Raw genomic sequence first — 57,671 nt, forward strand, 5'->3', positions numbered from 1 at the left:
CGCACTTCGCCCAGCGTTTTCACCGCGCGAAGCGAGCGGTTGAGATCGGTCAGTATCCGAAGGTCGCCGCCGCGTTGCAGGCCGACTTCCGCCGGGCGCGTGGCCGTGCCCACCGTAAAGGCAATCGCGTCGTTTTCCGAAACCGAAAAGCTGCCACCGGTATAGGGCCGATCGAGCCCCCCGCCCGAGACGCCCTCGACCACATCGCGCACCGAGCCATCGAGACCGATACGCGCGACGCGGGTTTCCCCGCTGATATCATATTGCGCGTAGATCGCGCGGCCGTCGGCATCCCACCGGATACCTGCAGGGCTGTATCCCCATTCGGCGGTCAGATTGCGGACGCTTCCGCCACTGCGGTCCATGACATAGAGGTCGTCATCCTCATAGGCGCGCAGGGCATCGTCGAAGCCGAGATAGGCCACCAGTCGGCCGTCGGGCGATGCGACCGGGCTATGATCGGGGCCGTCCCGATCGGTCAGCTGGGTCACTGCGCCACTCGCCACATCGAGCGCGTAGATCTCGCCCTCGACGGGATCCTCTTCCCAGTCCGCGCGCCGGTTGGCACCGAAATAGATCGTCGATCCATCGGGCGACCAGCTGAGCGGGCCGCCGTCGTGATACCGCCCGTAGGTCAGTTGCCGCGGCGCACCACCGGTTGCCGGAACGAGGAATATCTTCTGGAAACCGGGCTCGACATACCCCTGCCCGTCGGCGCGATAGGTCAGCAGGTCGCGGATCTCGAGCGGTTCGGCCCAGTCGGCGCCTTCCGGCTTGTTCGCCGGCGCCGATCCCAACTTTGGCCCCTCGTCCTTGACTTTCATAGTGTAGGCAATCGAACGGCCGTCGGGGGCCCAGGCGATGCTCGACGGGCCCGTCGGCAGGCCGGTCAGGCGTATGGCCTCGCCGCCATCCAGCCATTGCACCCACAGCTGCGCCCCGCCCGCTTCGGTCGACGCATAGGCAAGACGGTCGCCGCTGGGCGACCAGCGCGGGCTGAAGGCATCGCCATTGCGCCCGGCGAGCGGCGTTTCGCGTCCGGTGCGGATGTCGATCAACCAGATCGAGCTGACGGCGCGGTCGGACATGATGTCGTTCGTCCGGCGAACATAGGCGATATGGCGGCCATCAGGGCTGATCTGCGGGTCGGCCGCAATCGCGATGTCGAACAGATCGGCGCCGGTGAAACGGCGTTCGGGACCGGTGCGGTCGCTGCCCATTGCCGCACCCGTCATGGGCGCCGCGCGCTGGTTTTCGACACTTCGTGCCGGTGCGTCCTGCGGCGCGGCTTCGGCTTGCTGTGCCAAGACGCTGCCCATCGGTATTACCAGCAATGCGATCCCCGTCGCCAGCCTGCCTATCGCCATCTCGTCAATCCTCTCGCTCGCGGTTCGACCGATCTGTCGCCTTGCGGCGGAGCGCAGTCAATGTGTCATCTTCGACAGTTAGTCCCGGTTGCCTCGCCTGCGTCACCGGCGCAGAGTGAGCGAGATGCGGAAAAATTGGCCGCGCAGCAAAATCGCGCCCGAGCAAGAGCAGGATCGAGGACCGAGATACCATGCATATCGACCGACGAAACTTTCTCGGCGCAACGGGCACAGCCTTTGCGGGACTGCTGCTGAACGGCTGCACGAGACAGGCATCTCCGTTGGCCGCTTCGGGAAGCGGCTTTACCGACTATGGCTCGCTGATCCCCGATCCCGCAGGGATGCTCGACCTGCCGCGCGGCTTTTCCTACCGCCTGCTGTCGCAGCTCGGCACGCCGATGGACGACGGCGGGACCGTGCCCGACAAGGCCGATGGCATGGGCTGCCTGCCCTTGGGGCGCGACGAGCTGGTGCTCATCCGCAATCACGAGCTCGTACCGAGCGACGAAGCGGGCGGCACGCCGGCCGCAGGTTACGGCACCTATGAAGGAGCGATCGTGCCGGGGGGCACGACCAATATCGTGCTCGATGCGCATACGCTGGAGGTCAAACGCGAGTTTCGGACACTGGCGGGGACCATCCGCAATTGTTCTGGCGGGATCACGCCATGGGGAAGCTGGCTGACCTGCGAGGAAGCCCCCGTGGGCCCCGGCGAGGGCCTCGCGCAAAGTCATGGCTGGGTGTTCGAAGTTCCCGCTTCGGCAACCGGGCTTGTCGAGCCGGTGCCGCTCACCGCAATGGGGCGGGTCAACCACGAGGCGGCTTGCGTGGATCCCGTGACCGGCATCGTCTATCTGACCGAGGACCGCGGCGACAGCGTACTGTATCGTTTCCTCCCGGCAGTTCCGGGCAATCTGCGCGCAGGCGGACGCCTGCAGGCCATGGTGGTCGAAGACTTGGCCGATACGCGTAACTGGGCAGGCCCGGCCATGGCCGTTGGCACGCGCCATGCGGTGCGCTGGATCGACTGCGAGAATGTCGAGGCACCGCAGGACGATCTGCGTGACCGCGCGGCGGCGCGAGGCGCGGCGCTGGTCGCACGCGGCGAAGGCATTCACATGGGGACCGACGCATTGTTCGTCTGCTCGACCAATGGCGGGCAGCGCAAGCTGGGCCAGATTTTCCGGCTTGTTCCGGGCCGGGGAACAGCTGCGGATACGATCGAACTGTTCTTCGAAAGCGAGCGCGAGGACCAATTCAACTATGGCGACAACCTGACCGTCGGCCCCAATGGCCATCTAATCGTCTGCGAGGACCAGTACACCGACGTGGTCGACAACCATTTGCGCGGCATCACCCCGGATGGGCACGCCTATCCCTTTGGACGCCTGCGGATGCAGACCGAACTTGCCGGCGGATGCTTCTCCCCCGATGGCAGATGGTTCTTCGTCAACGCCTATTCGCCCACCCGCACCCTGGCCGTCACCGGGCCATGGGCGGCCTGAGGACCGGTTCGAACCACCCACGGCCGGGGCATGCAGCCCGGATTCGGCAAATCCGCTGGCCTCGCGGTATCGTAGTCCCGTGAGCGGCGCCCTGCGGCATCCGCGCAGCGGCCAAAAGCCGTGGGAGACAATTTCTCGGACCCCTCCCCGCGGCGAGGCATTGTCCTACCATGCAAGCACAACAAACCGCCTCCCACAACGATGGGCCGCCCTGGAATATCATCACCAACGGGGGCCCGGTCGTGGCCACTGCCATCCACGCCGGGCATGTCGTCCGTGACGAGCTGGCGCCTTATCTCGCGATTGATCCCGAAGACCGCCGGCGCGAGGAAGACCCGCTTACCGACTATTTCCTGTCACTGAGCGACAACCTCGTCCGCGTGAACCGCTCACGCTTCGAATGCGACATGAACCGCCCCCGCACGGGCTGCATCAGCCCCGATCCGGCAGATACCTGGGGCCTGAAGATCTGGCAGGATGGACTTCCCGAAGGCCAGATCGAGACTTCGCGCCAATTGCACGATCGCTTCTATGCCGAGATGCGGACGCTGTTCGACCGTTTGCTCGACCAGCACGGCCGGCTTCTGGTGCTCGATCTTCACAGCTACAACCACCGCCGCGACGGGGCGGAGGCCGAAGCGGCGCCGGTCGAGGAAAACCCCGATATCGATATCGGAGCAACAACGCTCGACCGCGGGGTATTCGGCGATCTTCTGGGGCGCTTCACCGAGGAGCTCGGGCGACACACGATGCGCGGCAATGCGCTGCAGATCGGCGAAAATGTCCGCTATCCCGATGGCGGGAACTTCCCCGAATGGCTGTTCGAAACCTATGGCAAGCGCACCTGCGTCATCACCCTTGAATACAAGAAGATATTCATGGACGAATGGACGGGCACGCTCGACATCGGCGCGGCGCAGGATCTGCGTACCGGGCTGATGCATGCGCTCGGCGTGGCCCGCACGGAACTGGCCAAGCTCAACCGATGAGCGATGACATCGAATTTACCGCAACGGCCCGCGAAACGGACCGGGCGCTGGCACGGATCGACGGCCGGATCGACTGGCTGTCTTATCTCACGCCGACGAACCTCGACGCGGTCGCCGAAGGTTTTCGCGACAGCGGGTACAAGGTGCTGCCCGAACTGGAATACCCGCCGATCCCCGACGATCTCGGGGCGTTGCGCTCCCAACTGCTCGACCTGCCGATGCGACAGCTTGGCAATCTCGATATCGAGGCGCTGCTGATCGAGAAGCAGCGCGAACTCGACCGGCAGATCGAACTGGTCCGCTTGCGCGGCCGCGACGGCTTCACCATGGCATCGATCGACCTGTTCGGCGATGTCGATGCGGCCCTGTTGGCGGTAGCCGAGAAAGTGCTTGAAGAGGTGCCGATCCGCGACCGGCCAACCGCCCAGCGCGTCGATGCGCAGGCATTCATGGCAGCCGCACGCGAGGCGATGGACAGCTACCGCGCGAAAGATCCGCGCTTCGATTTCGAAGTGGTGAAGGAAACCACGCCGGGCACCCACATCTTCACAGCGGCGGGCAATCTGCATGTCGCCTTCGACTATACTTGTCCGCGCAACCGCGTCGAACCGCTGATCCGCCATGAAGTCGGCACCCATACGGTGACGCGGTTCAACGGTCGCTGCCAACCGCTCAGCGTGCTCGAATGCGGGCTTGCCGATTACGATGCATTGCAGGAAGGCATCGCCGTTCTGGCAGAATACCTCGCCGGCGACATGCCGCCGTCACGCCTGCGGGTCCTGGCGGCGCGCGCGGTGGCTGCCCGCATGGCAATCGATGGCCGGCCTGCAAGCGAGATATTCGCAAAGATGCGCGAAGAGTATCACCTGCGTAGCGAAACCGCATTCGACACCACCGTCCGTGCATTGCGCGGTGGCGGCATGACCAAGGACGCGTTGTACCTGCACGGGCTGGTCGACCTACTCGCCTATTTGGCGGGCGGCGGATCGACGGAATTCCTCTTCATCGGCAAGTTCGCGCTCAAGCAGCGGGCACTGCTGGAGCGGCTTCTCGACGACGGCTTCCTGCAACCGCCCGCAATCGTGCCCGATGAATTTGCGGCACCGCCAGCCAAAGACCCCATTTCACCAATTCGGCAAATGCGCGTCGAACAATTCTACACGGAAAGCACTGCAGCATGAAACTCGCATTTGTCGTCAATCGGATCGAGACCGAACAGGCCGATTATACCACCATCCGCCTCGCTCGGAAGGCCGCCGCCCGCGGGCACGAACTGGCCTTCTTCGGGCTGGCGGATTTCATCTACGAATCCTCGGGGCGGATCTGCGCAATGGCGAGCGTGCCCGAGCCGGGTGACTATGCTGATGACGCCGCCTATCTCGACCACCTCCAGAACGACGCTCCGGAAAAGCGCATCGTGGTCGAGGATTACGACATCGTCATGCTACGCAGCGACCCGGCCGACGAACTGACCACGCGGCCGTGGGCGCCGCCGTCGTCGCTGCTGTTCGCGCAGCTTGCCGCCGCGCATGGCACGATCGTGCTCAACGATCCGAGCCATCTGACCGACGCGCAGAACAAGACCTATTTCCAGCATTTTCCCGAGGAAGTGCGCCCGGCCACCTGCATCACGCGCCACGCCGACGAAGTCAGCGCGTTTCTGGAAGAACATGACGGCAAGGGTGTGCTCAAGCCATTGCAAGGTTCGGGCGGACAAGGAGTCTTCATTGTCGACAAGAAGAACCGCCAGAACCTCAACCAGATCATCGAATCGATCACCCGCGATGGCTATGCGATCGTGCAGGAGTACCTCCCTGCTGCAGCCGAGGGCGACCTTCGCGTCATCACGCTCAACGGGCGTCCGTTGCAAGTCGACGGCACCTTCGCCTCGCTGCGCCGCTCGAGCACGACCGAAGATCATCGCTCGAACCTGTCGGCGGGGGGCAAGGCCGATCTCGAACAGCCCGACGAGGCGGCGATGCGCGCGGCCGAGATGTGCGCGCCCAAGCTGATCGACGATGGCATGTATCTGGCCGGGCTCGATATCGTCGGAGACCGGATGATCGAAGTGAATGTCGATAGCCCTGGTGCGCTCAGCTATATGGAAGACCTCAGCGGAGTCGATTTCAGCGGCGCGATCATCGATGATCTCGAACGGAAGGTGCGACTGAAGAAAAATTACAGCGGCACGCTGAGCAATCGGCATCTCGCGGTCGTCTGACCTGCAGGTGAGGTGAAGGTCGCCGGTCAGAGGCCGATCTTCACCCCCGCCCAGACAGTCCGCGGGACGCCGAGATCGATCGATCCGCTCTGGTTGCGGGTGATGATGGTCTCGTCGGTCAGATTTTCGCCACGAAGCACCAGCGCGACATCTCGAAGCAGGGGTATCTGCGCGTAGGCATCCAGCGTGGTCGCGGCTGGCAGGACGTTGGTTTCGCGATCGTCCTCGAACTGCGCACCGACATGACGGATCGTGGCCGAAAGCAGCCAGGCTTCTGCCGGGCGCCAGGCAAGCGATGCCCCGCCGACAAAGCGCGGCGTCTGCGACGGACGGTTTCCGTCGAGCACTGCAGCAAATCCCGAACCGCGCGCTTCGGCATCCGTCCATGAAGCCGAAGCATCGAAGGAGAGCCGCCCGACATTCGCAGATGCGGCGGCTTCGAGGCCGCGCGCACGGATCGCGTCGATATTGCGGCGCTGACGCAGATTGGTGCCCAGCGTGACGTTGGCCACCGCATTCTTCACCCGGTTGTCGAAGGCGGTCAGCGACAGTTTGACGCCCGATGACGGCGTGAGATCGACACCCGCCTCGAACCCTTCGAGACGCTCGTTCTCGAGGGCGGCATTCGCTTGCGTGACGACGGGGAAAACCACGAAGGGGCGGTACAATTCGTTCAGTGTCGGCAGCCGCAAGCCCGAATAGGCTGCTGCACGAAGGGCGATCAGCGGGTTCGCCCGGTACAGCAATCCTCCACGGAACGAGGCATCCCAGCCCGACCGGTCCGGATAGCCGGCATCGATCTGCAGCACGCCCGCAGCGTCGCGTTCACGGTAGAACCCGTCACGGATGGTCCAGCGATCGAGCCGCGCGCCCGCGGTCAGCACCATTGCCCCCAGGGTCCAGTCATCCTCGATGAAGAAACCGAGATCGGTGTTGGTCCCGCCCGCCTGCCGGCGCGCAGTGACGTTACCCGAAAAGGCGCTGATAGCGGTTTCGAACAATTCGCCCTGCGCATTGCGATAGTCCACGCCCAGCCGCAGCACATGCGCATCGCCCACCGGGGGCCGCAGTTCGAACTTGCCCCCCAGCCCCGTCGCAGGCGTGTTGCGCTGGTCGAGCACGGGGACGAAGCGGCTCGAGCTGACGACGATATTGGTGAAGTTGCGTGCCTGGATATAAGCAAGCGCATCGAAGGCCCAGGCGCCGCGGCCAACCAGTCGCACGCTGGCATCCTGTCCTTCGATCGTGCTGTCGGCCCCTTCGAACCGCAGCGTGCGTTCGTCACGGTAGGCCAGCCCCCGGACCTGCAGTTCCACATCGCCCGACACCGGGGCCACGCCGCGAACCTGGGCCGACCAGCCGTCGAATGCGGCGCGCGCGCTGAGCGGAACGCGGTCCGCCTCGGGCGTGGTGAAGAATCCCTTTCCGCGGTCCCAGCGCCCTGACGCCACGACGAAACCGCTGCCGAGCTGCGCGCCGGTGCTGGCCGACAGCTCGGTTTCGCCGCGGTCATTGGCAAGCGCTTGCCCGGTGAAGCCGCCCAGCGAGTCCATACCGGCGCTCTCCAGCTCGATCGTCCCTGCCAGCGCGCCAGCACCGAAGGGCCCCGATCCCCCGCCCCGCGTTACGCGCACTTGCGCCAGGCGCTCGGGCGCGATTGCACTGAAGGGGATATAGCCGAAGAACGGATCGCTCATCGGCACACCGTCGAGCAGCACCAGCGCGCGGCTGGTCGCATTGCCGCCCAGCGCGCGCAGCGTCGCGCCCTGCGCCGAAGCATTGGCAGAACGGCTGTCCGAACGGCGGAATTGCTGGAAACCTGCGACCCCGCTCAGCGCATCCTCAATCCGGCCCGAGGGTACCGACGCCAGCTGGTCACGGTCGATGACCTGGGTATCGTAGGCCGGCGCAGCGGGTGTTTCCTCCAAACCGCTTCCGGTCACGACGATCACAGGATCATCCTGGGCGAATGCTGGGGTAGCGGCGCACAGCGCCAGCGACAGGCCGGTACCGGCCATCAAGCTGCGAAACAGGGTCATGGGGGGCGCCGTAACCGGTGGAACGCCGAATTGCGAGGCCCGACTAACCGTTTGCAGCATCGCGCCGAATGCCTAGAGATACACACACAAGAGGGAGAAATGCGGCATGACTGAAGCAGAGGATCGTTCGGGCTGGGTCAAGCGTCCCACGGCAGCCATCGAGGGTACCGGTTGTACGCTGGAAGATTACCAGGCGCTCTACGCGCGCAGCATCGAGGACAGCGATACGTTCTGGGCTGGCCAGGCCGATCGGCTCGACTGGATCAAGGACCCGACCGTGATCGCCAACTGGTCCTACGATCCGGTATCGATCAAGTGGTTCGAGGACGGTGTGCTCAACATCTGCCACAATGCGGTCGATCGCCATGTCGCGGCGGGCCACGGGGCCAGCACCGCGCTGATCTTCGAGCCCGACGATCCGGCAGGTGAGGTGCGCCGGATCACCTATGCCGAATTGCAGGCCGAAGTGATCCGCATGGCCAACACCCTGCGCAAGATGGGCGTGACAAAGGGTGACCGGGTGACGATCTACATGCCGATGGTTCCGGAAGGCGCCTTCGCCATGCTCGCCTGCGCGCGGATCGGGGCGATCCATTCGGTCATTTTCGGCGGCTTCAGCCCCGAAGCGATCGCAGGGCGGGTCGAGGACTGCCGCAGTGACTGGATCGTGACCGCCGACGAGGGGCTGCGCGGCGGCAAGCGCATTCCGCTGAAGGCCAATGTCGATGCCGCGCTCGACAAGGTTTCGGTCAAGGCGGTGCTGGTGCTGCGCCATACCGGGGGCGAGGTGGCCATGACCGCCGGCCGCGACCACTGGTACCACGAACTTTCTGCCGACGTCGCAGCCGATTGCCCCTGCGAACCGATGCAAGCGGAAGACCCGCTGTTCATCCTCTACACCTCGGGGTCGACCGGCAAGCCCAAGGGCGTGCTGCACACGACGGGCGGCTATGCGGTCTGGACCGAGACCACCTTCCGTCACGTCTTCGATTACCGCGAAGGCGAGGTTTTCTGGTGCACCGCAGATATCGGCTGGGTCACCGGGCACAGCTATATCGTCTACGGTCCCCTGCTCAATCGCGCGACCGCGCTGATGTTCGAAGGGGTGCCCAATTACCCCGATCACGACCGTTTCTGGCAGGTCTGCGACAAGCACCAGGTCAATATCTTCTACACCGCGCCCACGGCCATTCGCGCACTGATGCGCGAGGGCGAAGGGCACGTGACGAAGCACGACCTGTCGTCGCTGCGCCTTCTGGGCAGCGTGGGCGAGCCGATCAATCCGGAAGCCTGGCGCTGGTACCACGACACTGTCGGCAAGGGCGAACTGCCGATCGTCGATACCTGGTGGCAGACCGAAACCGGCGGCGTGATGATCACCACCCTGCCCGGCGCGCATGACATGAAGCCGGGCAGCGCCGGACGCCCCTTCTTCGGCATATGCCCGCAGCTGGTCGATGCCGAGGGCGAGGTGCTCGACGGCGCGGCAGAGGGAAATCTGTGCATCACCCGCAGCTGGCCGGGACAGGCGCGCACGGTGTACGGTGACCACGACCGCTTCGTGCAGACCTATTTCAGCACCTATTCCGGCAAGTATTTCACCGGCGATGGCTGCCGCCGCGACGAAGATGGCTATTACTGGATCACCGGACGCGTGGACGATGTGATCAACGTGTCGGGGCACCGCATGGGCACGGCGGAAGTCGAGAGCGCGCTGGTCCTCCATCCCAACGTCTCCGAAGCCGCGGTGGTCGGCTTCCCGCACGACATCAAGGGTCAGGGAATATATTGCTACGTCACGCTCAATGCCGATGTCGCGGAGAGCGAAGACCTGACCGCCGAACTGCGCGCGCATGTGCGTAAGGAAATCGGCCCGATCGCGACACCCGACCATCTCCACTTCACTCCCGGCCTGCCCAAGACCCGCAGCGGCAAGATCATGCGGCGGATCCTGCGCAAGATTGCCGAGAACGATCACGGGGCGCTGGGCGACACTTCGACGCTGGCCGACCCCGGCGTGGTCGATGCGCTTGTCGAAGGCCGCCGGAACCGCTGAATGCGGTGCCGCGTGTGGTTCCCCCGCATGTAGCGTTATCGCACGATTAACCAGCCGGGGCGCATAAATCGCTCATGGAAGCGGGCCTTGCATCATGTGGTTGGTAAAGCACGTTGCGGCGCGCACGCAGGGTTCGGACTGGCGGGGTTATTTCCTGATCGGCTGCGTCGCCGTTCTGGCCCTGCTACTGGCGGGCGCCAGCTGGAGCGCCCGGCAATCCTCGATCGAGCGCACCGCGGCAGAACAGCGCCAGGATCAGACTCTGCAGGTCCTGCTCGAAACCGACCACCTGCGCTCGGCAGCGCTGCAGCAGGTGCGCGGCGGTCGCGGCTATCTGCTGACCGGGAGGCCTGCCTTTCTCGAGCCTTTCAACGAGGGTCGCCAGGCCGCGGCTACGGCGCACGAACGACTGACTGCGCTGATCGGCGACAATCGCGACCAGTTGCTGCGGACCCGCGCATTGGCAATCGATCTGGCGCATCTGAACATGGTCATTGATGCGATGATCAAGCTGGCCGACGAAGGCCGTCAGAGCGACGCGATGCGGATCATGCGAAGCGGGAGCGACCGCGATGCAATCGAGGCGATTACCCACACTCTCGATGCGATCCAGGCAAGCGAGCGCGAAGCACTGGCGGCGTCCTCGCGTGCAGCGCAGAGAAGCGCTGTCGCTAACGAGCTCTACCAATATCTGCTGGCCGGGATCGGTCTGTTGCTGCTGGGCCTGTCGATCGTCACCACGAACTACGTCCGCAAGGCGCTGGCGCGCGAAGATGCCGCCCGGCGCGAGCTCGAAGTCTTCGCCATGACCGATGCGCTGACCGCCCTCCCCAACCGTCGCTCGTTCATGAGCGATCTCAGCCGGGAGATCGCGGCATCGCAGGCCGAACAGACCCCGAGGTTGAGCCTCGCAATCTTCGACATCGATCATTTCAAGCGCATCAACGACCGCTTCGGTCACCCGGCTGGGGACGCGGTTATCGAAGAAGTTGCCAAACGGGCGAAATCGGCCCTGCGCGAGAACGATATCGTCGGGCGTATCGGCGGCGAGGAATTCGGCGTGATCCTGCCGCGCGCCGATCTCGCCAGCGCGCGGGCGGTGTGCGGCCGATTGCGCGAAACAATCGCCGGGACACCGGTGGTGCGCGATGATGCGATCATCGCCTTTACCGTCAGCGTGGGGATCGCCCAGTTCCAGGCAGACGATGATATCGACCATCTGATGACGCGTGCCGATGCCGCGCTTTACGATGCCAAGACCAGCGGCAGGAACCAGGTCCGCACCACTGCGTGAGGGTTGCGCCGACGCCGGTCGCCCGGTTAAGTCGCACCATGTCCACGCCCAGCATCCTGTTCGTCTGCCTCGGCAACATCTGTCGTTCGCCTCTCGCCGAAGCGGCCTTCCGCAAAGCTGCCGACGAGGCCGGGCTCGAGGTCCATGTCGCCAGCGCAGGCACCGCGGGATACCATGTCGGCGAAGCACCCGATCCGCGGACCATCGCCGAAGCCCGCCAACGCGGCGTGGACGTCACCGGCTATCGCGGACGGCAGCTTGCCGCACAGGATTTCCACGACTTCGACTACATCTTCGGCATGGACCGTTCGAACATGGCCAATATCGCCCGCGTCGATCCGGGCGATGGCAGGGCGCGGGTCGCCATGTTGCTCGATATCGTCCCCGGGCAGGAAGGGCGCGAAGTGGCCGATCCCTATTACGGCGGGGCCGACGGCTTCGGCGCGACATGGAACGAAGTCGACGCGGGAGCCCGCGCGCTGGTCGCCGTCCTGCTCGATGAGACACGCTGACGCCGTCCTCGAGCCGCTCTGCGGCGCCAAGGTCATCGGGGCCGAGACCCTCGCGGGCGGCGATACCTCGGGCGCCAGCCGTCTAGCGCTGGCCGACGGACGGACGCTTATCGCCAAGCACGGTCCCACGACTGCGCGGGAAGCCCGCATGCTCGGTGCGATGCATGCGCTGGGTGCGCCAGTCCCCGAGGTGGTCGGCATGCAGGATGACTGGCTCGTGATGACCGACGCGGGTGCCGCACGCCCGTTGGACGAAACGGCCTGGCATTCGCTCGCCGGCGCTCTCGACATCCTGCACGCAGCCGCGAAGGCCGAGCCTTACGGATGGAGCGAGGACCATGTCTTTCGCCACGTTGCGGTTCACAATGCGCAGCGCACCGACTGGGTCGAATTCTGGCGCGACCAGCGCCTGCTGTGTCATGTTCCACACCTGCCTGCACCATTGGCGCAGCGCGTGGAGACTCTGGCCGCAAGGCTGCCCGACCTGTTGCCCAGCCGTCCGCCTCCCGCGCTACTCCACGGTGACCTGTGGGGCGGCAATATCGTCTGGAACGGCGCAGCACTGACGCTGATCGATCCGTGCGCCTATCATGGCGACCGCGAGGTCGATGCCGCCGCACTGACCGTTTTCGACAGCCCGCCCGAAGGGTTCTTCGACCAGCTCGAACTGGCTGCCGGCTGGCGCGCGCGTCTGCCTGCTTACCGGCTGTGGATGTGGTTGATCCATGTGCGGCTGTTCGGGCAGAGCTATTGTGCTCCGGCGGAGAGAGACCTCGCACTGCTCGGCTGCTAACCGCCGCGTAGCGTCTTCACGCCGAAATCGCGTTCGAACAGATACAGCAGCACGCGTGCCGCTTCTCCGCGCCGACCTTCGAGCCCGCCGTCGCGGTCCATCAGCAGGCGCGCATCGTCATAGGCCTTTGGCAGAAGTTCGGTGATCTGATCCAGCGTCGCAATCGTGAACGGCGTGTCGCCTGACTGCCGCGTGCCGAGAAGTTCGCCGCCGCCGCGCAGGCGCAAATCCTCCTCCGCAAGCAGGAAACCGTCCTGCGTCTGGCGCATCAACTTCAGTCTTTCCTGGGCGGTTTCGGACAGCGCCTCGCCATGAAGCAGCACGCAGAAGGATTTCTGACTGCCGCGGCCCACCCGGCCACGCAGCTGGTGCAGTTGGGCCAGCCCGAAGCGTTCCGCCTGCTCGATCACCATCAACGTGGCATTGGGGACATCGACGCCCACTTCGATCACGGTCGTCGCCACCAGCAATTTCGCATCACCGCGCGCGAACCGCTCCATTGCGGTGTCTTTCGCTTCACCCGGCATCTGTCCATGGACCATGACCACGTCGTCACCGAAGCGCTCCTTCAGCGCTGCATAGCGCGCTTCGGCGGCGGCGATATCTTCGGGACCATCCATTTCGCGCACCATCGGGCACACCCAATAGGCTTGCCGCCCCTCTGCCATCTGCGCGGCCAGCCGGTCGACCAGCGCCGCCAGCTTCTCCTGCCCCATCACCACCGTATCGATTGCCTGCCGTCCGGGTGGCAGTTCGTCGAGCTTGCTGACGTCGAGTTCGCCATATTGCGCCAGCGTCAGCGTACGCGGGATCGGTGTCGCGGTCATCGCCAGGACATGCGGTGCGCGCTTGCCCTTGCTGGCCAGCATCAGCCGCTGCCCGACCCCAAAGCGGTGCTGCTCGTCGATGACCACCATCGCCAGGTTGCGATAGGCGACCTTGTCCTGGAAAATTGCATGTGTGCCCACGACGATGTCGATGCTGCCGTCGAGCAGCCCCATCAGCGTTGCCTCGCGTGCCCGGCCCTTGTCGCGGCCGGTGAGCAGCGCAACGCGCGCGCCCGTCGGTTCTGCCATGCGGCGCAGGCTTTCATAATGCTGCCGGGCGAGGATTTCGGTCGGCGCCAGCAGCGCCGCCTGTGCCCCGGCCTCCACCGCGATCAGCATCGCTTCGAGCGCGACCACCGTCTTGCCGGCACCGACATCGCCCTGCAACAGCCGGAGCATCGGCGCTTCCTGCGCCATATCGCCTTCTATTTCCGCGATCGACCGGGTCTGCGCCCCAGTCAACGGGAACGGCAGGTCGAGCTTGCCCCGATAGCTGCCGTCTCCCCGCAAAGGCTGGCCCTTGCGCTTGCGATTGTCCGCACGCACCAGCATCAACGCCAGGCTGTTGGCCAGCAGCTCGTCATAGGCGAGTCGGTCGCGCGCCGCGCCATGTTCGCTCTTGTGTGCCAGCACCAGCGCATCGCGCCAGGCCGGCCAGTCCGCCTTGTCGCGCTGTGTTCCTTCGATCCATTCGGGCAGTTCGGGCGCGCGCGCCAAGGCTTGTTCGACCAGACCCGCCACCCGCGGCTGGGTCAGCCCTTCGGAAAGGCGGTAGACAGGCTCGCACAGCCGCTGCATCGTCTCGCCGCCCTCCTCGACCACATGATCGGGATGGATGATCTGGAGCATGTCGCCGAACCGTTCCAGCTTGCCCGCAACCCAGCGAGTTTCGCCTTCGGGCAATTGCTTCTTCGCGGTATAGGACGCGCGCCCGAAATAGGTGAGCGCCACCACGTTGCCCGCCGCATCCTGCGCCAGCACGCGGTAGGGCGCACGCGGGTTGCGGCTGCTGCGATGTTCGCCGATCGTCAGTTTCACGACGATCTGCTCGCCCTCGCCGCCATCGTCGATATTGTCGATCGCACGCCGCGTCACGAACCGTTCGGGCAGGTGGTAGGCGATATCGCGCACCCGCGTCAGGCCGAGCTTGTCGAGCGGCTTCTTCAGCTTGGGGCCCACCCCTTCGAGCGTCCCGGTCTCGGCAAACAGCGGATTGAGGATATCAGGGCGCATGGCCGCACATAGCCATCAACGCCAAGCTGGCGAAAGCGGCAAGCGCATTGCCCGAAGCCGCGCTTGTGGATAGCGATCCCAACTTGCGCTGCGCGGGCACGCGCGATAGGCGCTTCGCATGCCCGATCTCCTGACATTCGACGGCCGCAAGCAACGCGCCAAGTTCCGTGCCTGGCATCGCGGCACGCGCGAGGCCGACTACATGATGGGCGGCTTCTACGATCGCTACAACGCCGATTGGAGCGAAAACGAACTGGCCTGGTTCGAGGCGCTGCTCGAGGAAGACGACGTCGACGTGATGGCCTGGGCGCTCAAGACCGCACCCACCCCGCCCCGCTTCCAGGGCGAACTGATGGCGGCGATGCAGCGGCTCGATTACGTGGATATTCCGCGTTGACGACCCGGCGCTAGCGCCTATCTCCCTTCCGATACGCCGCGCACCCCCTTCCCGATCGGGCAGGGGGCGAAGCAGCGTGTGCGGAACGCCGCGCGCTCTTGAACGCTAGGAACACCATGCCCGACCTTTCCCGTATCCTGAAAGCCCGCCAGCCGCTCACGCTGGCGCAGGTTGCGCGCGGCGCGCAGCCGCTGGTGATGGCCGATCTCGCCCGCGCCAGCACCGGCCGCGCGGTGTTCATCGCACCGGATGATGCCGCGATGCGCAGCGTGGTGGATGCCGCCGCCTTCTTCGCGCCCGAGCTCGAAGTGATCGAATTCCCGGCCTGGGATTCCCTGCCCTACGACCGCGCCAGCCCCGCGCTGGCGATCAGCGCCCGGCGGCTCGCCGCGCTGCACCGGCTTCAGGCCGGCAAGGCCAAGGCGCAACTGATCGTGACGACGGCGAATGCGGTCCTCCAGCGCGTCCTTACCCCGTTCCGGATCCGCGAAAGCGTACGCGAATTCAAACCGGGTGTCGAAATCGGCCGCGAAAGCCTGTCCGCCCTGTTGCAACGGCAGGGCTACAGCCGCACCGACACGGTGATCGACAAGGGCGAATATGCAGTCCGCGGTTCGATCGTCGACATCTTCCCCAGCGGCATGGACGAAGCGCTGCGGCTCGACTTCTTCGGCGACGAGCTGGAAAGCCTGCGCAGCTTCGATCCCAATACGCAGATGAGCACCGGCCGACTGGATAGCCATCTCCTGCTCCCGGCGAGCGAAGCGCTGCTGGACGAAGACAGCATCAAGCGGTTCCGCAGCCGCTACCGCGAGATGTTCGGCGCCAATGCGACGCAGGATCCACTGTACGAGGCGGTCAGCGAAGGCCGCCGGCTGGCCGGCATGGAACACTGGTTGCCGCTGTTCGAGGACAAGCTGGCGACCTTGTTCGACCATCTCGGCAAGGACGATCTGGTGGTGATCGACCAGGCGGCGCTCGCCGCCGCGGACGAGCGCGTGAAGGATGTGCGCGACTATTTCGACCAGCGCACCGCGATCACCGGGCAGGCGAAGGGCAATTATCGCCCGCTGCAGCCCGATGCGCTGTATATGTCGGCCGATGAACTGAAGGATGCACTGGCCGCTGCACCCGCACATCGTGCGACGCCGTTCGACGAGCCGGAAAGCGACGGCGTGGTGGGCTTCGGCTTCCGGTCGGGCCGCGATTTCGCCCCCGAACGCGCGCGCGGCGACAATGTCTATCCGGTGCTTGCCGATCATCTCAAAGCACTGTCCAAGGCCGGCAAGCGCCCGCTCCTGGCGGCCTATTCAAAGGGCAGCCGTTCGCGCATAGCCTCGATCCTCGAGGAAGCCGGCACGCCCGTGCAGATGGCGGAGAGCTGGCAGGATGCGCTCGGCCTGTCGGCCAAGGGCAAGCCTGCAGCCATGATCCTGCCGATCGAAGCCAGCTTCGCCAATGACGAGATGGAGCTGCTGACCGAGCAGGACATTCTCGGCGACCGGCTGGTGCGACGCAAGAAGAAGCGCAAGAGCGCCGATGCCTTCCTGGCCGAATTGCAGGCGCTCAGCGTGGGCGATCTCATCGTCCACACCGAGCACGGGATCGGCAAATATCTCGGCCTCGAACCGATTGCGGTGGGCAAATCGAAGCACGACTGCGTGCAGCTCGAATACAAGGGCGGCGACAAGCTCTTCATCCCGGTCGAGAATATCGACGTGCTCAGTCGCTACGGCAGCAGCGAGGAAGCGGTCATGCTCGATCGGCTGGGCGGCGAGGCATGGCAGAAACGCCGTGCACGGCTGAAGGAGCGCATCCGCGAGATCGCGGGCGAATTGATGCAGGTCGCTGCGCAGCGAGCGCTTAAGAAGGCCCCGGTCATTGAGGTCGAGGATGGCACCTACAACCAGTTCCTCGATCGCTTCCCGTGGGAAGAAACGGACGATCAGGAGCGCGCGATCGCCGATGTGCTAAGCGATCTCGAGAGCGGCAAGCCGATGGACCGCCTGGTCTGCGGCGACGTCGGCTTCGGCAAGACGGAAGTCGCGCTGCGCGCCGCCTTTGTTGCGGCGATGAATGGCCAGCAGGTCGCCGTGGTCGCCCCCACCACCCTGCTCGCCCGCCAGCATTTCGAGAATTTTTCCAATCGCTTCAGCGGTTTTCCCCTGAAAGTCGGTCGCCTTTCACGGCTCGTATCCGCCAAGGAGATGAAGGAGACCCGCGAAGGGCTGTCCGCCGGCGACGTGGACATCGTGATCGGGACCCATGCCATCCTGTCGAAGCAGACCAGCTTCAAGAACCTTGGCCTGGTCATCGTCGACGAGGAACAGCGCTTTGGCGTGACGCATAAGGAAAAGCTCAAGCAGCTGCGCGCGGATGTGCACATGCTGACGCTGACCGCAACGCCGATCCCGCGCACCCTGCAGATGGCCATGACCGGCCTGCGTGAGCTTTCGACCATTCAGACCCCGCCCGTCGACCGGCTCGCGGTCCGCACATATGTGATGGAATGGGACGACATGGTGATGCGCGAAGCACTGCTGCGCGAGCACCATCGCGGTGGGCAGAGTTTCATCGTCGTCCCGCGGATTTCGGACATGGAGGAATTGTCCGATTGGCTGCATGAGAACATCCCCGAAGTGAAGTTCGTCGCCGCGCATGGCCAGATGTCGCCAGGCGAGATCGAAGAGCGCATGAGTGCGTTCTACGAAGGCAAGTACGAGGTCCTGCTCGCCACGACGATCGTCGAAAGCGGGCTCGACCTGCCCAGCGCGAACACGATCATCATCCACCGCGCGGATATCTTCGGCCTTGCCCAGCTGTACCAGCTGCGCGGGCGCGTCGGGCGGGCCAAGCTGCGCGCCTATGCCTATCTCACCTATGCCAAGGATACGCAGCTGTCCGAAGTCGCGGAGAAACGGCTCAAGGTGCTTGGCGATCTCGACAGTCTCGGTGCCGGTTTCCAGCTCGCCAGCCACGATCTCGACATTCGCGGGGCAGGCAATCTGCTCGGCGACGAACAGTCGGGCCATATCCGCGAGGTCGGGTTCGAACTCTACCAGTCGATGCTCGAGGATGCGATTCTTGCCGCCAAGGCCGGCGACATGGGGCTCGAGGCGAAGCCCGAACGGGTCAGCCCGCAGATCACCGTCGATGCGCCGATCATGATCCCGGAAGACTATGTGCCCGATCTGGCGGTACGCATGGCGCTGTATCGCCGCCTCAACGATGCTGCGGACAAGGCCGAGATCGAAGCGCTGGCGGCGGAAATGATCGATCGGTTCGGCGATTTGCCCGCTGCCACTGCCAACCTCGTCCGACTGATCGAGATCAAGCATCAGGCGATCGAAGCCAACATCGCCAAGATCGATGTCGGTGCGCAAGGTACGCTGGTGACCTTCCACCAGGATGATTTCCCCGATCCGGTGGGACTGCTGGCCTATGTCGACCGGTTGAAGGGCACCGCCAAGCTGCGGCCCGACATGAAGCTGGTCATCAGCCGCGCGTGGGGATCGCCCGAAAGCCGCCTCAACGGTCTGTTCCAGCTGACCAAGGGCTTGTCCGGGGTGGTCCGCAAGGCCCACAAGAACGGAAAGAAGGCGGCCGCCTAGCTGTTGGCGAGCCTAAGGAATTCCTGCGCCGTCATCGGCTTGGCGCGCAGGAATCCCTGATAGGCCTTGCAGCCCGCCGCCTGCATGAATTCGCGCTGCGCCTCCTGCTCGACACCCTCGACCACCACGGTGAGATCAAGCGCCGCCGCCATGGCGACGATGGCGTGGACGACTGCCTTGTCGCGTTCGTCCTCGAGCACACCATCAAGCATCGAGCGATCGAGCTTGATGCAATCGATCGGCAGCACCTTGAGATAGCGGAAATTGCAGAAGCCGGCGCCGAAATCGTCCAGCGCGATCTGCACGCCGAACAGTTTCAGTTGGTCGAGCACGCGGCTCACCCGGTCGAGATCGGCGAGCAGGACCTGTTCGACGAGTTCGAGCGTGATCCGCCCCAACGGAAAGCCGATCCGCTCGGCCATCTGCGCGAAATCGATGGCGAAATTCTCGACCGCCAGATCGACCGGGGTGATATTGATCGAAAGCTGCAGGTGCTTGGGCCAGGCAAGGGCCTCTTCCAGCGCGCGCGCGACGATATGGCGCGACAGATGCGCGATATGGTCCGCCCGCTCGGCAATCTGGAACAGCGCCCCACCCCCGATACGGCCGACAACCGGGTGATCCCAGCGCGCAAGCGCTTCGGCGCCGATTATGCGGTCGTCTTCCAGCGAATATTGGGGCTGGAAGAGGATCTGGATCTCGTTGCGGTCGATCGCGGCAAGCAGATCGGCTTCGAACTGGCGGTTGGAACGCCCGGCATGCGCCGCTTCCCCCGTCGACCAGTCGATCCGCCGACGGTTGCTCTCGCGCATTCCCTCGGCCACCGCCGCCAGGCGTTCCAGCACGCTTTCGGGATCGTCCTTCTCGGTTACCCGCATCAGCGCGATGCGCGGCCATAGACGCAGGCTGCTTCCCCCGCCCTCGGGGCTGGCGATAGGCAGGGCGATGGCGTCGGCCAGTGCTTCGGCAAGCCATTGCCAGCGTTCGCGGCTGCATTCCTGCCGCGCGAGCAGCAGGAACGTGCCACCGTTCAGCCGTGCCGCAACCCAGGCATTGCTGCTTTCGAGCTCATCGGCGGCGAAGTGCTTGATCCGCTGCGCCACTTCGACCAGCGCACCGTCACCGGCCAGTTCCCCGAAAGCCACGTTTACATTATCGATCCGGCCGAGCGTAATGAGCATCGCCTGGATCGGGCAGGCGATGGTGTCCGAAGGCCATTCGCGCTGCCAGCGCGCTATCGTCTCACGTGCGGACGGCTGATCGGCCAGACCGGTAAGTGCGTCGCGCGTTTTCCTCATCGGTTCTTGTGGGTTAGTGGCCATTTCCCAGTCCTTATCCGCGCGTAATGGCACCGTTATCAGTATTTCGGACGTGTTGCCAAATGGGACGTAGCTTCATAGGGACCGCGCGGGTACCGGGAAGCGGGTCTTGTCCGGAACGGGAGGGTCAACGGAAAGCATGTCCGAATACAACCGCCTGGCCTTGGTCGTTTCCGACGCCCCGCGGGCACAGGAAGCGGCAGAGCGGGAATTTCGCTCCGTTACGGACTGGGTCCCGCTCGAAGAAGCCGATGCCGTCGTGGTTCTCGGCGGCGACGGCTTCATGCTGCAGACGCTGCATGCCATGCTCGACACCGGCCGCATCATTCCTGCCTATGGGCTCAACCTGGGCACAGTCGGGTTCCTGATGAACCGCAACCGCAATCCCGAAACGCTGATCAAGCGGATCGGGAAGGCCAAGCCGCATCACATCGCACCGCTCAGGATGCAGGCCGAGACGCAGGATGGCGCGGTCCACACGTTCTGCGCCATCAACGAGGTCAGCCTGCTGCGCGAGACGCGTCAGACCGCCAAGCTGGAAGTCACGGTCGACGACAAGGTGCGCATCGCCGAACTGGTTTGCGACGGGGTGCTGGTGGCGACGCCGGCAGGTTCGACCGCATACAACCTGTCCGCCGACGGGCCGATCCTGCCCCTCGATTCGAACCTGTTGGCGCTGACACCGATCAGCCCGTTCCGCCCGCGCCGGTGGCATGGGGCGATCCTGCCCGATCGCAGCCGCATCTCGCTGCGCGTGCTCGAACAGGAAAAGCGCCCGGTGTCCGTCGTGGCCGACCAGCGCGAACTGCGTCACGTCTCGTCGGTGGGGCTCGAAATCGCCCGCGACAGCGAATTGACGCTGCTGTTCGACCCAGGCCACGCGCTCGACGAACGCATCGTGGCCGAGCAATTCGTGGTCTGATGCACCCGCCCGTGCGGCTGCGTGAAAGTTTTGCAAAATGCCCGCTTGCCAAACCGGAATCGCACCCATATAGGCGCACCCCTGCCCAGCGGGCTGCTCCCCGATAGCTCAGCGGTAGAGTAGGTGACTGTTAATCACTTGGTCGTTGGTTCGAATCCAACTCGGGGAGCCACTTACATTCTCTAAGCGATTGAGACTGTAAGACTTTTTGGTTGAGCGCTTGGATCGCTACCACAAAACTTCCCACACTGCGCTTTCAAAGCGCTTCTTGAACATACGTCAGGTAGACGCGGCGGAACCAATCGCCCGCCATTCCCTCCATGGTCGCAATTGCAGGGATCATGGTCTTAAGCACCGAGCAACGCATTACCCTATTGCTCTCCGTTGGATTATCCCAAGCGGAGGAAGCAATAGCAAAGTCCTCTTCTGACCAACCATCGTCTTGTACCGCTTCCAGCAGAACACCTTGCCAAGCAGTTTCAGCAGCGCCGACCTGATCCGGTCCTAAAGTGATACGAGGTGGGGACTCTGCAGCCTCCGCTTCAATGCTCTTCCGAATGATCCTCATATATTCGTACAAATGCTCGTCGCCTAAGGCTTGTACGTACCGAAATTCAGCTAGTTGTACCTTACCCTCATCGGAAAGGCTGACTTCGCATGTCCTCCCTTCCGACCGGATGATTGCCGAATAATACACGAAGAACGTGTTCACGTCTTTCTGCGGAAGTCGTGCCAGTCCGTTCATCACCAATCTGTTGGACAGTCGGAGCAAGATTGCCCCGGCCGCATCAGGCTGACTACGGAAATCAATCCGCGCAGCGGCCATTTCTTTTTCGGCGCGAGCAATTAGCGCATCGCTAGCATAAAGCTTCCCGAGGTGATCCGCCATCGCGGTATGCAGCTTACCGGTCGCACCCATCGAGGTTGCAACTCTGGCAGCAAACCCTTCTTGTCGAAGCGAGGCACCCAGTGTCGCAATGGGGTAAGCGGGAGGGGCCGGAGGGGGGATCTTGGCCGTGCGTATAGGTGGCGGGGTCGGAGCGTTGGCCACATCGGGCTGGTCTTGTTCGAAGTCTACCCCGGCAAGTTCTCGAGTATGTTCATTCAACCACCATATTTCTTCAGGGGGAGCCAGCGTTGCAAAGAGAACAGTATCCTCAGAATAATTAAGCTGAGTGAGATACCTACCCACCAGAGCGTTCGCCGCCCCACTTTCTACGAGACGCCCCTCACGATCTAAGTAGCTCGCATGGAAGCCCAATCCAGCATTCCGGCCGAGGGTTTTCCTAACACCCCCCATCCAGATGAGAGCACAAGCTGACGCACATATATCTTCCCCAAGGACCGCCGTTTCATAGCCACGAAGGCGAATAAGCCTCCCAATTTCCAGCGCAGGAATAAGTTGTCCGCCATCACTCTCTAAGCCGACAATCGCATGAGGAAACCGTATTGATAGCTCACGAAACCTTTCCTCGTCACCTTCCACGATATCGCCCATGATCAGGATAGCTTCCGTCCCGTCATCGAGTGTCTGGTTATAAAACTCAGCGGAGTAGGCAGGGATTGGATAGGCCAACCCCAACGCCAAAGCTGCTTTTGTGATTAAGGATCGCATGGCCACTCCGGTATGTCCGCTAATAGAGTATAGCTAGCGATAAAATCTAAAGGGCTCATTTCGCTGCGCGCAAGTCTGCGAAAAGAATTTCACGTATATGGCGAGGGAACCGCGAGTACATACAATCTAATTGCTTCAGTAGCGATCTTGGGTGAACCAACCCGTAGCTTCTCGACCACGCAACCCGCGTCAGGCGCGGTCATCGACAACGAAACTAAGTTACGCCGAGTTGGGCGGCTAAGAAGGAACAGATTGAGCCCGAGGGCCACTACGTAGAAGGTCGGGTTCTGGCTATCATTTGACGCCGTGCGCGCTCATATCTGAGGCGAGGCGGTGGGCCTCTCTTCGCGCAAGGCGGCGACCCCGCGTGAAGTTCTGTACCCCGGCCCATCGCCTTACCCTCGCCGGTTGCAGTGGAGGCAATCCTCTCAGGCCGGTACTTACACCCCTACGAGCTGTATAAATAACGGCTCCGCATCGCATGGACCATAACGCTCCTGCCACGCTTGCAGCTCGGATTCGACATCTGATTGAGACGTGACCAGCAGAACCGGACGCAGGCCATCCGCTTCGCCAGCACCTTCGAGCCTTTCGACCCTCGTCCGCAGACTACGCATTGGCCCCACCGGGCTTACGGATAATCACGCGAAGGATCTTGTTGCCTTCGCCGATGGGGCCATGCTCCGCCTCATGAGCCGCCGTCGCCTCGTCCTCGCTTTGCCCTTCGTGCTGGATGATCCGAACCCACGGGGCGAAACCGCCGAACGTTCGCGTCTCCAAGGCCTCAAGTCGCCGCTTCATTGCCCCAACCATTCCCGTACCTCCTTTGAAAACTTGCTCAGATCGCCGTCAAACTCTGGCTGACTTTCGTTTTCGACATGCTTCTGTTCATCGGCTGACAGCGGGATGCCGAGCCACTGTTTACCCCAAGGGGACAACGTGCCTTCCCGCGTCCTCCCCTCCAGCGTAGCCAGCCGTCGCTTGAGCGCACTCATTGCTTTTGCTCCAATGCTGTGAGGCGACTTTCCAGATCGCAGGTTTCCACCAGTTGCTTGTGCGAGGTCAGCAGGGCCATGACACGCCCGGCCTCGTCCGGTGTCACTTCGCCAGCCGCCACCGCACACAGCAGCGCGGAGGAGGCTTTAACTGCATCCTCAGCACTGGCGATTTCAGGCAGCGAGAAGCTGACCGGACTGTCCCGGCGGGCAGGTGCGATACGATCCAAGCAAAGGCGTAGCGCCGTAACGTCACCCTCCAGTGCCTTATCGATCGCCTTTCGGGTCAGAGCTTCGTGCTCCCCCTCCAGTAATGCTTCGACTGCCAGGGTTGTCTTATTCCGCGCACCCAAAGTGCGACCACCGAGGCCATTGCCGGGAGCGAACCTCCCGTCCGGTTTCCGACCGTTATTTTTCGGAGCCTCAGACATTAGGACCACCCCCAGGGCTCATGGCTTCGAGTGCTGTCACACGCTGTACGAGCGCTTGCAGATCCGCCTCCAATGCCGTGCTTTCCAGCGCTTGTTCCAAACCCTCCACTCTCGACAGCGGTAGGCACCCTGCCAGATTGGCGAGGACGAACCTGTCACCGAAGCCCGGTGTCGAACTTACCATTGAACCCCGGCAATTGCAGACCTGCAAAACCTGCCCGGAGGCGGGTGGCCAGTAGAAGGCAAAGTGTCCTTTCGCATCGGTCGAGGCGTAATCCACGATCCTGCCCTCCCCATCGCTCAAAGGCGTGCCGGAAGGATCAGCGAACAACGGGACAATGTTTCCCTCGCTGGTGACAACCCGCGCACGATAATCGGCGAGTCCACACCCACGACCGTTGGTCACAATATCGGAATGCTGGATCAGCCTCATCATTGCACCGTGAAACCCGGAGGCGGGGGCGGTATGCCTTCGCGCGGGTTGCTCAATCCAGCCGTGCGAGCGCCACCTAAAACTGGCGCGCCGTAATAGCCGGGAAACACGACGTGCAGATGATCGCCTTCATTAAGCGCCCGAGCATTCGGAAAACGCTTCGCTACCTCGCCTTGCAGCCACGACATAGACCGTCCGGGAGGGGGCGTCAGATCGAGTGCTGAGCCGTCCAGATGCGCGCTGTTTGCAGCGGGGCGATACCCACGGCGGCGCATGTCCGCTTGATGCTCAGGCGTCCTATATCCCGAGGTCACGCGGACGCCGGGAATAGCCTCCTGCACATCGCGGAAGTAATTCACGCCCGCGCTCTCCCCTTCAACCTTGAAGCCCGGAGGCGGAGGAGGCGTGTCGCTGCCGCGGCTGGAGTATTGGGGAGCTGGTGGCGCAGGGACATCACCGCCGCGAGAAGGCAAAGGATAATCAGGGTCGTCGAGCAGCCCGCGAGCAGTCTTGCGTGCAGCGGCGATGGCCTTCTTGGCAGCCTTGCGCTTAGCATCTTCGCCCATACGGCTGTACTCCGCCGAACCAATGAGGCGGAGAAGTCTGTTATAGGTCAAACGCCCCGCAATCTCGTGATAGCGGTCATACTGTTCCGGCGTGTAGTCGAGGCGTTCGCCATCCTCACTGTATTGCTTGCCCGGAGCCGAGACGCCCTTACCGATACGCAGCATCTCAGTAACGACAGGATCGTTCTTTGCCTGCGATTGCCAGAAGGGTGAGATGAAGTCCGGTCCGAGGCTATCGAGATCCACCACTTCCCCGAACACATCGCGGCGCGGGTATAGTTCATCCGTCATGCCGGGAATGCGGGCCTGTATCGCCTCGCCGATGCTTTCCCGTTTGCGGGAGACCGGATCGATCGCACGGGCCACACCGGCCACGCCAGCCGGGACCGCGAAGGCGCTAACGGTCCGCTGTATCCAGTTGTCGGCATAGCGGCCCGGATCGCTCAGCCCCTCCACAAAGGACGAGACGCCAGAAAGCCAAGTTTTGCTGGCAAGGTTGCCCATGATCGATGCAACCAACATTGTCGCCTTATCGTCCTGTTGCCGCTCGCTCAGACCGCTAGGAAGGGTCGCCATGTCGGCAGCAACGCCCAGCGTGGTCGAAAGCGGATCAAGGCGTGAATAGCTAATCCACCTATCGCCAACCTTGACGCTGTAGGGTTGCCACCCGTCCGCATACATGAGCTTCGCTTTGTTGGCATCGGGAGGCACTGCCCCCGTTATCTTGCCCTCTAGCGCAGCCTCATACATGACTGCAGCAAGGCCGGTGCCGAGCATCATGCGGGCAACAGCCATATCGCGAGCCTCGCCACCTGCGTTAAACTCCGCACGCCAGTCCTTGAGCAAGGGCGCGGCTGGCGACCGTTCGGTTGCAAACTTTAGCAGGTTGATAGGTGTCCGCACGAACGGGACCACCACCTTGGCCAGAAGATTGCTATTCGTAATCCCGGAAATGTGCCTCCCGGTTTCGCCAAGCTTGCGCTGGAACGTGAGGTAGCGGCCATAGTCCATAGACCGCTCGAACATCTCGTCAGTCGGGTTGGCGACCAGCTCTGCAATGCGCTGCTTCGCCTCGTCCCCCTCCAGCCCTTCCTTGGCGGCGAGACGCACCGCTTGGCCATTCAGCTCCATACGTCGGGCAATGCCCTTGAATAGCTGATCCTCCGCAGTCAGGAGGCGCGTAGGCACGCGGATAACCTCGCCCTTGAGGCCCGAGATTGCCTTATATTCGTCTCCCTCCACTTTGGACACGAAATCGTCAGCATCGCCACTTCGGAGGGCTTTGGCGAACAGGCTCACGCCCTCTTTCGTCCCTTGCAGCAGGCCAATCGACCTAGCGCCCACCTCGCTTGCCAGAATGCGATCCTCGACCTTGCCACGCGTCGCCGTGTTACGCAGAGCGCCGATTGCTGCGCCCGTGGCATATTCGGGAATCTGCAACATGGCCGTCAGGCTGTTCGAGACCATATTCACAACGTGCGTCGGAGGGTTCGACAGCAGGAAGTTGATGTAAAGCTCCCCGATCTTTTCCCTCCACTTGGGCTTAGCAGCCTTGGCCGCGAAAGCGTTGAACTTACCCGGCCCCATTTCCACCGCATCGAGCAGCACGTTGGCGGCATCCTGTAGGCCAGCCCTACCGCCGCCAGCGCGGACCATTGCGCCGAGAACGTCAGTGCGAACCGCGCGAGCATCCGCAGCTTGCCGGAACTGTTGCAGGGCGCGGCCAGCTTCCGCCGTCATACCCGACACCTGCTCCTGAATAGCAACGTGACGCATCCACGCCTGCCGGAACTGGTAAAGCGCCTCTTCGCCGGGATCGTCCATGCGTTGAATGCGCTTAGCCGCGTTGACCAACTCATTGCCCGACTTCGCCAAAATCTGGCGCGCAGCTAAAGCCTCTTCCGCGTTGAACGCCTGCCCCTTGCGACGAGACAAAAGCTGTTCGGGCGTCATGTTCAATTCACCCGCCAGCCGCTCAGTTTCGGCTTGCGTGATCCTGCCCCGCTTGGCCGCATCGAAGCCGCCTAGCGCGTTGTCCGTTGCCTTCAGGGCGCGGCGAATGTCTTGGGGGCTATCGAGCTTCGTAACGTCAACGTTACCCACCCGGTCAATCGCCTGGCTAGGCCATTCCTCATAGGCCTCCACGGGAGGAAAGGGCGCCGCGCCATCGCCCACGCCCGAGCGATCCGCATAGACAGGCCCGCCAACATCGTGGCGCTGTTGCTCTAGGTCGAAGCGTTCGCCCTGGAGGCCGTAGAAGCCTTCCACCTCTGCCATATCGTCGGCACGGAACCGACGCCCAGTGTTGCCCTCGTATGTGTCACGCAGGGCATCGAGGAAGGTGTTAACGTCCGGGCGGTCCATATGCTCAGGGAAGTAGCCCGCTTCCCATGCCCGCAAGGCCGCATCATCTAGCGACATGCCCTCATCATTGAGCATCGGGCCGAAGCGGGTTTCTTGCCCTACAAAATCCATACCGCGACGGGCCGCGTTGGACGTAATGCCCATGAACGCCAGTTCCCCGCCTTGGTCGCGAAGGCCGCCATTAAGACGGATCCATTCGACCATATCGACAGGGCCAACCTTGGGAACGTCAGCGCCGTTGTAGCTGCGCACAGTCTGCCTAGAAAGCGCGTCCCGCTCATTGGGTAGGCGAGCCTCCACGAAGCGGCCCGCGTCAATCCCTGCCGCTTCTTGTGGCCCGTCAACGAAGTTTCGCGGCATAGGCAGCACGTCGCGCGGCTGGATGGTCGAGGCCGAAGCGAGCAATTCAGCCCGCGTTGTAGGATCGAGCGGGCGGCGAGCGTTGGCAAAGGCGTTACCCGGAGGACCAAGCGACAGGCTATCCCCCGCGCCATCAGCCATCGGTTGCGCGGCCGGCGTATCGAGAGCGAAGCCGGGCGGGGGCGCGGGAATATCCGCGCGAGCTGCACCGAGGCCAGCGTCTAAGGCAGTCTCTTCCCCGTATGCGTCGGCAGCCCCGCCGGTAGCGCGGGCGGTCCTTTCACCGTTGCGGCCAGCAACAGCGCGGTAAGCCTTGGCAGCAAAGGGCGCACCATACTCGACAGCCTTGCCCAGAGCCGGGGCGGCCAGAGCGCCAATAGGAGCGCCAATCGCCGCCCCCTTCAACCGTTGGGCCGTGTTGCCGTCGGCCCCCAGGAAACCCTCGCCAGCACCGTACACACCGCCAACCTTCGCGAGTTGGGGGATTGAGCGGGCACCTTGCCCGTAGGGAATAGCGAAACCAGACGCGAGCGCGCCGGTCACTTCGCCCGTGGTCGAGGCAACCGGATGGAAAGTCTGATCGTAAGAGAGAATGCCCGCATTCTGGCGCTGATTGTTCGCCCAGATGTCCGCAAATCGACGGTCGCTGTTCCAAACATTCTCCCGCCCGTCTGTGCCGCCTAGAGCGTCAACAAGCGCGCCCGCTTCATCGAGGCCACCCGCGAGGAAGCCGGAGCCAGCCTTGCGCATGAACGCACCCGTTGCCCCGTCCCCGAGGTCAATCATCATCGGGGGCGGCGATTCCTGCGAGATCGCGTAATCGACATTCTCGCCAGCATCCCGACGAGATACCCAATCACGCAGATCATCCGGGCGGGAAGTCTCATAGCCGTTAGCCGTGAGGAACGCGTTGATCTCTTCCGCCGAACCTGAGCGTAGAAGATCCGCATAGCCATCGCGCACGGCAGGGGCGAGCGGCTGGAGAGGAGTTGGCGTATCCCAGAATTGCGCGACCTCTTTCGTCGCGGGCGAGCTAACCGGGGCCTCCCGATAGTCCGCGGGCGATTGAGTATAGACCCCATGCACTCCGAGGCGGTTTGTCCGAGCGCGACTCTCCGCCTGCACGTAGTCAGAGCGCCTTTTGAGATCTTCAAGCAGGTAGTCGGGAGCAGCGAAGCCGTGCCCGTAGCGGAGGCTCATCAAGCCCGCATCGGTCTGGCCTACTTCGACCGGAGCAACCCGACGCCCCCACGAAGCCCCGAACGAAGGGCCCACCGTTGCCGTGCCGCCGTTTAACGTGTCTTGCAGGAACGCGCGCGATTGCTCGCCAATCGGGACCGCGTTGCCCTCCCTATCCCAACCCTGTTGACCAAGTTCCGGCGCATCCACACCCACAACACGCACCCGAGCGTCACCGCTGCGCACCGTATCGCCATCGGTCGCTTGCGGCGCGTCTAGAACGAACCCTTCAGGTGGAGGCGGAGCCTTGTCCGAGGTGGACCTGCCACCCCCACGAAACAGCTCTTTACGAGGCCTAGGGCTCTTCGCATCGTCTAATGAAAAACCGGAGGGAGGCGGAGGGAGCGTCAATTGACCTTAACCCATGCCTTGCCATTCCACTCCACCTTGTTGCCCTTGCCATCGGTCGCAGTGGGCCGTGCTGCGCTACGAGAGCTACGCGACGGAGGCGGATTGGCGTTGCGATAATCGACCATCCCACGGCGGTTACCTTGGCGAAGGATTTCCATTGCCCGACGATTGCCATGACGCTGGCTCTCCAACTTGCTATCGTTCGCCGTGCGGTAGTCGTCCAATTCCACATCGCGGCCATGCGCGGACGGTCCCGAACTGCGCAGAACGTAATCTTCGACAGCCTGGAAATATTCGGGGGTACCCTCTTCCAAGCCAAGCTCTGCAGCGTACAGCTCGAAGTCTTCCGGACCATCATAGAGAACGCGCGTCTGTCCGGTCGCAGGATCATAACCAACGCGATCTCGGCCAATCGTGAAAGGGTTAGCCGCACGCAAGTCGGCTTCGCTCTGGCGCGCGTGGTCCTGATACTGCCACTTCGCCAATTGCTCGGCTGCATACCGTCGGCGTTCTGCGAAATCGGATTGCTGTTGAGCTATACCCTGCACAGCCATCGGCGTGCGCCCCTGATACGCGGCAATACCATCCGCCACGACGGCTAGAACTTTCTGCCAATCTTTCACTTGGGGCGCTTTGCCCACAAGAGCCTTGCGCGCCGCGTCATAATCAAACGGCTGGCGCATCGAGGCACCTAGTGGACCGCTCTGTTGAGCGCCCAGCGGAGGAGCCGAGCGCTTGGAGATACCCGCGCCTGCAGTTTCACCATCGGGGCCAACCGACCAGCCGCTTTGCTCCACGGGAGTAGCCTGCGAACCGTCTAGGTTGAACGTGCCGCCACCGAATCCTGATACGGGACCGGGCATCATCCCAGCCTCACGCATGGCAGTGCCCTTGGGGCTTTCCATCATCGGCATACCCTTATGGGCCAAGGTGCCATCGTCTTCATGCGCCAGCGCAGCAGCGCCCTTCACGGGCGAGCCGAATAGCTTCTTGCGGCGATGAGGTAGGCGCGCAGCCTCCGACATCGATGTGTAGTTCTGATTTGTTGCCCCGAGCATTACTGCGCCCCCTGCTTTTCGGACTGCCGCAGCAGGTCCACATAATAACTAGCCGCCGCCATTGTCTCGGCATCGGCGGTGTCCATTGCGCCTTCGTAGAGCGCGTGGAACCTCTCGCCCGCAGCGCCTTTTGCGTGGCCAGCGGTGGCTTGCGCGTACGCCAGCACCTGCCCACCCAAATCTGCGCGGGCATCACTGGCGGCTGGATCAAGTAGGTCGGCAGCAAGGGCCAGCAGTTGGATGACTAAGCCCGTATCGCTTCGATCCCCCTGAGCCGCCGCGAGGCGGGCGTAGGCAAGGCCTTCGTAGAAGCCGCATAAGTCCTGAGACGCGAGGCGCGAAACCGCCTCACCCGCGAGCTGTCGCTGCGCCTCCAGGTCACCCACCGCAGCGCGCTTCGCCAAGGCAAACGGGTTTTCACTGAGGGGCACAGTCATAGCGAAACCGTGCGCGAAAGGCTGCCGAGGTCCGACCGACGGGGGGAAAGCCGAACCCCGGCCCCATACATGCGCAGGCGGGCGCTGTTGGGAACTGAAGAAGATGTGATTGTAGCCATTATTCCCCCGTCTCTCTGTCTCGAAGTCGGGAGGTGTGGCGGGGGTCTTAGATTCCGATAGTCTGCCCCCGCTTTGCCTCAGTCTCCCGACGATGCAATCTTGCAAACTCAAATGACGCGCTTGAACTAGCACAGTTTAGCAAGAAAGTCAAGCTTTGTTCTCGTAATGTTCGACACTCGGAACGGCCCGCGATAATCACGGAAGCTTGAGTAGTAAGCGCCTTGATTCCCTCGCGGACTACGCCCGCCACCGCTACAGGGTGAGGATCGATTGCCAGTGTGGGCGCGTGGTCATGCTGGACCCGCACGACTTGCTAGCGACTATCGCGGCGAGAGGATGGCCGCGCTACAGTTTGGAGGGCTTGGCCATGCGGTTGAAATGCCAGCGCTGCGGATCGAAACCTAAGCGCATAGGACCGGGGCTGGATTAGAAACTGAGACCTGAGAGGGGCTGTACGGCGCTACTCCGAACGCCCCAGCTCCCGCCGCAAGTTCTCGGCACGGCGATGAGAGCGCCTTTCGTGAAGTTTGATCAGTCGTATTGTGCGCCGGTCAAAGTCGTCTGTTAACACTCGCTCGCTAGCCAGACCTTTATAGAAGCTACGCAGTTTCTCATCCAACTCTGAGAATGCGAGGACAATATCATTGACCTCCTTCGAAGACACATGCTTTCCAGGGGGATTGGAGCCTGTTTCGGACCACCAGCCCGGACTTCCATAAGGTGGCATGAGCTTGGCCGGGTTGGAAATATCATCGTCGTAATAGGCAGGCGTCACTGTCCAATGAGCCAAACGATTCCGCTTGAGGGAAAGCTTTCGCGTCTTCTTACTCAGGGCAGCCCAATCCGTCCGCAATTCCACCGACCTCTCGTCAGAACCCGAAATCCGCGCTTCCAAGGCGGCATCGACCATCCTCAGCTTGCTCCGAAAATTCTCGACTGAGTAAAATATCGCCGTAGGCACTTGAAAATCAATGTACACAACTGCTTGAGCATCGTCGTCGGGATGCGACGATGTTGGCGTCACACAGATAGTGAAGAGATTGCAAAGCGATAGCTCGACGAAACTCCACTCGCTAATCGCCTCACCAACGAGCGCGAGCATTTCTCGTGTTTCACCGAGGCTTTTATCTTTCCCATCCACGTTCGACGATTACTCCCAATACAATAACCTCATGCGAGGCATTTAACGTCGTGGCTCCCGCCGCCCTGTCCATTCACGGGCAAGGCCTTCCCGCACTAGGATTGAACCGACCGAACGGCCACCTACACGCACCACCGCCAGCGTGCGCCCGTATCCGTCTTTCCCTTTGCCTTCGCAGGGTAAAGGGCGAGGCATTGAGCGAGGCCGGGAGCCGATTGCGCGAGGCTATCACCCATTCGCTTTCATACGCACAGCGCTCGTTTAATTCCGGCGCGTCAATGTCGGCAATGCGGGCCTTTTTGCCAGCGATCGACGGCGCGTCGCCATCGTGCACGCAGTGAGGGCAAGGCTCTGCCGAGCAGATAGCTAGAGCCGCTGCGAGTAGCAGCACCTAAAACTCGCCAATAAGGCGGCCGAGTAGAAAACCACCGCAAACCATGAACAGGGCCGCTGAGGTCCAGAGGGAAGCGGACTTTACCTCTCGCTTGTCAGGCCCTCGCACCGTTTGCCCCGCCGTATCAACCGAGCGCGCGACCTTCGACCAGCCGCGCGCGGCTAGCAGGCCGAGGATAGCGCCAAGGGAGACAATGACGATAGCGGGGTTGGCAATAAGGCCTGATGGCTCGAAAGCTGTGTCTAGGGGGTCCATGCCGCCAGTATATCCCTAAGCGAATCCTGAGGCAATCTGAGGCCTTATAAGGGCCAGGCGTTCAGAGATGTGAGGTCGAGACATGCTTGGGCCGATGCACGATCAATTCCGCTTCGTTGCGGTCTAGCTTGAGCGCAATCACTTCTTCCCGTGCGACCGTCGCCTTGACGAGTAGGGCTTGCTCCCCCTCCCGTGTGTAACGATGCAGAAAGGGAAACGCCGCCGCTCGCTCGCGATCAAGCGACCAGCTAAGCCCCCATTTGTTGAAAGTGTAGCACCCGCGCCAGATCGTGACCGTATCCGGGAGCCCTGCGAAAGCTTCCCGCTCCGCTTCATCCATCATCCAGCGCCCCCAAGAGGGGTTTTCAATTAGGTCCGCGAAGGGTGTGTCCTCGACAAGCGCGTCAGTGAATTGCGCAATGTTGTCGCAGCAAGTCCATTCCTCCCCCAAGAGCGTAACCCAATCCTTCCACTCTAGGCGAAGTGTGAGGTCGATAATGGCGGGCAAGCGTGAATAGCTGTTTTCAAACTTAAGGACTTCCCGCGCGTCCGGCAATGTAAGTGGAGCGTCGAGCAAAGCGGTAGTCATTCAGGGACCGTGACGCCGAAGCGGCCGGCGCCATAGGAAAACTCGGCCCCCATTTCGACTAGCGTCGCCTCGATAGTCTGGCGCGTTTCCTCACGGATGTTCGCACCAGCCTCGAAGCGGGCGAGGGTAGCGTAAGGCACGCCCGACAGTTCGGCCAACTCCCGCCCTGTCTTGCCCAACCCATCGCGGGCCATCTTGCACTGTTTTGCGTTCATGCGGTGAAGCATATTACACATTCTCTGTTGACGCAATTGTAGATTATGCTTAGCAAAGTTCCCGCCAAGGCATCCTGCCGAAAGCGACCTAGCCGAAGAGGTGGCTCTCTCCGACTAGGCCTGATCGCAAACCCAAATGAGTGGGGCTGGACTATGAATGCAATTACCACAGAACGCCCGAAAACCAATTCGATGCGGAGCGTCCTCGACAGCTTAGAAGGGGCGAGCTTGCCTCAAGCCATGCGCGGTGAGTTTGCATCGGCAATCGACAACTATCGCAGCCGCCGTGCAGCCGTCGCAACCGCCAGTGACGAACAGGCGGCGATCGATCTGCTCGTTGCGGCTGAGCGTCGAGCGCTTTCCTTCCAAGCTTCCAGCATAAGCGAACTTCGGGCCATCGCCGAAATTATCTGGAGCGACGAAGACAGCTTACCGCCATCCGAAATGGTGACCGCGTTTTTCGCCTCCCTGTGCAACCTCGACAAGAACCCCTCACCCACGTTCGACCCCGTCCGCTGGCTCACCAACTACGAGGCAGGCGGCGGCGGCTGGATCGAGCTTGACGACGAGATCCACTTTCTTTCCGCCGACACGGATGCATCGCGCCTAGCGATGTGGGAACTGAAGACCCGCAACGGAGCCGAACAGGTGAAAGCGATTATCCGCAACCGTACCGCCCCTGATGCGAGTTGGGGGCAACTGGTCTCGAACTACGAAACCGCGAAAGCGCGGCTGGACGAGTATCAGTCTGTCGAGCGCAACCTTGAAATGGGCACCCCCGAGAACGCTGCCCATGAGGCTAAAATTGACGAGCTGGCGGACGCGCACTTCGATGCCGCGCTCGCTTTACTTTCGACCCCCGCGCCGGACGCCAAGGCCTACGCCTATAAAATGCAGGCCTATCACGATGCAGAGGCGTTCCAGTGGACGCGCAACCACGAAGTGACCGAGGGACTGGTTAGCGACGCTAAGCGGCTGATGCACTAAACAGCGGCACGGCTCCCGAGCATAGGCCCGTCACTCGTAGCAAGGTGGCGGGCCTTTCTATGTCACCCCGGACATCTCCCGTTAGAAAATGGTCCCTACTGCGGGGTGCGAGATGTCCCAAATTTGTCGGTCAAATGGGTGTCGGGTTTCCGATAGTAATATAAATACTACACCCCCCTCCCCCTCTCCCCCCCCATGACACCGTTTAGGGTCGAAAACCGATAAACAGCGGGCCGATTGCGCGTTTCGGACCGAACGCAAACGATCAAATCGTGGTCGAGCAAAAATTGGCGCGCTTTCTGGAGCCGTGCGAGCGAAAGCGGCAGCGTCTTGCTCCACCCATTGGCAATCAGAAAATCCCGGCCCCAGTGTTCGGCTCGACAAAGCTGGTACAGGTAGAGGGCGTCCGGATTGACCTTGAGCAAGTCATGGGCTGCGCGATTAATCTGCACGAACCTATCCCCTGCGAAGCCGTTGCAACCTTCCTGCTGGTACTTCCAAGCGCTGCGGGCTGTCCGGGCGACCTCTGGCTCAGGCAAGGCATCCCACAGCCCACCCTCATTCATTTCCAGAGCGTATCTAACTAGCTCGTCGAGCGAACCGCACCCCGGCGCAGCCTTCCCGCAAATGGCTAGAAGTGTCTTGTTCCGTTCACCAACTTTTGCGGTATCAGATCCTGGAGCCTTTACATTTTCGGGCGAAGTTAAGGTTTCGGCTACCGGCAACATCTTCGGCAGTGCGCCGAGGTCAGCTAGCGACCCCTCCAAAAACTCATATCGACGCGATCCAGAACGGGAAGGTGGCGCGACAGCATAGCCGCCCCCAAGAATGTCTATTGCCCGACCGGGGAATAAGCCGCAGCGCAATTGTCGCTGCTCGCCATTGTAACGATACCAAACGTGGAAATTGCCCGAGGCGGTGCGCGCAATAACCGGACTTGGTCCGAGTTTGCCAAGGACATCTGCCAGAAGATTTTCGCATGGCTCGTCGATGTCTGCCATCGCTAGGCGATTGCGGGGGCCACACATGAACCCGAAAGCGTCAACGTCTGAGAATTTCGACGCCAGTTGCGCGGACCCTTTGCGCCCGATCCTGTTGTAACTTTTGACGCGGGGCGATTTCTCGTCCGCGTTCACTGGGAATGTCGCAATTCCTGCTTCGGCATAGGCGGGTTGCCAGTCTGCAAAGACGCCCATTGCTACTCCTCCCCCGTCAAATCGACTTTTTGCCGACCGAGGCAGAGGCGCAGTCCGCCCCATGCCCCGCGCGCTTCGCGAATGTCAGAAAAGGACTGCACGGTAGGATGCAGCCCGCCAGCGTCGGGAGGATCGAGGACGACGCTGTAAACGCCGTCCTCTCCCAGCGACAAAATGACCTTGCCGCGCTCCATCTACGCAGCCCCGTCTTGAGTGTCGTTGTCGTTATCGGCTGGCGCAAATTCGGGCAGGACCCAAACGCAACCCGAACGGCCCGACGCACCCTTGCGGCGCTTCTTGCTATCGGCCACCTTCTTGCCAGCGACCAATTCGCTTAGACGCGAACGAACCTGCGTAACGTGCAGGTCGAGGGCGTTTGCCACATCATCGCCAATGACACCCGCTTCGCCGCTTGAAGCGACCACGGCCAGCACCTTGGCGCGGATCGTCTTGGCACTAGATGCCATCGACTCCGCAGCGAGACGCGAGGTTTCCGGCGCTCCCCTGCGGTGCCCTGGAGTATGTGGATAGCGATTGTTTCTGATTTGTTCGCCGTTAGGCTTCATGGCTAAGGCCCTCCACTTCGATACCCGCGCGAGATGCGAGCTGGCCGAACCACTCGACTTGCTTGTCAGTGAGCGGAGAAGCGTCAACGACGCATTGGCCTAAAAACGATCCTGCTTTTCGCGTAAGGCGGGCTTCGCAGCGCAAAATTTCTAGCGCAGCGTTGCGGCGATCTTCAAAGGCAATCATGCTGCACCCCCTGTCACTGGACGCATCCAGCAGTGAGAGCGCGCATGGCCCGACGCGATAGCGAGGGCTTCCCCGTTATTGACGCTCAGGCGATCAAGCGCCCCGTCAAAGAGAACGAAATCAAATTCTGGAGGGTAATCCGGTAGTGTCGTCATGTTGCTTTTCCTTCACGTGGTGACCGCGAGGAAGCTGACGAACAGGGCGGTTGTAGTTTGCGGAAGGTTCCGCTATAATGCCCTTGCTAACGCCGTCCGCTTCAACACGGATAATTAGGCCGTCCCTCGCACAGGGGCGGCCTTTCGGTTTTTGAGGTGCGGATTAAGCCACAGCCCCAACGACAGGCAGGCTTTCCCGCCACGCCTTCTCGTCTTCCAATTTGATACGGGTTGCCCTGCCCAGTTTGGTGAAGGGTAACCTTCCAGCGCGATGTTCGTTGTAAACGAAAGCCCGGCTGCAATCGTTATCAGCGCAGAACGCTGCGATTGATTTCATGCCACTCGAAAAGTTCGCTCCCTGCGAAGCTTTCTGTTGCATTGTAGAATTTGACGGCTTATCCATGCGGCTGCACTCCTGTGTGTACGCCGAGAATCATAGGCGAACGAGACCCGGTAAGCTACGCTGTTCCGTAAATGTTCGGGGAAAACTCGCTCGAAGGCGATTCGCTTAGGCGGATCGCAGCGACAGCGGCAACTGCACCACATCGCCTGAATTGCCCGACGCATAGCGCCCCCACCCGTCAAGCAGGGTACGCCGCATCTCTAGGAACTTCGCGCGATTGTAGGCCCTGACCACCTTGTCGGGGATGCGGTGCGCTAAGGCCGCTTCTGCAACCGCCTCCGGGATCGTGGGCATACGCTCTGCAGCCCATGTGCGGAATGTAGAGCGAAAACCATGGACGACGTAGGGCAGCGAAAGCAGCTCTTTGCCAATCGTCATATCCGATAGGCGCTTGCCGCCCTTCCCCGGAAACACATGGCAGTCATTCTCTGAGGTGCGCCACCTCTTCGCACGCTCCAGAATAGCCAGAGCCTCCGGCGATAAGGTGACCGTGTGGGCCTCACCGTTCTTGCGCATCATAGATGCCGGACGCCGCCATTCGGCAGCCTCGAAGTCGATTTGCGACCACTGTGCATCCCTCACTTCGCCATTGCGAGCAGCGGTTAGGATGGTGAACAGCAGCGCCAGCCGCCCGATCGTTTCCGTCTTGCCCTCTACTGTCGAAACAAAAGCGGGCAGTTCCTCATAAGGCATGGAGGCAAAGTTGCCGCCCTCCTGCTGCTTGGACAGGAGCGCCGACAGGCTTTGACGCGGTGCCGCCTCCGTGCGCCAGCCGCTCGCCTTAGAGAAATCGAGGATAAGTCCGATCCTGTGACGCAGCTTTTTCGCCAGAGCGGGTTTCGTGTGCCAGACAGGCGAGAGTGCCGCGGCCACGTCTCGCTCTGTAATGCTATCGACACGCAGCTTCCCAAGCTTGGGGTGTATGTGCATCGAAAGAGACGAGAGAAAGGCCGCAGCAGTCTTTTCCGACCAGCCGGGACGCTTGGCCTTATAACAGGCGTCAGCAGCACCCTTGAATGTCGGCGGCGCGTTGCTTTCCTTGTCGCGTTCAGCAATCGGATCCCGCCCCTGCTTGGCAACCTTACGCAATTCTCGTGCGCGGTCCCTCGCCTCGGCAAGACTGTAAGCGGCAAGCGATCCAAGCCCGATGTCTTTTCTGGTGCCATTCACTTGGACACGCAGAACCCAAGACTTCGCGCCAGTGGGCGAGACTAGAAGATAAAGCCCCTCCCCATCGCCATGGCGCCCAGGCTTGGCGTTCTCGACTTGCTTGATTGTCAGTTTGCCCACGGGCCAGCGCTCCCACACAATTTCCCACGTTATGCGCTGGATAGAGAAAGGCGTCAATGCACGCCCAAAGACAATACACCCCCGTAAGCCTCAGAATTTAGCGAGCTTCAAACACAGAGAGATTCATCAGAGGACGAGAGTTGCAATCCAACTCGGGGAGCCACTTTTCTTACAAATTCAACAGCAAGCGCCCGCCCACCCAGGCGGTGAGCGCAGCTGTGCCCCAGCGGATCCAACGCTGCGGAAGGTATTTGAGCGCCAGCAGGCTGCCGACCTGACCCGCAACGGCGACCGCGACGAGCAGGGGCAATCCCAGCTCCACCGCTGCGCCCAGACGCCCTGGACCGTTCTTGACGACCTGCCCCGCCAGCCCGAACAGCGAATTGACGAGAATGAACAGGCTCGCGGTTGCGGCGATGGCGCGCGCGTCGTTCCAGCGCACCAGATGCAGCAACGGAGCGAGGAAAATGCCCCCGCCGATGCCCACCAGCCCTGCCAGATAGCCTAGCGGAACGGCCACCAGCGGCATCGACCGCGTAAATCGCGTCGGCCGGGTGGGATCGCCGCCAGCGACAGGCAGCAACATCGAGAGCGCGGTAAAAACAAGACTCCCCCCGAGCAAGGCGAGAAAGCCGGCCTCGCCGATAGGGGTCAGGCCGCCGATGAAGGCGGCCGGTGCGGCCAGCCCGGTCAGCAGGATCGCGCCGCGCCAGGGAGTGACGCCCGCCCGGCCGAAGCGTACCGAGCTGCCCACCACCACCACCAGATTGCACGCGAGGGACAGCAGCGGCAGCAGCCGGTAATCGACCTCGGCCAAGGCCAGCAGCGCGGTATAGGTCGATCCGCCGCCGAACCCGACGCTGGCGTACAACAGGGCGGTAACGAAGAAGGCGAGTGCGAGCGCGGCCATGCCTCCGCCTAGACGCTGGGTTCCGCCCGGGCTAGCGTCTAGGCGGAGGGAACAGGACACTATGCGACCGGACGACATCACGCTGACCGGCGGGCTCGAACGCGCCCGGGCGGGCGACGCGCAGCGGGTCGGTGCGATCACCGCCGATGCCTTCCGCTACGATCCGTTCAATCTGTGGCTGTTCGGCGCGTTCCCCGGGATCGCCAATCTGTTTCATCTGCAGGCGCGGCGGATCTATGTCCCGCGCGGCTATTGCTACACGGCGGGCGACGAAGGGGCATGCATGTGGATGCTGCCGGGCGGCGATGCCGGGTTTTCGCTGCCCGATTACGCCGCCTTCGTGTTCCCCACGCTATGGCATTGCGGTCCGCGGGCGGTGCGGCGCGGGATCCGGACCGGGGCCGCGATGGATAGCCGCCATCCCGATTTCCCGCACGCCTATCTCTTTAGCATCGGCGTGCGCGAGATGGCGCGCGGCAAGGGGTTGGGGCGCACGCTCATCCAACCCGTGCTCGACGCGTGCGACCGGCAGGGCCTGCCCGCCTATCTCGAGAATTCGAACCCGGCAAACACCGGGTTCTATTCCGCCTGCGGGTTTGCGCCGCTCGGCGATCCGATCCACCCCGAGCCGGGTTCTCCCCCGCTGGTGCCGATGGTTCGTCAGCCCCGCCGCAGCTAGCAACGGGGCTACAGGTTCACGCCCTCGCACCGGTGCCGATGGCACCGTGGCAATGCTTGTACTTGTTGCCCGAACCGCAGGGGCAAGGCGCATTGCGGCTGATTTCCATGTCGGCATAGGGATTTTCGCCCGCCGAGCCGCCCGGCCCCACGGCTGCACGTGAACTGCCGGCCAGCGCGCCGAACAAGGCTTCGCGCCCAGCCGACCCATCACCATCGTTCGAGTCGTCGAGCCCGGTCAGCGGGTCGATATGTCCGGTGAGGAAATCGGGCAGGTCGGGAAGATTGACTGCCGGCATCGGCGCGGGCTCGGCCAGTTCGAGGCGGATGAGCTTGTTGGTCACCGTCTCGCGCAGTTTCTCTAGCATGGATTCGAACAGGCTGAACGCTTCCTGCTTGTATTCGTTCAGCGGCTGCTTCTGCGCATGTGCGCGCAGGCCGACGACCTGCCGCAGCGCGTCGAGCGTGGCGAGGTGATCCTTCCACTGCCCGTCGAGTTCCTGCAGCAGCACGCTCTTCTCGATCCGCCGCCACAGCGCCGGGTCGGCCGCAGCGATCTTGTTTTCCATGATGCGGTCGGCTTCCGCCACCAGCCGTTCCTCGATCATCTCGGGCTCGACCTGGTCTTCCTCGACCCATTGTTCGATCGGCGCATCGATGGCGAGGACGTCGTGGACGCGCGTCTTGAGCCCTTCGATATTCCATTGTTCGGGATAGGAACCCGGCGGGCAGGCTTCGGTCACGATCGCATTGACTGCATCCTGGCGCATGTCGACGACCACATCGTCGACCGCCTCGCTGTCCATGATCTCCGCGCGCTGTTCATAGATCACCTTGCGCTGATCGTTCATGACATCGTCATACTGCACCACCTGCTTGCGGATCTCGTAATTGCGCGCCTCGACCTTCTTCTGTGCGGTCTCGATCGCCTTCGACAGCCATTTCGAACCGATCGCTTCGCCGTCTTCGAGATTCGAATTCATCATCTTGGAGAACAACGTATCCGGGCCAAAGATGCGCAGCAGGTCGTCTTCGAGGCACAGGTAGAACCGGCTTAGCCCGGGGTCGCCCTGACGGCCCGAACGGCCGCGCAGCTGGTTGTCGATCCGGCGGCTTTCATGGCGTTCGGTGCCCAGCACGAACAATCCGCCCGCTTCAAGCACCTGCTGCCGCTCGGCAGCGACCTCGGCCTTGATCCGATCGATTTCGAGGTCCTTCTTGGGCCCGTCCTCCAGTTCGCTCAGCTCGTCGTCGATCCGGAAATCGACATTGCCGCCGAGCTGGATGTCGGTCCCGCGGCCCGCCATGTTGGTGGCGATGGTCACCGCGCCGATGCGCCCCGCCTGCGCCACGATATGCGCTTCGCGTTCGTGCTGGCGTGCATTGAGGACCTCGTGCTCGACGCCTTCCTGTCGGAGGAATTCGCTGAGCATTTCCGACTTTTCGATCGACACCGTGCCGACCAGGACCGGCTGGCCGATGGCGTTCTTCTCGGCAATCGCCTTGGCGATGGCTTTGAACTTGTCCTGCGTGTTCTTGTAGAACTCGTCATCCTCGTCGATGCGCGAAACGGGGACATTGGTCGGGATCTCGACCACGTTCATCTTGTAGATGTCCCAGAATTCGGCCGCTTCGGTCGCCGCCGTGCCGGTCATGCCCGACAGCTTGGGATACATGCGGAAATAGTTCTGGAAGGTGATCGACGCCAGCGTCTGGTTCTCCGGCTCGATCTTCACGCCTTCCTTGGCCTCGACCGCCTGGTGCAGGCCGTTCGACCAGCGCCGGCCTTCCATCATGCGGCCTGTGAACTCATCGATGATGACGACCTTGTCGTCCTTCACGATGTAATCGGTATCACGCTTGAACATGTGCACCGCGCGCAGCGCCTGGTCGACGTGGTGAACCACCTGCGTGTTCTCGACGTCGTAGAGGTTCTCGGTTTCGAGCAGGCCGCGTTCGATCAGCAGCTTCTCGAGCTGTTCGGTGCCATCCTCGGTCAGCTGGATATTGCGCTGCTTTTCGTCCTTTTCGTACCAGTCCTCGGGGAAGGTCTTCACCACCTCGTCGATCGAAAGGTAGAGGTCCGACTTGTCCTCGGTCGGTCCCGAAATGATCAGCGGGGTACGCGCCTCGTCGATCAGGATCGAGTCGACCTCATCGACGATCGCGAAATTGAACGGCCGCTGCACCATCTGCCCGCGCTCGTGCTTCATGTTGTCGCGCAGGTAATCGAAGCCGAGCTCGTTGTTGGTCGAATAGGTGATGTCCGAATTATACGCATCGCGCCGCTGCTGCTCGCTGATGTTGGGCACGATCACCCCGACCGTCAGGCCGAGGAACTTGTGCAGGCGGCCCATCCATTCGGAGTCGCGCGCGGCGAGGTAGTCGTTCACCGTAACGACGTGCACGCCCTTGCCCTCGATTGCATTGAGATAGGTCGCCAGTGTGGCGACCAGCGTCTTGCCCTCGCCCGTGCGCATCTCGGCAATTTCGCCGCGGTGCAGGACGATGCCGCCGACCATCTGGACATCGAAATGGCGCATGCCGAGCACGCGGACCGATGCCTCCCGCACCGTGGCGAAGGCTTCGGGAAGGATGTCGTCGAGCGTCTTGCCCTCGGCCAGGAGCGCCCGGAACTTGTCGGTCTGCGCGGCGAGTTCGGCGTCGCTGAGCGCTTGCATCTGCGGCTCCAGCGCATTGATCCGATCGACGATCTTGCCGAGCGATTTGACGTAGCGGTCGTTGGCCGAGCCAAAGACGGATTTCATGATGGAGTTGAACATGTTGGGGCCTTCGAGCCTTCCGCGTGAACTTATGGATGGGAGGCCCGCACGCGCGGTGCGCGGCGGGCAGGAATACGGCAACAAACGGGCGCGGGGCGCCTATTCGTAGGAGCGGTCGATACCGATGTGGACCGCGGGGATCGTCACCGCGACGGTCGGGACGCACTCGGCCGGCTGCGCGGCGGGCCGCAGGACACGCGCCTGGCCGGCGATCGACGCGCCTTCGCGGGCCTCGTGCTGGATGCAGCGGTCGGTACCGGCGGTCAGTTCGACTCCGGAAACCCCGTCATAGGCCTGCGCATGCGCAGGTGCGCCCGCGGCGGCGAGGCCGGTAAGAAGCGCGAGCAGGGTAAGGATGCGACGAAGCATTGCAGCGGTCAGATAGGACGTGTGGCTATGCGCGTCCACCCCGCTTGACCGTTTACCCCGCCCCGCTCTGCGCCTAACGAGCGCCAATGGATCTTGCCCGCTCGCCCCTCGCCCGCCCCTTTCCCGAACTGCCGCGGATCGGCGGCGTCACGCTGCGCGTCGCCTGCGCCCGGTACAAGGAGTGGGACCGCGCCGATCTGACCTTCGCCGAACTGGCCGAAGGGACCACCATAGCGGGCGTCTTCACCCAATCCTCCTGCGCCTCGAGCGAGGTCGAGTTGGGCCGCGAACAGGTGCGCCAGGGTCATGCGCGCGCATTGATCGTCAATGCCGGCAATTCGAACGCCTTCACCGGCTACCGCGGCCGTGAGGCGGTCGATCAGATCGTGCAACAGGTCTCCGCAGCGCTGGGCTGCTCCGCCGAAACCGTGTTCGTATCCTCCACCGGCGTCATCGGCGTGCCACTGCCGAAGGACCGGGCACGCGCGGGCGTCGAGGCCGTTCTCTCCGCCGAGCCATGCAGCTGGGAAGACGCCGCACGCGCGATCGGGACGACCGATACCTTTACCAAGGGCGCGGGCGCGCATGCGATGCTGGGCGACACCCGCGCCGCGCTGGCGGGGATCGTCAAGGGCAGCGGCATGATCGCCCCCGACATGGCGACGATGCTCGGCTATGTCTTTACCGATGCGGCGGTGGCGCCCGAATTCCTGCAGGAAATGCTCGGCCGGGCGAATGCGGCAACCTATTCGTGCATAACCGTCGACGGCGACACGTCGACCAGCGACACCGTGCTGCTGTTCGCCACCGGCAAGGCCGGCAATACCCCGCTTGCGTCGTGGAGCGATGCGGGGGCGGACGCCTTTTTCGCCGCGCTTCTCCAGGTGTGCCGCGACCTCGCGCAATTGGTGGTCCGCGATGGTGAAGGTGCGCAGAAATTCATCGAAATTGCGGTTGCCGGTGCGGCAAGCGACGACAGTGCCCGGCGCGTCGGGCTTGCCATTGCCAATTCGCCGCTGGTCAAGACAGCGATCGCGGGCGGCGATGCCAATTGGGGCCGCGTGGTCATGGCGGTTGGCAAGGCCGGCGAACCGGCAGACCGCGACCGTCTGTCGATCGGCTTCGGCGGTATCTGGGCCGCGCGCGACGGACAGCCGCTGGCCGAGTATGACGAAGCTCCCGTGGCCGCCCATCTGGCAGGCGAGGACATTCGCATGGATGTCGATCTCGGCGTCGGCGACGGGCGCGCGACCGTGTGGACCTGCGACCTGACGCATGGCTACATCTCGATCAATGCGGACTATCGCTCGTGACCGCGCTCGACGACCAGATCCTCGATCTCATGCGCCGGGTTTCCGAACGCGCCATCCTGCCGCGCTATCGCAATCTCGCAGCGGGCGAAGTCGAGGACAAGGGCGGCAACGACCCGGTGACGATTGCCGACAAGGACAGCGAGGCGCTGCTGCGCGAAGGCCTGGCCGCGATCGATGCCTCGCTCGCGTTCGTCGGGGAAGAGACCGCGCATGCGGACCCGGCGATCGTCGAGCGGCTCGACCGGCCCTGCTGGATTGTCGATCCCGTCGATGGCACGCGCAATTTCGCTGCCGGCAAACCGCCCTTCGGCATCATCATCGCCCGCGCGGATGGCGGCGTCGCCCAGTCTGGCTGGATCTACGATTGCCTGACGGACCGCTTCTGCAGCGCCCACCGCGGTGCCGGCGCCATGATCGACGGCGAGCGGGTGGCGTCGCGTCCCACAGGACAGTCACCGCCGATTGCGGCGATTTCCCTGATCTTCATGGAGGAGCAGCGCCGCGACGCCACGCGCCGTCATATCGCCCCGGCGTACGAACTCGTCGACATTCCCTATTGCGCGGCGGAGCAATATCCGCGGCTGGCGCTGGGCACGAACGATGTTTCGATCTTCGAACGCACGCTCGCCTGGGACCATGCGGCAGGCGTGTTGTGGCTCAATGAAGCGGGGGGCAAAGCAGCGCGGCCCGATGGCTCACCCTATCGCGTCGACGAGGTGGGCCGCACGGGCCTGCTGGGTGCGGCAAGCCCGGCCCTGTGGGACGAGCTTGCCGATCTATATGCGAAAATGGATTAAAGTTCGCTTTCAAGCCACTGCTTGAGCTGGCCTTTCGGTGCTGCACCGCGCATCTGCGCTGCCTGTTCGCCATTCTTGAACAACACCAGATAGGGGATCGACTGGACGCCCATCGAACCCGGCACATCGGGATTTTCCATGATGTCCATCTTGGCGATGGTCACCTTGTCGCCCAGCTCTTCGCTCAGTTCTTCAAGTGCGGGTGCGATCATCTTGCACGGGCCGCACCAGTCGGCCCAGAAATCGACCAGCACGGGCTTGTCGCTTTCGAGCACGTCGGACTGGAAGCTGGCGTCGGTAACGGCGGTGGTGGCCATGGGAATCTCCTTAAAAGCGTGTGGCCCATGATGTGGGCGGCCAAGGCGGTTACTCAACGGGCGGCAGGGCAAAACTTTCCTGCGGCGCCGCAAACGCGGTCTTGTAGGCAGCCAGCCGCGCGGCCGGCAAGGCGAACAACTGCGGCGTCTGGGTATAGAGCACCGCCGCCTCGACCCTGCGCCCGGGATAGATCGTCTCGAGCGCCGCGACATAGGCGGCCATCTGCTTGAGCGTGGCGTCGGGAATGGCCTCGGGAGACAGGGGCGGCCGCCGGGCGGTCTTGAAGTCGACCACTGTCACCGTGTCGGCCGTGACCAGCAGGCGATCCGCGGTTCCCATGACCACTTGCCCCTCGACCGTCGCGGCCAAGGGCACTTCGGCCAGTGCGCGGGGTCCGAACACTTCCGCAAACGCCGGTTCGGCCAGGACCTGCGTTGCCCGCGCAAGCATTTCTTCACGCTCCGCTGGCGCCAAGTCGCCCGCCTGCCGTTCCAGCCATGCGCGCGCCTTGCCTTCGCGGTCTTTCCCAGCGATCTGCGGCAAGCGCTCGAGCAACGCGTGGATCAACGTCCCGCGCCGCGCGGCCGCGCCGACACTGGCAGGTGGCAGCGGCGGATCGCTGCCCTCGGTCTCGCCTAGCCCCGACGGGGCGAGCGGGCGCGGCGGCCGGGGCTCCGGCCCGACCGGCGTGGTGGCCCAGTCGGGCAAAAGCGGCATGCCGTCACCATCCGTATCGGGCGCGGACGGCGCAACCGGGGCAGCGTATTCGCCCAATTCCCAGCGGGCACCCCAGATGGGATCCGCCAGCGCCTCGTTTTGATCGAACAGTGCCGCGAGCCGCGCATACCAGCTATCGTCATGCGGGCCGTTTTTCGCATCGCGCGGGCCAAGCGAGCCGGTAATGAACAGCGCCTCCTGCGCGCGCGTCAGAGCGACATAGAGCAGCCGCCAATGCTCCTGCATCGCCTTGGCTGCTTCCGCAGCGTCAGCCTCGGCGACAGGGCCGACCTTTTCTTCCTTGGTCAGACCCGGCAGCGGAACGGTGCGCGGCGTCCCTGACCCTGGCAGCTCCTCTTCCAGCACCAGATCGCCCGCGCCATCGGGCCGGATAGCGGCATCGGCGAGGATGACGATCGGCGCTTCGAGCCCTTTCGACCCGTGGACGGTCATCACCCGGACCTGGTCGCCGCCCTCTCCCGCTTCGCGCTTCAGTTCGCCATCGCCCGCATCGAACCAGCGGATGAACCCCTGCAGGCTCGCGGTATGCGCGCTGGCGTAGGCATTGGCGGCATTGAGCAATTCGTCGATCGGATCGTTCGCTTCTCGGCCCAGCCGCGCGACCAGCTTGCGCCGCCCGTCGAGCGCGCCAAGCAATATCCAGTGCAGCAATTGCTGCGGGCTGTCGTAATCGGCCCGCCGTAGTATCTCGCGCAGCGCATCGACCGTGCCGCGAACGAACGCATCGCTGCTGCCCCGCAGGTGCTCCCACAGGCGCACGCCTTTCGGCCGGTAGCCGTGCGCCAGCAAATCCTCCTGGCTCCAGCCCAGCAAGGGCGAAACCAGCAGGCTGGCCAGCGTGAGATCGTCAAGCGGCTGCGCGGCAAAGCGCAAGGCGGCCATCAGGTCCTTCACTGCCAGCGGATTGCCAAGACGCAGCCGGTCGACCCCGGCCACCGGGACACCGTGGCGGTACAGCCGCGCGACGATGAGCGAAGCCAGGTCGCGCCGTTTCTGGACCAGCACCATGATATCGCCTGCGCTGGCGCGGCGCTTGGTCCCGCGCGACAACGTAAAGCCATCGCCGGCAGGGTCGAGCCATTCGGCCACCTGCCGCGCGATCCTGTCGGCCAGCAAGCGGTCGTGCCGCGCCAGCCAGCCTTCGCGCTCACCGCCGTCGTCTTCTTCCTCGGCGACACGAACGACCTGCCACAGACCCACCAGTCCGGGTTCGCCGCTGCCCGTGTGCGGATCGCTGCGTTGATCGAGCCCGAACCCCTCATGGCCGATCGCATCGATTGCCCGATCCACGAAACCGAGTACCTGCTGGTTGGTGCGATAGCTCCGGCCGAGGCCGTATTCCTCCAGTCCGCGAATATCGGGCGCACCGCGCGTATCGCGGGCCGCATCGGCGGCGGCATTCATCTTGTCGCGGAAGAAATCGCGCGCCTGCCTGAAGTTCTCCGGGCTGGTCCCCTGGAAGCCGAAGATCGCCTGCTTGTAATCGCCCACGGCAAAGATCGTGCGCACCGCCTCGCCGCGCGCGCCCGAACCGTCGAAATAATCGTCGGTCAGTGCCTTCACGATCGCCCATTGCGCCGCGTTGGTATCCTGCGCTTCATCGACGAGGATGTGATCGAAGCTGCGGTCGAGCTTGTAACGAATCCAGTCGGCCATCGCGCTGTCGGACAGGAGCGTGGCTGCGCGGGCGATGAGATCGTCGAAATCGACCAGCCCTTCGCGTTCCTTCGCCCTGTGCCAGGCAAGCGCGAAGGCGCGTCCCGCTTCGAGCTGCGGCCCGAGGAATGCCGCCAGTTCGAGCAATGCCGCGCGTTCGCGCACCTTGGCCACGGCTTCGGCCACCCGTTCCTGGTTGCCCGGAAAGTCCGGATCGACTTTTTCCGCCCCGGCCATCTTGCGCGGGGTGCCATCGGCCTTGAGCAGTGTCCTGGAAAACCCGTCGATTGCGGCAAGCCGGGCCTCCGTATCATTCGCCAGCCAGCTTTCGAGAAAATCGGCGCAAGTCTGGCCCGTCTTTGCCGACCAGCCGCGGCTGGCGGCCAGGCAGGCGCGCAGGCTGGCGCAGGGAAACGCCGCGTCCGAACATGCGTCTGCAACCCATGCGGCATCGGCATCGGCGGGGAGGCCCAGCAAGCGAAACACGCGCGGCTGCATCGGCGGTTGCCAGCTGCCCGGCCCCTGCCACAGGTCCATGTGCCGCGCGCAGCGCATCAGCCAGCTGCGGACCGCATCGGGTCCCTTGCGCTTGCTCATCTCGGCGATCGCCCCGGCGATGCGCGGGTCGCCTTCGGCCAGCAGGTTCGAGAGAACATCGCGGCTCAGGAGGTCGCGCTCGCGGTCTTCCATCGGACGCGATCCGGGCAGCATGCCCGCTTCGCCGGGGAAGGCGGCAAGCAGATATTGGGCGAAGGCGTGGATCGTATCGATCCGCAATCCGCCGCCGGGGCAATCGAGGACGCGGGCGAACAGCGCCCGGGCCCGCGCGCGCGTTTCTGGGTCGCCGGGCGCGCCCAAAAACGCCAGTTCGCGCGCCAGCTGCGCATCGTCCATCCGGACCCAGCGCGCCAATACCGCGTTGACACGCACTGCCATTTCAGCCGCGCCCGCCTTGGTGAAAGTGAGGCACAGGACCTGCGAAGGATCGGCACCCGGTTCGAGCAGCAGCCGCAGCACACGCGCCGACAGGACCTGCGTCTTGCCGGTCCCCGCGCTGGCCGAAAGCCACACGCTGTCCTGCGGATCGACCGCGAGGCGCTGCTTGTCCTGCAGTTCGTAGACGGTCCCGCTCACGCCGTTTCTCCGCCATCCTGGTGCGCGATCCACTCATCGAGCCGCATCAGCTGATCATAGGTGTCATAGGCGGGATAATCAGGGTTCTCGCGCGCCATGAAGGAGTCATTGCCCTTGATGAAGCGGTTGATGGCCAGTGTCAGCTTGTCCGCGGTCAGCGGCAGGAATTCCTCGGGCGCCACGCCCGAAGTCTTGCGCCCGACTTTCAGCGGAACGTCGACATAGCCGAAACCGTAGCGGTTTCCCGCATCCTTGGCTTTGCCAAGCGACCAGTATTCGTAGCCTTGCGCGTCGCCGGCCAGACCTTCGAAACCGCCGCGTTCGGCGATCAGGCCGAGGACGCCAAGCTGCAACGCGAAACCGGCCTCGACCCGGGCCGCGCTGGGCGGCGTACCGGTCTTGTAATCGATTATGGCAAGGCTGCCGTCCGCGAGCCGGTCGATCCGGTCCGCGCGGCCGTGGACATGGACGCCGTCGAAGGTCATCGCGCCCTGCTTCTCGACCGCCAGCACGCGACGGTCGTCATAGGCACCGATCTCCTCTTCGATCCAGCGCAGCGCGGCTTCGAGCCGTGGCTGCCACAGCCCCCGCATCAGCGGATCGGCGTTCTCTTCGTCGAGCACGGCCTGCATGATCGGCGCGAGGCGGGCGGCAGGATCCCGCTCGCGCGCTTCGTGCCAGCGTTGCAGGATGGCGTGCGCCACCGTCCCCTGCCATTGCGCCGAAGGTTCGGCGTCCAGCGCGTCGAGATCCTTCAGCCCCATGATCCGGTCGGCATAGAACTGGTAGGGATCGCCAAGCAGGCGATCGAGCGCGGTCGCGGAAATGTCGACCTTGCGCTGTTCGGGCTGCGGCTGCGGTGCCGGGCGCGGATAGGCCGGCGCGCTCGGCGCGCGGGTCATCGCCCGCGCCAGCGCGACCGTCTCGCGGTCCTCGTAGCGATCGAGCAGCTCGCCCAGCAGCGCCTGCACGCGCAGCAGGAAACGCGAGGGAATGGCCGGGCCGGCCTCGTCCCTTTCGGAACGCGACAGGACCACCTCGGGCGCGCCGAGCGCCCCGGCGAGGTCATGCGCCGAAAGTCCGATACGGAAATCGGCACCGGGCACGCCCAGCGCGCGGAGCACCGGCGGGGCAAGCAGCGCGTCGATCCCCCCGCGGACCGGCCAGACGCCTTCATTCAGTCCGGCGCAGATTACCAGTTCGGCGCGGTTCATCCGGCTTTCGAGCAGCCCGAGCACCTGCACCCGCGCATGCCCCCCATAGGGAGGCCGGACCGCCACCTGTTCCATGGCATCGCGCAGCGCAATTGCGGCCTCGCCCGGCGCCAGGGCGAACCCCGCCTCGCGCGCATGACGGCGCAATTCCTCCACGAAGCCAGCCAGCGAACGGCCGTCCTCGCGTGCCCAGAGCTTTTCGCCGCACAGCGCTTCGCCGCTTTCGACCAGCGCATCGAGCAAGGCGTGCATGGGGATGGCATCCTGCCGGTGCAGCGCCACCAGCGGCGAAAGCGCCTGATCGACCGCGGCGTACCAATCGGCCACGCGGCCATGCCGCTGGGCCAGCCGCGCCGCGATAGCCGCGACGGGGGCCAGGCCGCCCGCCTTGCGCGGCCCGCGCAGCGCGCGTTCGACCCGGCGCAGCTGCCGTAGCCAGACGCCGCGCTCCATCCCGCCATCGACCAGCGGGTGGCCCAACAGCCCCATCAGCGAAACAGGGGCGGCATCTTCGGCGACGATCTCGGCAAGCAGCAGGAACAGCCGGCCGGCAGCGGTCTGCGACAAGGGGCGCCCGCCCGAATCGTCGGCCGTGATGTTCCAGCGGTCGAGGTGGTGGACCACGCGCCGCGCCAGCGCGCGATCGGGCGTGACCACCGCCACGCGCTTTTCCGGTTGTTCCACTGCCTCGCGGACCAGCAGGGCGACCGCCTGCGCCTCTTCCTCCGGATTGGCGCAGGTCATGATGCGCACGCCTGCCAACCGGCGTTTCTCGGCGGGCAGGTCGACCCATCCCTTGCTCGCTTCGGGCGGCAGGAACAGCGATCCGAGCGCATGGCTGCGTTCGGGCTGCGCCGCGGCGATGCCACGGCGATGCCACGGCTGCACTTCCTCGCGTGCAATCCCCATGCGGTTGAGCAGCAACTTGAGGTGGTATTGCGGATGCGTCACCGCATCCTCGCGTGCGAAAGGCGTGGCGCCGGGTTCGGGCGTCGCCCCGGCGCGGCCCAATTCGTCCCACACCGCCTGCGGCATGGTGAGATCGAAATCGGGCAGGATCACCGCCCCCTGATCGCAATCGGCGACCACTCTCAACAGCCGCGCAAGCGAAGGTGCGGCGCTGGTCACGCCCGCAGCGACGATGGGCGTTTCGGGCGGCGCAGCACGCCAGCGCGCGGCGGCCCAGTCGAACAGGCGATTGCGCCGAGCTGCCGCGTCGAGCGCATCCCATTGCTGCAATTGTTCCAGCCACTTGGCCTGAACAGTTGCGAAGAGATGGAGGCTGCGCTGCCAGTGATCGGACAACGATCCGAACAGGTCGAGCACGCTTTCGCCGACCAGTTCTTCAGGACCCACGCCCTCGACCAGCAGCCGGTCCATCGTTGCCCCGGTTTCACGCGCGAGCCGCAGCAGCGTTGCACCGCCGGGTGCCTCGTCGCCCATCGTGTCCGCGATCAGCCGGGCCAGTGCAAACAGCCGCCGCTGCGGTTCGATAGCGCGGGGTATGTCGGCGGCGCCCAGCGGGTCGAGCAGCGGGCCGAGCGTTTCATCGAGATCGAGATCGCCGACCACCGCCATGCGCGGCATCAGCAGTCCGGGGGTGCCCTGTTCGCCGGCGTGGCGGATGAAGGCTTCGGAAATCGTGCGCCGGGCTCGGCTGCTGGGGACGAGCAGCGTCAGGCGCGCCAGGCCGAACTCGTCGTTGGCATAGCGCGGGACCAGGCCAGCGACGAGGGCATCGGCGAAGCCGCGATGTGCGGCGATCGAATAGACCTTCGGCCCCTGCCGCTCAGCCACCCTTGAGCGCTTCCTCGGTCGGGCGGATATGCGCAGGCGTGCCGACTTCGTACCACCGTCCGGTAAAGGCGACACCGTAGAGCCGCCCTTCGGCAATCGCGCGATCCCACAGGACATTGGTCGAAAACTTGCCGTCCGGTGCATCGCGCAGCAGGCGCTGCGATACCAGCTGGATCCCGGTGTAAATGAAGGGCGCGATCCGGCCGGGCAGCTTGCGCGTGAGCTGGCCGGCGGGGTCCATGTAGAAATCGCCCGAACCGTCGAAATTGTGGGCGCGCGCGTGCGTGACGAGCAAAAGCAACGCATCCATGCGCTCGGGATCCCACCCGGCCGAAAGATCGCTGAAGGCGTTTTGCGGGCCGTCTAGCCAGATGCTGTCGGCATTGCAGGCGAAGAACGGATCGGGCAGCAGCCCGGCGGCGGCGGCCTTGACCATGCCGCCCCCGGTCTCGAGCAATTGCTCGCGTTCGTCCGAGAACGTCACCGCGGGCGCCTTGCGCGCACCGACATGCGCTTCGATCGCATCGGCCAGGTAATGCACATTGACCACGGCCCTTGCGACACCGGCTTCCTCGAGGCGGTCGAGCGCACGGTCGATCAGGGGTTTTCCGGCCACGCGCACCAGCGGCTTGGGCGTGGTCGCGGTAAGCGGGCGCATGCGCTTGCCCAGCCCTGCGGCCATCAGCATGGCCGTGTCGGAGACGAGCGTGGTCACTGGATTTCCCCTCCGGCGGTATCGCGGATTTCCTGTGGGATGTTCGCGTCGAACCACGCGGCGACGGGCGACAGCGCTTCATGCGCCAGATCGCGTTCCATCGCCTGCCAGACGCGCGGGATCATTGCCAAATACCGCGCCTTGCCATCGCGCTTGGCGAGACGCGTGAAAATGCCCACGATCTTGGCGTTCCGCTGCGCCCCGAGCCGGGCATAATCGGCTTCGAAATGGGGCCCCGGGTCGGCCGCGGCACGGTAGCGGCCCAGCATCTCGCATTCGAGTTCGGTCGATACTTCGCGCCGCGCATCCTGCAGCAGGCTGACGAGGTCGTAGGCCGGATGGCCGACCAGCGCGTCCTGGAAATCTATCAATCCCTGCGCTCCCGCCAGCTTGCCGGGTTCGAGCAGCATGACGTTTTCGGCATGGTAGTCGCGCAATACGGTGACGCCGGGATCCTGCCTCGCGAGCAGCGGCTCGAGTGCGGTTTCCCATGCGGCGCGATAGGCCGGCACATCGACCGTCAGCCCCATGGCCGGGCAATACCATTCGACCAGCAGCATCGCTTCGCGCAGGTAGACGGCCATGTCATAGGGCTCGAACGGGCCGGGCGGCAGCCGGTGGAGCGCCACCAGCGTATCGATCGCCTGCGCGTAGATCCCGCGCTCGTCGGCCGGATGGGCATCGATCCATTCGCGCATGCGCTGGTCGCCGAAATCCTCGATCAGCACCCAGCCATTGGCGGCGTCCTCACTCAGTATGCGGGGCGCGCGCAGGCCGTTCCTGTCGAGCCAGTGCGCCACGTGCAGGAACGGCTCCGGGTCCTCGTGCGGCGGCGGCGCGTGCATCAGCATGGCGCTGTCACCTCCCATCCTTACCCGGAAGTAGCGGCGGAAGCTGGCATCGCCGACGAGAGGGGCGATTTCCGCGCCTTCCCACCGGGTGCCACCCAGAAACTCGTGAATCTCGTCGAAAGGCGCATCGCTCATGGCCAGCGGCTTTGCCAAGATGTGCCCGGGGTGACAACGGCTTCGCGGCCTTCGCCCACCTTTTCCAGCGCAATGGCGAGGCAGTTCGGCTCATGGGCGAAACCGCCCGCGTGATCGGGCCACTCGGCCAGCAGTGCGGCGCCCTCCCGGTAGTCGTCGAGCCCCAGCTCGGCAGCTTCCGCGGGATCCTCGAGCCGGTAGAAATCGGCATGGACCAGCGGGACCGGCAGGCCGTCATAGGTTTCGATGATCGTGTAGGTCGGCGAAGGCACCTCGCCCTCGTGACCGAGCGCCGCGATGATCGCACGCGCCAGCGTGGTCTTGCCAGTGCCCAGCGTACCGGAAAGCGCCACGACATCGCCCGGCGCCAGCTTCGCGGAGATCTGCTGGCCGAACGCCTCCATCGCCGCGAGATCGGGCAGCGCGATTTTCACGGTAGGGTGATCGTTGCAGTGGTGCCGCTGTTCTTGCGGCTGCGGATCTCGAGCGTACCGCCATGCGCTTCGATCAATTGCCGCGCCAGCGGAATGCCCAGCCCGTGGCGGCGTTCGATACCCTTGCCGTCCGACGACATGCGGATGCCCTCCAGCGCACGAGCAAGCTCGTGCTGGCTCATCCCGCGGCCATTGTCGGAGATCACGATCCGCGTCTCGTCGCGCTTGCGCCCGATATCGATCGCGATCCGGCCCCCGCGCGGGGTGCCGTTGATCGCATTGTCGAGCAGTTGCGAGATCGCGCGGCGCAGCTGGTGCGGATCGGCCGTCACCGATTTTTCCGCATCGCCCTTCAGGTCGAGCGTCAGTTCGCCATCATGGATGCGCTGTTCTTCCTTGCGCACGATCTTGGTCAGGAAGGGCAGCAGCGTGAAGGTGCTCTTGCGCAGCGGCATCAGGCCCGCTTCGGATTGCGACAGGTCGAGCACGTTCTCCACCTGCTCGGTCAGCTTCCCGACCGACAGCGAAATCGCCTGCGCATATTCGGTCGCCTGCGGCGACAGCTCGCCCGCGATGCCGCTGGTCAGCAGTTCAGCGAACCCGCCGATCGAGGTCAGCGGAGTGCGGAACTCGTAGCTCATATTGGCGAGGAAACGGGTCATCACCGCATCGGCCTCCTCGAGCGCGCGATTGCGTTCGCGCAGCGCGACCTCGGCCTGCTGCGACGCGGTGACGTCGAGCACGGTCAGCATCCCATTGCCATCGGGTAGCGGCACGCCGGTGAAGTCGAGCGTCCGGCCATCGGCGAGCTCGATGCGGCCATTGCTCTTCTTGCGATCGAGCGTGGCGGCACGGATCACCTGGTTGAGCTGCGAAACCGAAGCGGGGTCCGAAAGATTGCGCGAGATCGCCTGCAACAGGTCTTCGGCCTGCGGGTGCCCGTCGAGCACTTCGGGATCGATCCCCCAGGCGCCAGGGAAACCGCGGTTCCACAGTTCGAGGTGGCCGTCGGGCGCGAACACGGCAAGCGCCTCGAACAGATTGTCGAATGTCGCGGTCCGCGTGCGCAGCAGCGTATCGCGCGTCGCCGACAGCGCGAGCTGTTCGGTGCGGTCTTCGGCAATCATCACCAGCCCCCCATCGGGCAGGGGCTGCGCGACGATACGCAGATGGGTGCTGTCGGACAGCGGCCAGGCTTCTTCGTGGGGCTCGTCGCGCTGGAACCACTCGGTCAATTCGTTGCGCCAGGCGGGGAAGTCGCGCACTTCGGGGATCCGGCCGTTTTCGCGCGCGATCAGCAGCATCTGCCCGAACGACGTGCGTTCGTTGACCACGCCGGGGGGGAGCGAGAAGACGCGGTGGAAGGGCTGGTTGGCGAAGGTCATGCGGTGGCCGGCATCGAACTGCGCCACGCCGATCGAAAGCTGGTCGAGCATCGAACGCTGCGCTTCGCGGAAGGCACGGAACTCGCGCGCCTGCTCCTCCATTTCCTCGATATCGACCGCATAGCCGGCGATCCCCTCGCCCATCAACGGGAGGTCGGTGACACGGATCGTGCGCCGCGCGCGTTCGATCGTCGCGCTGAGGATGCGTTCGATCGGCTGGCGGCGGTCGGCCGCCTGCTGCGCGACCTCGGCCGCAGTGCGGCCATTGACCGTTTCGACCAGTTCGACCTGGTCGGCCACGACCTGGTCCGCGCTTTCGGCACCCACCGCGGCGACATAGGCCTGGTTGACCAGCCGCAGCTGCATGTCGGCCCCGCGGAACCACATCGGCATCGGGGCGGCCTCGATCAGCCCGACCAGCGCGCCGAAATCCTCGCGAGCGCGCGCCGCTTCCTCGCGCAGCTGAGTCAGTTCCGCCTGGCTGTCGCTGAAGTCGAAGACCCAGACGAGCGCCGACCCGCCGGGGGACACCGCCGGATCGGCCAGCGACCCCTGCAGCGCCAGCGACTTGCCCGAAGCGGGCGAGACATTGATCGCCATGCGAAACGGCTTGGCGGTCTTCTGCGTGCGCCGGACATTGCGTGTCAGCGTATCGATCTGCGCTTCGGTGAGCCCGCGCCCCTCGCCGCCAGCCAGCTCGCTGAGATATTCGGGGACTTTCTCGAGCCCGATCCACCGCGCCAGCCGGTCGGGCGCCTCGATCCGCCCGTCGGCCCGTACCAGCAGCGGAATGGCGGGACCTTCCTCGATCAGCCGCGACAGGCGCTGGGCGGTCTTGCGACTGGCGATCGATCGCTGTTCGCGTCCGCTGGCGCGCAGCATCACCCACACCGCACCTGCGGTCCAAAGCGCCAGCAGAAGGCCGATAACGGCCAGCAGTGCGGGAGATGAGTCCATTACCCGCCAGCTATGCCTACGCGCGCGGGGATGCAATGCCCCCGCGCGCGTTCATGCGTGTATATCCGGACCGGAACGGCAGTCAGTAACGGTAATGTTCGGGCTTGAACGGACCATCGACTGGCACGCCGATGTAATCGGCCTGCTTCTGGCTCAGCTTGGTCAGCTTCACGCCCAGCTTGTCGAGATGGAGCGCCGCGACCTTTTCGTCGAGATGCTTGGGCAGGACGTAGACGTCGTTCTTGTATTCGTCGCCCTTGGTCCACAGTTCGATCTGCGCGAGCGTCTGGTTGGTGAAGCTGAAGCTCATCACGAAGCTCGGGTGACCGGTGGCGCAGGACAGGTTCACCAGCCGGCCCTTGCCGAGCACGATGATTTCCTTGCCGTCGGGGAACTTCACCAGGTCGGTACCCGGCTTGAGTTCGTTCCATTCGTAATTGTCGAGCGCCGAGATCTGGATCTCGCTGTCGAAGTGACCGATGTTGCAGACGATCGCCTTGTCCTTCATCGCCTTCATGTGTTCGGCGGTGATGACGTGTTCGTTGCCCGTCGCGGTGCAGAAGATATCGGCGACCTTGACCGCTTCTTCCATCGTCACGACTTCGAAGCCGTCCATCGCGGCCTGCAGCGCGCAGATCGGATCCACTTCGGTGACCAGCACGCGCGCGCCGCCGTTGCGCAGCGACTGCGCCGAACCCTTGCCGACATCGCCGAAGCCGGCAACGCAGGCGACCTTGCCCGACAGCATCACGTCGGTTGCGCGGCGGATCGCATCGACCAGCGATTCGCGGCAGCCATAGAGATTGTCGAACTTCGACTTGGTCACGCTGTCGTTCACATTGATCGCGGGGAACGGCAGCTTGCCCTGCTTGGCGAGATGATAGAGGCGGTGGACGCCGGTGGTGGTTTCTTCCGACACGCCGACGATGTTCTTGACCGATTTGGTCAGATAGCCCGGCTTGGCCTTGAGGAACGCCTTGAGTGCGCGCTGGAATTCGATTTCCTCGGCATTCTGCGGCTCGGGCAGTTCCTCGCCCGCTTCGACGCGCGCGCCC

47 protein-coding genes and 1 tRNA gene (2 of these 48 cut by a window edge) are annotated in these 57,671 nt (G+C 63.7%); 16 read left to right on the forward strand and 32 right to left on the reverse strand.

The window, feature by feature from the left end:
- Nucleotides 1–1,367, reverse strand: the 5' portion of a protein-coding gene (locus tag GRI55_RS09600; protein WP_160766967.1) for a S9 family peptidase. Its footprint begins 799 nt before the window's first position; only the first 1,367 of its 2,166 coding nucleotides appear in the window; its start codon is at nucleotides 1,365–1,367; the stop codon falls past the left edge of the window.
- Between the two features lie 281 nt (nucleotides 1,368–1,648).
- On the opposite strand from GRI55_RS09600, the gene GRI55_RS09605 reads away from it, so the two are divergent.
- The 4 genes from GRI55_RS09605 (at nucleotide 1,649) to GRI55_RS09620 (ending at nucleotide 6,082) form a co-directional block, all read left to right on the forward strand.
- Nucleotides 1,649–2,872 (forward strand): alkaline phosphatase PhoX, encoded by a 1,224-nt coding sequence (locus GRI55_RS09605; protein ID WP_237452461.1) that lies wholly within the window; start codon nucleotides 1,649–1,651, stop codon nucleotides 2,870–2,872.
- A 242-nt stretch (nucleotides 2,873–3,114) separates the two neighbouring features.
- Nucleotides 3,115–3,861 (forward strand): N-formylglutamate amidohydrolase, encoded by a 747-nt coding sequence (locus GRI55_RS09610; protein WP_160766969.1) that lies wholly within the window; start codon nucleotides 3,115–3,117, stop codon nucleotides 3,859–3,861.
- Nucleotides 3,858–5,042, forward strand: coding sequence for a tyrosine/phenylalanine carboxypeptidase domain-containing protein (locus GRI55_RS09615; protein WP_160766970.1), 1,185 nt, complete (start codon nucleotides 3,858–3,860; stop codon nucleotides 5,040–5,042). Before GRI55_RS09610 ends, GRI55_RS09615 begins: the two co-directional genes overlap by 4 nt.
- Nucleotides 5,039–6,082, forward strand: a complete 1,044-nt coding sequence (locus GRI55_RS09620; RefSeq protein ID WP_063510854.1) for an ATP-grasp domain-containing protein — start codon at nucleotides 5,039–5,041, stop codon at nucleotides 6,080–6,082. Before GRI55_RS09615 ends, GRI55_RS09620 begins: the two co-directional genes overlap by 4 nt.
- Before the next feature lie 26 nt (nucleotides 6,083–6,108).
- Here GRI55_RS09620 and GRI55_RS09625 read toward each other — a convergent pair whose 3' ends face one another.
- Nucleotides 6,109–8,121 (reverse strand): TonB-dependent receptor plug domain-containing protein, encoded by a 2,013-nt coding sequence (locus GRI55_RS09625; RefSeq protein WP_160766971.1) that lies wholly within the window; start codon nucleotides 8,119–8,121, stop codon nucleotides 6,109–6,111.
- A gap of 106 nt (nucleotides 8,122–8,227) precedes the next feature.
- Between GRI55_RS09625 and acs the strand changes: the two genes are divergently transcribed.
- The 4 genes from acs (at nucleotide 8,228) to GRI55_RS09645 (ending at nucleotide 12,776) form a co-directional block, all read left to right on the forward strand.
- A complete protein-coding gene (gene acs / locus GRI55_RS09630) occupies nucleotides 8,228–10,177 on the forward strand; it encodes an acetate--CoA ligase (RefSeq protein WP_160766972.1) in 1,950 nt (649 codons plus the stop codon).
- 94 nt (nucleotides 10,178–10,271) lie between these two features.
- Entirely contained in the window at nucleotides 10,272–11,471 is a 1,200-nt protein-coding gene (locus tag GRI55_RS09635; RefSeq protein ID WP_160766973.1) for a GGDEF domain-containing protein, read from the forward strand.
- A gap of 38 nt (nucleotides 11,472–11,509) precedes the next feature.
- On the forward strand, nucleotides 11,510–11,983 hold the full coding sequence (locus GRI55_RS09640) for a low molecular weight protein-tyrosine-phosphatase (RefSeq protein ID WP_063506741.1): 474 nt from the start codon (nucleotides 11,510–11,512) through the stop codon (nucleotides 11,981–11,983).
- Nucleotides 11,970–12,776 (forward strand): fructosamine kinase family protein, encoded by an 807-nt coding sequence (locus tag GRI55_RS09645; RefSeq protein WP_160766974.1) that lies wholly within the window; start codon nucleotides 11,970–11,972, stop codon nucleotides 12,774–12,776. The genes GRI55_RS09640 and GRI55_RS09645 overlap by 14 nt, the downstream gene beginning before the upstream one ends.
- Here the strand turns inward: GRI55_RS09645 and recG are convergent.
- The gene (gene recG, locus GRI55_RS09650; protein ID WP_160766975.1) at nucleotides 12,773–14,836 is read right to left on the reverse strand and encodes an ATP-dependent DNA helicase RecG; all 2,064 of its coding nucleotides are present in this window, start codon (nucleotides 14,834–14,836) and stop codon (nucleotides 12,773–12,775) included. The two genes, GRI55_RS09645 and recG, sit on opposite strands and share 4 nt — an antisense overlap.
- 118 nt (nucleotides 14,837–14,954) lie before the next feature.
- Between recG and GRI55_RS09655 the strand changes: the two genes are divergently transcribed.
- Together GRI55_RS09655 and mfd are read left to right on the forward strand one after the other, a co-directional pair.
- Nucleotides 14,955–15,233, forward strand: coding sequence for an FAD assembly factor SdhE (locus GRI55_RS09655; protein ID WP_050599901.1), 279 nt, complete (start codon nucleotides 14,955–14,957; stop codon nucleotides 15,231–15,233).
- A 116-nt stretch (nucleotides 15,234–15,349) separates the two neighbouring features.
- The gene (mfd, locus tag GRI55_RS09660) at nucleotides 15,350–18,844 is read left to right on the forward strand and encodes a transcription-repair coupling factor (protein WP_160766976.1); all 3,495 of its coding nucleotides are present in this window, start codon (nucleotides 15,350–15,352) and stop codon (nucleotides 18,842–18,844) included.
- Here the strand turns inward: mfd and GRI55_RS09665 are convergent.
- Nucleotides 18,841–20,166 (reverse strand): bifunctional diguanylate cyclase/phosphodiesterase, encoded by a 1,326-nt coding sequence (locus tag GRI55_RS09665; RefSeq protein WP_160766977.1) that lies wholly within the window; start codon nucleotides 20,164–20,166, stop codon nucleotides 18,841–18,843. The two genes, mfd and GRI55_RS09665, sit on opposite strands and share 4 nt — an antisense overlap.
- 136 nt (nucleotides 20,167–20,302) lie before the next feature.
- On the opposite strand from GRI55_RS09665, the gene GRI55_RS09670 reads away from it, so the two are divergent.
- Nucleotides 20,303–21,085, forward strand: a complete 783-nt coding sequence (locus GRI55_RS09670) for an NAD kinase (protein WP_063506746.1) — start codon at nucleotides 20,303–20,305, stop codon at nucleotides 21,083–21,085.
- Nucleotides 21,086–21,182: 97 nt separating this feature from the next.
- Nucleotides 21,183–21,257, forward strand: a tRNA-Asn gene (locus GRI55_RS09675).
- An 84-nt stretch (nucleotides 21,258–21,341) separates the two neighbouring features.
- Here the strand turns inward: GRI55_RS09675 and GRI55_RS09680 are convergent.
- From GRI55_RS09680 to GRI55_RS09735, 12 genes are all read right to left on the reverse strand, one after another.
- The gene (locus GRI55_RS09680; protein WP_160766978.1) at nucleotides 21,342–22,700 is read right to left on the reverse strand and encodes a COG3904 family protein; all 1,359 of its coding nucleotides are present in this window, start codon (nucleotides 22,698–22,700) and stop codon (nucleotides 21,342–21,344) included.
- Nucleotides 22,701–23,309: 609 nt separating this feature from the next.
- A complete protein-coding gene (locus GRI55_RS09685; protein WP_063505074.1) occupies nucleotides 23,310–23,501 on the reverse strand; it encodes a hypothetical protein in 192 nt (63 codons plus the stop codon).
- The gene (locus GRI55_RS09690) at nucleotides 23,498–23,695 is read right to left on the reverse strand and encodes a hypothetical protein (RefSeq protein WP_063505075.1); all 198 of its coding nucleotides are present in this window, start codon (nucleotides 23,693–23,695) and stop codon (nucleotides 23,498–23,500) included. The genes GRI55_RS09685 and GRI55_RS09690 overlap by 4 nt, the downstream gene beginning before the upstream one ends.
- Nucleotides 23,692–24,126 carry a hypothetical protein gene (locus GRI55_RS09695; protein ID WP_237452463.1) on the reverse strand — a complete coding sequence of 145 codons (435 nt, stop codon included), beginning with the start codon at nucleotides 24,124–24,126 and terminating at the stop codon, nucleotides 23,692–23,694. The genes GRI55_RS09690 and GRI55_RS09695 overlap by 4 nt, the downstream gene beginning before the upstream one ends.
- A complete protein-coding gene (locus GRI55_RS09700; RefSeq protein WP_156488827.1) occupies nucleotides 24,119–24,559 on the reverse strand; it encodes a hypothetical protein in 441 nt (146 codons plus the stop codon). Before GRI55_RS09700 ends, GRI55_RS09695 begins: the two co-directional genes overlap by 8 nt.
- Entirely contained in the window at nucleotides 24,559–29,274 is a 4,716-nt protein-coding gene (locus GRI55_RS09705) for a hypothetical protein (RefSeq protein ID WP_160766979.1), read from the reverse strand. The genes GRI55_RS09700 and GRI55_RS09705 overlap by 1 nt, the downstream gene beginning before the upstream one ends.
- Nucleotides 29,275–29,435: 161 nt before the next feature.
- Nucleotides 29,436–30,497 carry a hypothetical protein gene (locus GRI55_RS09710; RefSeq protein WP_160766980.1) on the reverse strand — a complete coding sequence of 354 codons (1,062 nt, stop codon included), beginning with the start codon at nucleotides 30,495–30,497 and terminating at the stop codon, nucleotides 29,436–29,438.
- On the reverse strand, nucleotides 30,497–30,934 hold the full coding sequence (locus tag GRI55_RS09715) for a hypothetical protein (RefSeq protein ID WP_160766981.1): 438 nt from the start codon (nucleotides 30,932–30,934) through the stop codon (nucleotides 30,497–30,499). Before GRI55_RS09715 ends, GRI55_RS09710 begins: the two co-directional genes overlap by 1 nt.
- A 580-nt stretch (nucleotides 30,935–31,514) precedes the next feature.
- Nucleotides 31,515–32,195, reverse strand: coding sequence for a hypothetical protein (locus GRI55_RS09720; RefSeq protein WP_160766982.1), 681 nt, complete (start codon nucleotides 32,193–32,195; stop codon nucleotides 31,515–31,517).
- 42 nt (nucleotides 32,196–32,237) lie between these two features.
- On the reverse strand, nucleotides 32,238–32,390 hold the full coding sequence (locus GRI55_RS15000; protein ID WP_160766983.1) for a thermonuclease family protein: 153 nt from the start codon (nucleotides 32,388–32,390) through the stop codon (nucleotides 32,238–32,240).
- A gap of 515 nt (nucleotides 32,391–32,905) precedes the next feature.
- Nucleotides 32,906–33,433 carry a hypothetical protein gene (locus tag GRI55_RS09730; protein ID WP_160766984.1) on the reverse strand — a complete coding sequence of 176 codons (528 nt, stop codon included), beginning with the start codon at nucleotides 33,431–33,433 and terminating at the stop codon, nucleotides 32,906–32,908.
- The gene (locus GRI55_RS09735; RefSeq protein ID WP_160766985.1) at nucleotides 33,430–33,648 is read right to left on the reverse strand and encodes a helix-turn-helix domain-containing protein; all 219 of its coding nucleotides are present in this window, start codon (nucleotides 33,646–33,648) and stop codon (nucleotides 33,430–33,432) included. The genes GRI55_RS09730 and GRI55_RS09735 overlap by 4 nt, the downstream gene beginning before the upstream one ends.
- A gap of 153 nt (nucleotides 33,649–33,801) precedes the next feature.
- On the opposite strand from GRI55_RS09735, the gene GRI55_RS09740 reads away from it, so the two are divergent.
- Nucleotides 33,802–34,635 (forward strand): hypothetical protein, encoded by an 834-nt coding sequence (locus tag GRI55_RS09740; protein WP_160766986.1) that lies wholly within the window; start codon nucleotides 33,802–33,804, stop codon nucleotides 34,633–34,635.
- A gap of 167 nt (nucleotides 34,636–34,802) precedes the next feature.
- Here GRI55_RS09740 and GRI55_RS09745 read toward each other — a convergent pair whose 3' ends face one another.
- The 6 genes from GRI55_RS09745 to GRI55_RS09770 all read right to left on the reverse strand — a co-directional run bounded on the left by GRI55_RS09745 (nucleotide 34,803) and on the right by GRI55_RS09770 (nucleotide 39,342).
- Nucleotides 34,803–35,831 carry a bifunctional DNA primase/polymerase gene (locus GRI55_RS09745; RefSeq protein WP_160766987.1) on the reverse strand — a complete coding sequence of 343 codons (1,029 nt, stop codon included), beginning with the start codon at nucleotides 35,829–35,831 and terminating at the stop codon, nucleotides 34,803–34,805.
- Between the two features lie 2 nt (nucleotides 35,832–35,833).
- Nucleotides 35,834–36,025 carry a hypothetical protein gene (locus GRI55_RS09750; RefSeq protein ID WP_160766988.1) on the reverse strand — a complete coding sequence of 64 codons (192 nt, stop codon included), beginning with the start codon at nucleotides 36,023–36,025 and terminating at the stop codon, nucleotides 35,834–35,836.
- A complete protein-coding gene (locus tag GRI55_RS09755) occupies nucleotides 36,026–36,298 on the reverse strand; it encodes a helix-turn-helix domain-containing protein (RefSeq protein ID WP_160766989.1) in 273 nt (90 codons plus the stop codon).
- Nucleotides 36,299–36,386: 88 nt separating this feature from the next.
- Nucleotides 36,387–36,584, reverse strand: coding sequence for a hypothetical protein (locus tag GRI55_RS09760; protein WP_160766990.1), 198 nt, complete (start codon nucleotides 36,582–36,584; stop codon nucleotides 36,387–36,389).
- Nucleotides 36,585–37,247: 663 nt separating this feature from the next.
- The gene (locus GRI55_RS09765) at nucleotides 37,248–38,432 is read right to left on the reverse strand and encodes a tyrosine-type recombinase/integrase (protein ID WP_160766991.1); all 1,185 of its coding nucleotides are present in this window, start codon (nucleotides 38,430–38,432) and stop codon (nucleotides 37,248–37,250) included.
- A 169-nt stretch (nucleotides 38,433–38,601) separates the two neighbouring features.
- Entirely contained in the window at nucleotides 38,602–39,342 is a 741-nt protein-coding gene (locus GRI55_RS09770) for a sulfite exporter TauE/SafE family protein (protein WP_160766992.1), read from the reverse strand.
- A 61-nt stretch (nucleotides 39,343–39,403) separates the two neighbouring features.
- On the opposite strand from GRI55_RS09770, the gene GRI55_RS09775 reads away from it, so the two are divergent.
- Nucleotides 39,404–40,021, forward strand: a complete 618-nt coding sequence (locus GRI55_RS09775) for a GNAT family N-acetyltransferase (protein ID WP_160766993.1) — start codon at nucleotides 39,404–39,406, stop codon at nucleotides 40,019–40,021.
- Nucleotides 40,022–40,037: 16 nt separating this feature from the next.
- On the opposite strand, the gene secA is transcribed toward GRI55_RS09775, so the two are convergent.
- Nucleotides 40,038–42,803 carry a preprotein translocase subunit SecA gene (secA, locus tag GRI55_RS09780; protein ID WP_160766994.1) on the reverse strand — a complete coding sequence of 922 codons (2,766 nt, stop codon included), beginning with the start codon at nucleotides 42,801–42,803 and terminating at the stop codon, nucleotides 40,038–40,040.
- A 99-nt stretch (nucleotides 42,804–42,902) separates the two neighbouring features.
- Nucleotides 42,903–43,172, reverse strand: a complete 270-nt coding sequence (locus GRI55_RS09785; RefSeq protein WP_063505861.1) for a hypothetical protein — start codon at nucleotides 43,170–43,172, stop codon at nucleotides 42,903–42,905.
- An 86-nt stretch (nucleotides 43,173–43,258) separates the two neighbouring features.
- On the opposite strand from GRI55_RS09785, the gene argJ reads away from it, so the two are divergent.
- Nucleotides 43,259–44,485 carry a bifunctional glutamate N-acetyltransferase/amino-acid acetyltransferase ArgJ gene (argJ, locus tag GRI55_RS09790; RefSeq protein ID WP_160766995.1) on the forward strand — a complete coding sequence of 409 codons (1,227 nt, stop codon included), beginning with the start codon at nucleotides 43,259–43,261 and terminating at the stop codon, nucleotides 44,483–44,485.
- 29 nt (nucleotides 44,486–44,514) lie between these two features.
- Nucleotides 44,515–45,282: an inositol monophosphatase family protein gene (locus tag GRI55_RS09795; RefSeq protein WP_160767074.1), complete on the forward strand. Its 768-nt coding sequence runs from the start codon at nucleotides 44,515–44,517 to the stop codon at nucleotides 45,280–45,282.
- Here GRI55_RS09795 and trxA read toward each other — a convergent pair.
- The 8 genes from trxA to ahcY all read right to left on the reverse strand — a co-directional run.
- Nucleotides 45,279–45,599: a thioredoxin gene (gene trxA / locus GRI55_RS09800; protein ID WP_160766996.1), complete on the reverse strand. Its 321-nt coding sequence runs from the start codon at nucleotides 45,597–45,599 to the stop codon at nucleotides 45,279–45,281. The two genes, GRI55_RS09795 and trxA, sit on opposite strands and share 4 nt — an antisense overlap.
- 49 nt (nucleotides 45,600–45,648) lie before the next feature.
- Nucleotides 45,649–49,128: a double-strand break repair helicase AddA gene (gene addA, locus GRI55_RS09805; RefSeq protein WP_160766997.1), complete on the reverse strand. Its 3,480-nt coding sequence runs from the start codon at nucleotides 49,126–49,128 to the stop codon at nucleotides 45,649–45,651.
- Nucleotides 49,125–52,139 carry a double-strand break repair protein AddB gene (gene addB / locus GRI55_RS09810; RefSeq protein WP_160766998.1) on the reverse strand — a complete coding sequence of 1,005 codons (3,015 nt, stop codon included), beginning with the start codon at nucleotides 52,137–52,139 and terminating at the stop codon, nucleotides 49,125–49,127. The genes addA and addB overlap by 4 nt, the downstream gene beginning before the upstream one ends.
- Nucleotides 52,132–52,854: a nucleotidyltransferase family protein gene (locus GRI55_RS09815; RefSeq protein ID WP_307019254.1), complete on the reverse strand. Its 723-nt coding sequence runs from the start codon at nucleotides 52,852–52,854 to the stop codon at nucleotides 52,132–52,134. Before GRI55_RS09815 ends, addB begins: the two co-directional genes overlap by 8 nt.
- Nucleotides 52,851–53,840: an aminoglycoside phosphotransferase family protein gene (locus GRI55_RS09820; RefSeq protein WP_160766999.1), complete on the reverse strand. Its 990-nt coding sequence runs from the start codon at nucleotides 53,838–53,840 to the stop codon at nucleotides 52,851–52,853. Before GRI55_RS09820 ends, GRI55_RS09815 begins: the two co-directional genes overlap by 4 nt.
- Nucleotides 53,837–54,274 carry a tRNA (adenosine(37)-N6)-threonylcarbamoyltransferase complex ATPase subunit type 1 TsaE gene (gene tsaE, locus GRI55_RS09825; RefSeq protein ID WP_050599914.1) on the reverse strand — a complete coding sequence of 146 codons (438 nt, stop codon included), beginning with the start codon at nucleotides 54,272–54,274 and terminating at the stop codon, nucleotides 53,837–53,839. Before tsaE ends, GRI55_RS09820 begins: the two co-directional genes overlap by 4 nt.
- The gene (locus GRI55_RS09830) at nucleotides 54,271–56,616 is read right to left on the reverse strand and encodes a sensor histidine kinase (protein WP_160767000.1); all 2,346 of its coding nucleotides are present in this window, start codon (nucleotides 56,614–56,616) and stop codon (nucleotides 54,271–54,273) included. Before GRI55_RS09830 ends, tsaE begins: the two co-directional genes overlap by 4 nt.
- Before the next feature lie 82 nt (nucleotides 56,617–56,698).
- Nucleotides 56,699–57,671, reverse strand: partial view of an adenosylhomocysteinase gene (ahcY, locus tag GRI55_RS09835; protein ID WP_050599916.1) — the 3' portion only. It continues 434 nt past the right edge of the window; the window shows 973 of its 1,407 coding nt (coding positions 435–1,407); its start codon lies off the right edge, out of view — the gene reads right to left on this strand; its stop codon occupies nucleotides 56,699–56,701.

The sequence above is a fragment of the Qipengyuania citrea genome (assembly GCF_009828015.1).
Classification (GTDB): Bacteria; Pseudomonadota; Alphaproteobacteria; order Sphingomonadales; family Sphingomonadaceae; genus Qipengyuania; species Qipengyuania citrea.

Bases quoted from the DNA above. Each gene is read 5' to 3' on its own strand.
- secA (WP_160766994.1), bottom strand. From the start codon at position 42,803: ATGTTCAACTCCATCATGAAATCCGTCTTTGGCTCGGCCAACGACCGC.
- GRI55_RS09620 (WP_063510854.1), top strand. From the start codon at position 5,039: ATGAAACTCGCATTTGTCGTCAATCGGATCGAGACCGAACAGGCCGAT.
- GRI55_RS09775 (WP_160766993.1), top strand. From the start codon at position 39,404: ATGCGACCGGACGACATCACGCTGACCGGCGGGCTCGAACGCGCCCGG.
- GRI55_RS09700 (WP_156488827.1), bottom strand. From the start codon at position 24,559: ATGAGGCTGATCCAGCATTCCGATATTGTGACCAACGGTCGTGGGTGT.
- GRI55_RS09830 (WP_160767000.1), bottom strand. From the start codon at position 56,616: ATGGACTCATCTCCCGCACTGCTGGCCGTTATCGGCCTTCTGCTGGCG.
- GRI55_RS09710 (WP_160766980.1), bottom strand. From the start codon at position 30,497: ATGCTCGGGGCAACAAATCAGAACTACACATCGATGTCGGAGGCTGCG.
- GRI55_RS09760 (WP_160766990.1), bottom strand. From the start codon at position 36,584: ATGATTGCCTTTGAAGATCGCCGCAACGCTGCGCTAGAAATTTTGCGC.
- GRI55_RS09730 (WP_160766984.1), bottom strand. From the start codon at position 33,433: ATGACTACCGCTTTGCTCGACGCTCCACTTACATTGCCGGACGCGCGG.
- GRI55_RS09645 (WP_160766974.1), top strand. From the start codon at position 11,970: ATGAGACACGCTGACGCCGTCCTCGAGCCGCTCTGCGGCGCCAAGGTC.
- GRI55_RS09665 (WP_160766977.1), bottom strand. From the start codon at position 20,166: ATGGCCACTAACCCACAAGAACCGATGAGGAAAACGCGCGACGCACTT.
- trxA (WP_160766996.1), bottom strand. From the start codon at position 45,599: ATGGCCACCACCGCCGTTACCGACGCCAGCTTCCAGTCCGACGTGCTC.
- acs (WP_160766972.1), top strand. From the start codon at position 8,228: ATGACTGAAGCAGAGGATCGTTCGGGCTGGGTCAAGCGTCCCACGGCA.
- GRI55_RS09745 (WP_160766987.1), bottom strand. From the start codon at position 35,831: ATGGGCGTCTTTGCAGACTGGCAACCCGCCTATGCCGAAGCAGGAATT.
- GRI55_RS15000 (WP_160766983.1), bottom strand. From the start codon at position 32,390: ATGCCTCGCCCTTTACCCTGCGAAGGCAAAGGGAAAGACGGATACGGG.
- GRI55_RS09715 (WP_160766981.1), bottom strand. From the start codon at position 30,934: ATGACTGTGCCCCTCAGTGAAAACCCGTTTGCCTTGGCGAAGCGCGCT.
- argJ (WP_160766995.1), top strand. From the start codon at position 43,259: ATGGATCTTGCCCGCTCGCCCCTCGCCCGCCCCTTTCCCGAACTGCCG.
- GRI55_RS09820 (WP_160766999.1), bottom strand. From the start codon at position 53,840: ATGAGCGATGCGCCTTTCGACGAGATTCACGAGTTTCTGGGTGGCACC.
- mfd (WP_160766976.1), top strand. From the start codon at position 15,350: ATGCCCGACCTTTCCCGTATCCTGAAAGCCCGCCAGCCGCTCACGCTG.
- GRI55_RS09680 (WP_160766978.1), bottom strand. From the start codon at position 22,700: ATGCGATCCTTAATCACAAAAGCAGCTTTGGCGTTGGGGTTGGCCTAT.
- GRI55_RS09615 (WP_160766970.1), top strand. From the start codon at position 3,858: ATGAGCGATGACATCGAATTTACCGCAACGGCCCGCGAAACGGACCGG.
- recG (WP_160766975.1), bottom strand. From the start codon at position 14,836: ATGCGCCCTGATATCCTCAATCCGCTGTTTGCCGAGACCGGGACGCTC.
- GRI55_RS09770 (WP_160766992.1), bottom strand. From the start codon at position 39,342: ATGGCCGCGCTCGCACTCGCCTTCTTCGTTACCGCCCTGTTGTACGCC.
- GRI55_RS09635 (WP_160766973.1), top strand. From the start codon at position 10,272: ATGTGGTTGGTAAAGCACGTTGCGGCGCGCACGCAGGGTTCGGACTGG.
- GRI55_RS09695 (WP_237452463.1), bottom strand. From the start codon at position 24,126: ATGTCTGAGGCTCCGAAAAATAACGGTCGGAAACCGGACGGGAGGTTC.
- GRI55_RS09785 (WP_063505861.1), bottom strand. From the start codon at position 43,172: ATGCTTCGTCGCATCCTTACCCTGCTCGCGCTTCTTACCGGCCTCGCC.
- GRI55_RS09750 (WP_160766988.1), bottom strand. From the start codon at position 36,025: ATGGAGCGCGGCAAGGTCATTTTGTCGCTGGGAGAGGACGGCGTTTAC.
- GRI55_RS09735 (WP_160766985.1), bottom strand. From the start codon at position 33,648: ATGAACGCAAAACAGTGCAAGATGGCCCGCGATGGGTTGGGCAAGACA.
- GRI55_RS09755 (WP_160766989.1), bottom strand. From the start codon at position 36,298: ATGGCATCTAGTGCCAAGACGATCCGCGCCAAGGTGCTGGCCGTGGTC.
- GRI55_RS09625 (WP_160766971.1), bottom strand. From the start codon at position 8,121: ATGACCCTGTTTCGCAGCTTGATGGCCGGTACCGGCCTGTCGCTGGCG.
- GRI55_RS09685 (WP_063505074.1), bottom strand. From the start codon at position 23,501: ATGAAGCGGCGACTTGAGGCCTTGGAGACGCGAACGTTCGGCGGTTTC.
- GRI55_RS09690 (WP_063505075.1), bottom strand. From the start codon at position 23,695: ATGAGTGCGCTCAAGCGACGGCTGGCTACGCTGGAGGGGAGGACGCGG.
- GRI55_RS09670 (WP_063506746.1), top strand. From the start codon at position 20,303: ATGTCCGAATACAACCGCCTGGCCTTGGTCGTTTCCGACGCCCCGCGG.
- GRI55_RS09655 (WP_050599901.1), top strand. From the start codon at position 14,955: ATGCCCGATCTCCTGACATTCGACGGCCGCAAGCAACGCGCCAAGTTC.
- GRI55_RS09640 (WP_063506741.1), top strand. From the start codon at position 11,510: ATGTCCACGCCCAGCATCCTGTTCGTCTGCCTCGGCAACATCTGTCGT.
- GRI55_RS09740 (WP_160766986.1), top strand. From the start codon at position 33,802: ATGAATGCAATTACCACAGAACGCCCGAAAACCAATTCGATGCGGAGC.
- GRI55_RS09795 (WP_160767074.1), top strand. From the start codon at position 44,515: ATGCGCCGGGTTTCCGAACGCGCCATCCTGCCGCGCTATCGCAATCTC.